Here is a 57671-nt window from a genome sequence, read left to right on the forward strand (position 1 = left end):
TTCTTGTTCTTCAAATAATAATTTAAACTTTTTCTCAAGCGCGATTTGAGCTGCTACACTTTTCTCAGCTTCTTGTACATCCGCTTGCATATCGCGTAAATATTGATCCGTCATCTTAACTGGATCTTCCGCTTTTTCAATTAATGAATACACATTTGACATTGTTAAATCTCGTAATCGTTTAAATACAGACATCCAAATTCCTCCTATGATATACCTCATATTTCAAATTCACTACTTGGAAAACTTAAAAATCTCCCTTTACAGTAAAGAATATTCATTTTTACAGCCTATGTGTTTATTATAACAAAACTAATATGTCCTTACATGTTATTTCCAAAATATAACCAATATAATATGACATTCCAGATATAACATTGTATTCCTAATATATTATATTACCAATATATTATAATTAAAACCATCAAAAATTGACTTATTTTTATTTACTTTCACTAAATTACATTATTGTAATGTTACTGTAAGCTAACTCGATAGTTACATTCCGATATTTCTTATACACTAATACCAGAAGCAACAAACAAGCTTCTCAAACTGTAAGAACTAATACAAAAACTGTATTTACTATAAAACATATGACAAGGAGAAATCATCATGAAAAAATTAGTAGGAATCGGATTAGCAGCAGCAATTTCATTCGGAGCATTATCAGGTTGTTCTTTATTAGGAGAAAAGGCAAACGGCTTTGTATTGTACGGATCAGAAGAGCAAGTAACACAAATTGCAGATAAAAACAAAAAAGAAGTGAAAGAAAAAGACTTCTATAAAATGAAACTTACAACGTTAGAAGATAAAAAAGTTCTTGTAATGGATAAAAAAACTGGTGAAGAACTAGTGAAGAAAGAGTTACTTAGCAAAGTGGATGCAAAAGACGACACGAAACCACTTGATAAATTACCAGCTGTAACAACAGAACAAGGTGTATTATTCGCAAAAAACAAAGTTGAAAATGCTAAAATCGATGGCGCGAAATTAAAATATGAAGGCAACATAATTATCGGAAGTGGCCGTGCATATGCAGATATGTTCGCGATTGTTGATGATGCAACTTACAACAATGTAAAAGGTGAAGAAAAATCGGTGGGTGTATTAAAATTTGATAAGGACCCGAGTAAAGAATTCCCTGGCAAAAATGGTGTAGAAACATCACAACTTGTAAAAATTAAAAAGTAAGAAAAAAGCTTTGCGAGATTCGCAAAGCTTTTTTTCTACTTGTGAGCGATTTGCTCCATATCCGGACTACAAGTTTGCGACTGGCATGACTTATTTAAAGAACATGCTGCGCATTTTCCTTTTTTACTTCTTTTTACGAAATTAACTAACGTATATGCTGCATAACCAAAAATGATAGCTCCAATTATAATATTGACCATCATCATACATCTCCTTTTAGAATCCGAGTAAAGATCCAACTTGGTATATAATAAGCGTTAATACATAAGCAACTACGAGCGGATAAACGACTGAGAAAATCGTCCATTTCGCTGATCCTGTTTCACGTTTAATAACAGCTACTGTCGCTAAGCACGGAACGTATAATAAAATAAAGAACATAAATGCATACGCTGATAATGCTGTATAATGTGCTCCCATTACGTTTCCAAGCACATCTTCTTTAACCGCATAAATAATCGCCATTGTAGAAACGACAACTTCTTTCGCTAAAAATCCTGTTAAAAGGGATGCTGCAGCTTGCCACGTTCCAAAGCCTAGCGGTGCAAATAGCGGTGCGATAAATCCACCAATCATCGCTAAGTAACTGTCTCCCATATCAACACCAAATCCTGATGGACCTGCATAATTTAATAGCCAAATGACAACCGAACCACCAAAGATGAATGTACCAGCTTTACGAACAAACCCTTTCCCTTTTTCCCATGTGCTAAGCCATAACGTTTTCGCTTGTGGCACGCGGTAAGGCGGTAGTTCAATGACGAAAATAGATTTTTCCGCTTTTAAAATAGTAAGAGACATTATTTTTGTAACTAATAACGCAAGGACAATCCCTGCAACGTATAAAGAGAACACAACAGTTGCCTGACTATGAGGGAAGAACACTCCCGCAAATAATGCATATACAGGTAAACGTGCTGAACAAGACATAAATGGTGTTACTAAAATTGTAAGTAAACGCTCTTTCTCCTGTTCAATCGTTCTCGCTGCCATAATACCTGGAACGTTACAGCCAAAACCGATAATCATCGGAATAAAGGCTTTTCCATTTAAACCGAAGAACTCCATAATTCTATCCATAACAACTGCAATTCGCGCCATATACCCTGAGTCTTCTAATAATGAAATGAAAAAGAATAGTGCAAAGATTTGTGGAACGAATACTAACACAGCACCAACACCGGCAATAATACCTTCTGTAACAAGCGCTTGAATAAAATCAGAAGCTCCAATACTTGTAAGTCCAGCCGTCACCCAATCCGTAAGCTGGCCACCAAAAAACTCATCTAACATATCCGATAAAGGTGTACCAATCCAAGTAAACGTAACCTGAAAAATAAAAAACATAACTGCTAAAAAGATTGGAAGTCCTAAAATTTTATGTGTAATTAATCTATCAATTTTTTCTGAAAAAGGAATTTTTCCTTCTTTCTCATGCTTCATAACATTTGTTTTTAACTTTTCAATATACGCTTCACGAGTTTTGTAAATGTGCTCTTCTAACGTACAATCAAGTTTTCCTTCTAAGCGAGATCGAATGGCTATGAGTTCCTTATAAATTGGTAATGCTTTTATTTCTTTTTCTACTACTTCGTTATTGCTTAAAAATTGAAGTGCTAACCATCTCGGATGCTCGTAATTCACTGTCTCTAAAAGAGCAGTTACTTCTCCAATTCCTTCATCCATTTGTACACCATATGAAATAAGGAATGGCTTTTTCTCTTTTTTGTCATTTTCTTTAAGAGTCGTAAGCAGTTCTTCACAGCCTTTTCCACTTCTTGCAACGACAGGCACAACTGTTACACCTAATAGTTCTGATAATCGTTTTACATCAATTACAATTCCTCTTTGCTTCGCCACATCAACCATGTTTAAACCAATTGAGACTGGCTTACCAAATTCAAGTAACTGCAACGTTAAATGCATATTTCTTTCAAACTGCGAGGAATCTACGATATTTAACATATGATTAAATTCTTCTGTTAATAGAAAGTTTGTTACAACACCTTCATCACGTGAAACTGGATTTAAATCATAAACACCTGGTAAATCAATTAATGTTCCTTGTCTATCTTTTAATTTACCAACCTTCTTTTCTACTGTTACACCGCTCCAGTTTCCTACATATTCATAAGAACCAGTAAGTGCATTAAATAATGATGTCTTCCCTGTATTCGGATTCCCTAGCAAAGCTACCTTATTCACGCTAATTCCACCTTTATCATTTTCGCGTCACAATGACGAATACTAATTAACTGTCCACGACACTCCAATGTACAAGGACCTTTAAACATCGCTTTCTGTTTCAGGCGAAGTTCGCTTCCTTCAGCAAGACCGAAAGCAGCTAGTCTACGCTTTAATAGCTGATCTAAAGACTGAATACTTTTTACTAACACTTTCTCTCCAATTTTAATATCTACTAAGCTCATAACCTTCCCCCTCAGAAGAGAATGATAATTATTTTCAAAAAAATTATACCACACCCAATTTCTCTTGTACTATACCCTTTTGCTTCATATTTATTAACATTTCGCTACAATTGTATTTCAATTATTGTCATACTGTATTCGTTTGCCATTCTCATCCATTTCGCTTACAATAAACAATAGCAAATAAAGAATCTCGTTATCACTGGGGGAGCCATGCCGCTGAGAGGGAACACTTCGTTCCGACCCTTCGAACCTGTTAGTTAATGCTAACGCAGGGATTGTGCAAACGTCCGAAATACATACCTCATTTTTATTTACGTATTTCGTATCCTCCTATGATATCTATTCTTTTTTGTACAACTTGGATTTAGGGGGAGACAACATGCGTAACACTAATTTACAAGCGATGATCGAATCTGCTATTCTTGCAGCCTTCGCCATGGTCATCGACATTTTACCATTATCAATTAAACTTCCAACAGGCGGTTCTATCTCATTCGCTATGATTCCTATTTTTATTATTGCTTACCGCTGGGGCTTTAAATCAGCTTTCTTAGGTGGTTTAGTTTGGGGACTGTTACAAATTGTCGTAGGTGATGCCTACATTTTAACACCAGTTCAAGCATTCATTGAGTACTTCATTGCCTTTGCTTTTATCGGATTTGCCGGGTTATTCTATCGTCCAATTCAAAATGCACTTTTAGCATCTAATGCGAATGGCAACGAACAATCAAACTTAAGTAGCCATAAAGATAAACCTTCATCAAAACAAAACCAAGGAAAGAAAGTAATTGGATTCATTATCGTTGCTACATTTATCGGTAGTCTAGCTCGTTACTTCTGTCACTTTATTGCCGGTATTATTTTCTGGGGACAATATGCACCGAAAGGTCAATCAGCTGTGCTATATTCATTAATCGTAAATGGCAGCACAATGCTTGGTTCTTTTATTCTATGTACAGTTTTACTTATATTTTTATTTATCACTTCACCACGCTTATTCAAAAGCATCAATGCTTATCAAATAAATGCAAACAAAAAGGGCGCTTAACTAGCGCCCTTTTTTATATCAAAATTCTCAATGAGTAATATCGATAATAAATACAATAAATGCACAAAGAAAAATAAATACCATCACACCTAGTAAATTGCTATTCATGGCTAATCTACTCCTTACATAACCTCTTTTTCTAACAAGATTATATCTCTTAAAAATAAAGATTAGGTAAAGATAATATGAAAATAACTTAAAAAAAAGCGTAGCATGTATGATCTACGCTTTTTTCAGTAAGTAGAAGTAAAATAACACACCATCTTCTGTATTCTTTACCCCATATTCAGCATCGTGCAGTTCTAAAATATTCTTTGAAATAGCAAGCCCAAGCCCTGTTCCACCTTGTGAACGATGACGTGCTGCATCCACGCGATAAAAACGATCCCAAATTTTATCTAATTGCTCTTCTTCAATATGAGTACCTTTATTTTCAATACACACTTTTATACGATTTTTCTCATCTATTGTAGAAATAATAATATCCTCTTTATTCGGTGTATAACGTATGGCATTCGTAATGAAGTTCACGATGACTTGTTCAATCCGGCCTTGATTTGCGACTACTTCAAATGGACCTATATTTTTATGAACACGAAGTTCTTTTTTCTCTATTTCTACAGAAAGGTGTTCACATATATCTTCAATTACTGTATCGATATAAAATGAATCCATTTTCATTTTATATGTACCTGACTCAAATTTAGCTAACTCAAGCATATCTAAAATTAACGTATCCATTTTATCTACTTCTCGTTCCATCGCTTGAAAATAGTACTCTTTTTTATGTTCAGCTACCCCATCCTTTAAAATAGAAATACAGCTTTTCATAATACTTAACGGTGTTTTTAATTCATGTGAAACACCAGAAATGAATTCCTTCCGCGTCTTTTCTAGCTTTCTTTCCTTTTCAATATCTTGTTCTAGCTGTCCAATATGCGAATGGAGTTTATTCGATAGCGTATTAATATTTTTCGATAAATCACCAATTTCATCTTTTGAAGTAATTGGTATTTTTTCTGTGAAATCTAAATGCGCTATTTTTTTCGTTGTATCATTTATTTTTAGTAGCGGTTTTGCAATTTGTTTCGAGTAATAAAACGAAGCTAGAAAAACCAAAACGACTACAAATGCAATAATGTAAATGTAATAATCTTGTACCATTTGTACAGCCTCATCTACTGGTTGTAAAGAAGCCATCGCATATATATATGCTACTGATCCATCTTTTTCTTTTATTGGCTTAATTAATAATTTATACTTTATATCATTCTTTTCAAAATCCATTGTCTCTATTGTATATCGTATTTTATTGCTTTCTTTTAATAATAAATCAGTTTGAAATTCTTTTATATTATCCAAAAATAAATTGTTTTTATAAATTGGATTTACGGGAACTGTTCCATCAGAAGGCTGCACTTTCGTAATTGTCCCATTTATATTGAAATCGGAATTTTGAGCAACCCTCTTCTTCTCCAAATCACTCAAATTCCCAGCAACTTTTTTTCTTTCCTCATCGATTAAATCTTGTGCTACTTTTGGCTTTTCCTCACTTGCCTTAAGTTCCCTTTCAGCTAACTTCTTACTTAGTGGTTTATTAGCCCAACTCAAACTCCCCTCTGCTGACTGTAAATATGATGTGATGAAACTGTCATTTCTTAGCAAACCACTAAAATAAACCTTTTTTCCTACCAAACTAGGTAGTATCCTACTTTCAATCTCATCTATATTCATGAGGTTATACAGAGGAATAGTGATTGTTTTTTGTCCAAATTGTTTCTCTGCCCAACGCTCTAAAGTAATCTCCACATAAAAATCATCCGCATGTTTTAAATTTCCATTCTGATCTAATGTTGTAATCCACGTGTTATTTTCTCTTAAAAATTCTTGCTCCAGCTTCTGGATTCCATCTGCACTTCCTGCATAATTTAAATAGTTCTTTTCAAAAGAATTTAAATTCACTTTAATATCTTCCACTTTTCGATTTGCATAATATTGTTTGAAAAATATCGTTTGTCCAATAAAAATCGTCGCTAAAATCAACATACATAATGCTGTTGTGAGAGTAAATAATTTTAGTACAATCCCTTTTCTCATACATTCCCCTCAAACTTATATCCAGTTCGCACTACAGTTGTAATGTACTTTGCTTTCTCTCCTAATTTATTTCTTAAATTACGAATATGGCTATTAACCGTTCGATCATCACCAGCAAATTCATATCCCCAAATTCTTGAAATTAATTGTTCCCTTGTTAGTACAATTCCTTGGTTTTTCATGAAATACACCAATATTTCAAACTCCGTATGCGTTAAACTAACATCTACCTCATCAACAGTAACAGTACGTGATGGAAAATGAACGTGGATACCATGAATTGATAACGTATCATCTTCATTCTCTAAAGGTTTCTTCGATGCTTTTCTACTTTCTAATAATCGTTTCGCTCTTGCTAATAAAATTGGTGGACTGTACGGCTTCGTCACATAGTCATCTGCCCCAAGTTCAAAACCAAGTAACGTATCATCTTCATCTACGCGCGCCGTCAACATAATAATAGGCACCTCGGACGTCTTCCGAATTCTTCGGCAAACAGACCATCCATCGAGTTCCGGCAACATAATATCTAAAATAACTAAATCAACCTCTTCTTCTTCAAATACAACTAAAGCTTCTTTCCCGTCCCTTGCTTCAAACACTACATATTGTTCACTTAAAAAATAATCTTTTAATATTTCACGTAAAATCTCTTCATCTTCAACAATTAAAATGTTTTTTGACATAACCTATGTATCCCCCTCTCGCCTTCAGAAACTATAATTTTATTTTGAATAACTAGCAGTTAACTTCGCCTCGATAATATATCTATCCGGTGCATCTCCTATATAATCAAATGGGTAACAAGTTGTCAGTGTTAATAGTGGTTCTTCTTTTTTTATAATAACAGTACGATCATCCGCATGGGTAATCCACGTCTTTTGAATTTCATATGTGTAAGTTTTATTATCATACTCTAAAGTAAGAGTATCCTTTTCTTTCAACTCTCCTAAATCTGTAAATACAGTATCCCGGTGCCCACTTAATACAGTATGTCCCCCTCCAGATGGCGTTGTCGTTAAATCGCTAACAAACATACCAACTCCTTTTTTGAGCGTTGCATCATTCGCTCCCCAATATATAGAAAACTTCTTCTTTATTTTCGGTATATTTAACATTGCTACTTTTTCTCCTTCTTTATGTTCTATTTGAGAAGAAGGCACTTGAGAAGTTACAGGTGTTTCATGAGCAAGTTGAGTATCTTGTATATTTTTAAGATTCTTTATTTCTTCTGCCGTTAATTCTTGCGCAGAGCTTTTTCCTTTATACCATTCCACAGCGTAATATGATCCCATGAATAGCCCTATGGCCATCAATATGATACCGATATAATTGAGTAACTTCATGTTTCATCCCTCCATGCAAAAAATGGTAGGAATAACCTACCATTTTTAATATGTGAAATTATCCCATTCTTTATAGGACAATATTTTATTTACGCCTTAACTTTATTACGACGATTCAAACCAAATAATGTACCTACCGCTACAAGACATGCGCTTAATCCCATCATTGCTACATTATTAGATGCTGTATTTGGTAATTTTTCACCTTTTACAACTGGCTTCGCTACTTCTTTTTTTGCCGCATCTTTTTTTTGTTGCACTTGTGCTTCTTCTTTTTTCCTTACTTCATTCTTTTGTTGCTCTTTTATCGCAGCTTCTTTTTTAGCCATATCACTTTTCTCTTGGACTTGTGCCGCTTGCTTTTTCTCTTCTTCATTTTTTTGCTGCGCCTTAATTGCTTCTTCTTTTTTAGCTTTATCTTGTTGCACTTGCGCTTCTTCTTCCTTTGTTACTGTTCCAGTATCCGCACTTGCTACTGAAGAATATCCTACTGTTAAAAGTGCCATTGCACAGATCGGTAATAGTTTCTTTTTCATTTTATCTCTCTCCTCTTATACGTTTTACATCACTTCGCATCGGATGTATCACTAGAATAAACAAGAGAGATAAATATAAGATGCAGATGAAATATATTTCATTTAAAGATTTCATTGTAGAAAAATAAAAAACATCGCAATATATACGATGTTTTTTGAGTGCGTGTCTCAATATTTACATGTTACTTTCGCGTGTTTCAGAAGTAGAGCGGGCCGGAGCGATAACTAATTGTCTCGGCTCAGTTTTCTTGAAGTGATTTTTGACGTTACACTTACGACGTTGAACAACCCACGCTTTAATAGGATTTGTTAAAATAATCTTTTGCTCTTCGTTAGGGGCCTCTTCTTCCAATCTACAACTTTCGCTCCATTTACGCCATTTCATTGTAATTTGCGAAGAAGAATGATCGTCTTTACGATCAAACAAGTGCAAAAAATCCATTTCTCCAGCTAGCATTACGGTGTTACTAGTCGCTAAAAAAGAAAAGGTTGTCCAACGTTTCTCCATGCCCTCCTACTCCTTCTTCACATATAGAGTGCCTAAAACTTAATTTACCTAAAATGTGCTTGCCTTTTACCTTACACCCCTAGTTTATCCAAAATACTATTATGCAACTATCGATTTGTCTTACAACTACCTTACAGTTTTGTAAGAAACGAAAAAACCTTCACTATATATACGTGAGGGTTTCTTAATTCTTATCTATATGATTTTTCATATTATCAAGTCCAGCTTCTTTGAGCTGTGATATCATACCGTGGGAAATTGCGCCTAATACTAAAGTCATTCCAATTAGTGAAATGCGAATTGCAGGTACATCAATTATGTAAGCCAACATACCAAGAACAATTGTTAACAGCAATGCTTTTATAAATGTTACACTTGTATACTGTTTCTTTTTCATCATAATCACCCTTTGTGGAAGCGTTTTCTTAATGTAATCAGTATATCATATCATCTGATTATTTTGTGGGGATTTTTGTAAAAACCTTATGTCTTCTTTGACTTTTTTCTTTCTATCCTTTACAGTCGAAATGTTCACAAGTTTTACACTGTAGGAGGATTCAAATGAAAATTGAAATAAAAGACACTTTAATTTCTGAAGAACAATTACAAGCAAAAGTAAAAGAACTAGCACTTCAAATCGAGCGTGACTTTGAAGGAGAAGAAATCGTAGTAATCGCAGTATTAAAAGGTTCATTCGTATTCGCTGCTGATTTAATTCGTCACATTAAAAACGAAGTAACAATCGACTTTATCTCTGCATCTAGCTACGGAAATCAAACAGAAACAACTGGAAAAGTAAAACTATTAAAAGATATCGATGTAAACATTACTGGAAAAAACGTAATTGTCGTAGAAGACATTATCGATTCTGGTTTAACACTTCACTTCTTAAAAGATCACTTCTTCATGCACAAACCAAAAGCATTGAAATTCTGTACGTTACTTGATAAACCTGAACGCCGTAAAGTGGACTTAAAAGCTGAATATGTTGGCTTCCAAATTCCAGACGAATTTATCGTTGGCTACGGTATCGACTGCGCAGAAAAATATCGTAACTTACCATTTATCGCTTCAGTTGTAACGGAGTAATATAATAAAATAAAGTGAAACTTTAATCAGTGGTTTTTTTCTCCCACTGATTATTAGCCTTCACCAATCGGGCTTTTACGGGCAGTTAATCTCCCACCTGACTTCCTCGTATTCGGCGAAATTTGAGGTGGGAGTCTTACTGCCCGTTAATCGGGGTAAACTTCCATCAATTACTGATGGAAGTTTATTTTCTATCACAATTCGTAAAAGACAAAGGGAGAGAATAAAAATGACAAAGAAAAAATTTGAAAAAGTACTCCTCATCGTAAATCCAAAAGCTGGACAAGGCGACTTACATACAAATTTAGCGAAAATCGTACCACCTCTTGCGGCGAATTTTCCTGACTTACGTATCCTTCATACGAAAAAACAAGGTGATGCAACAAAATATTGTCAGGAGTTTGCTAGTAAAGTAGATTTAATTATCGTCTTTGGCGGTGACGGAACTGTATTTGAATGCACAAACGGCTTAGCTCCTCTTGAAACTAGACCTACACTTGCAATTATTCCAGGCGGAACTTGCAACGACTTCTCTCGCACACTTGGTGTTCCGCAAAACATTTCAGAAGCGGCAAAACTTATCACAAAGGAACACGTAAAACCAATTGACGTTGCAAAAGCAAATGGACAACATTTCTTAAACTTCTGGGGCATTGGTCTCGTATCTGAAGTATCAAACAATATCGATGCAGAAGAAAAAGCAAAACTTGGAAAAATCGGCTACTACTTAAGCACAATTCGAACTGTAAAAAATGCTGAAACATTCCCAGTTAAAATCACTTACGACGGACAAGTATATGAAGATGAAGCTGTTCTTGTTATGGTTGGAAACGGTGAATATCTTGGTGGTATTCCCTCCTTTATTCCGAACGTAAAATGTGATGACGGTACACTTGATATTTTCGTAGTTAAGTCAACAGGCATTCAAGCGTTTAAAGATTATATCGGAAAGAAACTATTTGAAGACTCAAATGAAAATGATATTTTCCATGTAAAGGCGAAATCCATTCATATTGAAACAGAAGAAGAAAAAGAAGTAGATACAGATGGCGAAAGTTCACTTCATACACCGTGTCATATTGAATTGTTGCAAGGGCACTTTACGATGATTTATAATCCTGCGGTTGTATAAGAAAAAACGAGTGCTATCACTCGTTTTTTCTCTTCTAATCTAGTTATGTTGTTGAATCATTTCTTGTATTTCTTTAACTCTCTCCAAAGTAATTCCATTTCTTTGTTCGATCGCTAAAGGATGCTCGGTTGGCTCTAATTCAACATACGGCGCCATTCCTACTTCTCTTATATGTACATTTGTTTTTAAATTTAGTGTTTCTGGATAAACTGGTATTTCTACAGATAACCAACCAAAGTAAGGATCACTATTTTCTCGGCCTCTTTCATCCCACTTCTCTAATACTTCATCATAACTTTCTTTACTAAGTGATGCCCACACAGTCCAAATGAAATTTTCGTGATAATCAATTATAGGAATCTCTAAACATCCTCTAATAAAGTAATGTTCATCGTCCATTACACAAAGATCTGATGTTAAATGGAACCGTCCCTCTCTTTCATGAGGCGCCACCTCGTAATAATAATATGGCGCTACACTTTCGTAGCATAAAGGAAGTGTAAAACGATTCATCTGTACTTTTTCTCCAGATTTTCTTCTTCTTTTCATTTGTTATTCTTTCTCCTATCCTTTTCAGTCACAATCAAATTCCACCCAATTTTTCCAATGCGTATTAGCATTTTTATTCACAATAACACTTGGATCTTTCTTCTCTATTGCAGCGGCTACTGATTGGAAGAATTCATTTTCACTTACTTTTTCTTCTTCAACATGTTTCCATTCTTCCGTTTCATAAGCTACTTGCCAGTCGCCTTCTAAACCAAACTCTTCTAAAATTTCTTCTTTATCCCACCATAATAATTCTTTAGCTTCATCATTAGTAGCAAGCATACGCATGAAGTATGTTGGATACTGCTCTGTCGTTTGTACTTCTATTCCATTATTCGCATAATCTTCTTCTGTAAATTGATATTCAAAATGATGCTCACGAATCTTTAAACTGCCGTTATAAATATCCAGTATAAATTCACCTTCATCATCAAACAACTCATAATCGCCATCATTTAATTGCAAAATACCATCATCACCCATTGAATGAGTAATTCTATCTCCATATACTTGAATATCATTAAATACACCTAATGAACCTGTACCAACAAATTGAAACACCATTAACCAATCCTGATTCTCTTTAAAGAAAAGAAAGAATTTCACTTGTGAAATATCCATATTTTCATTATCTAAGATAGGAAATTCATACTTACTTTGCTTTCTATCTAATAACCTTAAAATATCTTTTTGCACATTTATCACCTTTTCATTAATATTATCTAACATTTACCGTGCTCTCATGCAGCTGAAAAAATTCCTCTTTCATTGAGTAATAAAAACTCTCAATCTGTTACTTGAAAAACTTCAGAATCTATATTTAATATTTTTTATAAATCTTGATGATTAAAGTTATCTTTTAGACCATGCGTATGATAATTAGCATGGATACCATCAATATCTTCTGCTAATATGCTATGCATGTACCATCCATGCTCTTGTAGCATATTTTCTTCCCATGCATCTGAATCCTCTTCTAACTCTTCATTAAGTAAATTCGGATCATACCACACATCTTCGTAATCTCCATCAATTAAAAATCTCCAACCAGGTGGTAACCCTAAATACTTCTTTATTTCAGGTGCCCATTCATCAATATGTTGAACGTGTAAAGGAAGAAAGAAATCTTCTTCTGTCCCCATTTCTTCACCAGCCCAAATGTACCAACCTGTCGTTCCGTTTTCTACAGGCATTCGTAACCCATTAATTGGAACGGTACCACTTTTCACATTTTGCGCTATCCCTAACTTAAAGTTATCTGGTGATTCTACATACTCCGCCTCATATTTTTCACATATGCGTAGTTGCTCTTTTATGCATTTCTTCATCCTCTTAGCATACTCCTCAATTTTTGAAATATAGATTTCTTTGGCGAAGCACTCTCTAACTTCCATACCCCACACGGATTATAAAATGGATCCTCTTGTTCATAACGACTATCTATATAATGAGATAAAAGATACACTGGAGCATCTTCTTTGAAACTAATTGTATCTCCATCTTTCAAATTAGGTTTTTCCAATATATTATGTAGGTTAAAATCATTTAATAAATCTACAGCTACTTCCGGCTCTATTCCTCCGTCTAAAACAACGTCTGGTAGATTAAATGCTTGCATTCCACATGAATAATAACCGTCCTCTTCATCTCCAACTAAAGTTACAAGATGTGAATACATAGGAAAGATTTCCTTATCCTCTGCAAGCCCTTGCCATTCTTCTTTTGAATAAGCTACACCTGCTGTTTCAACTTTTAAAGCAAGTCCACCTGCATTTAAAAGTTCCATTCCTACATCAATTACTTCTTGTAACCTCTCTGTATCGTCAACTTTTGCAATAACATACACTGTATAAGTATGCTTCTCCAAATCCCGAAGCAATTCTTCATCAAAACGCTCACCACTTGCATAGAAGAAAGCCTCTCTCAAAGAAGGATCTTGTTCATATATATCGATTTCAAAGCCAATCTCCTTCTCCTTATGGTGCATACTATTCCCTGCTAACATATAGTTACTTTTACTCACAACTTCTTGTATTAATTCTGTTCTATCTTTCCATAAACCAGGTACTCCAATAACGATTTGTGTCTCCATTAACATGCTCCCTTTTCAATTAAAATCACTACAATATTTTGAATGATAAAAAAGCATAGCTGAATTACTAAGCACCTTCTACTAATCTTCTTTAAAACCCTTAAGAAATACGTAGTAAGCATTTCTTATATATATTGCTCTATATTAAATCCTAGTTATTTCTATATTGTATTTTATACTACCTATTAATTAGCGCTACTTACTTTCATTAAAAATCTAATGAATTCTAGAAAGAAACTCAACTAAAGAACATAAGGTTTTAAAGAAAAAATATCTATTCCGACTCTTTATCGACACTTTTCGATTTTCTATTTCATAATCACTCAAAATGAATTACAATATATTCATACAAAAAGATATCGTAAACTAAGTGTAATATCTACCTTGTTTATTAGTATTAAATAAACAAAAAATCCCGTGTCCAAACTCAACACGGGATTTTTTCATTTACTAACAATCCGAAAATAAGCACGAACCGTCAACAAATAATAACCAATATAAATAAAGCTATACACGCCAATGCTAATTAACAACGGAACTGCAATTTCATACGGAATAACTGTCGCTAATCCTTTCAGCGCAAATACAGTGTGTAATATACCAAGTACTAAAGGAGTGAAGAAGATAAATCTCATTTGTTTTGCGATTGCCTTTTTCATTTCTTTTTTCGTAACACCGAGTTTTCGAAGAACGATGTACCGTTCACGGTCTGCATGCGCTTCTGTTAATTGTTTGAAGTAAATGATAGACCCTGTTGCAAGTAAAAATACTAGACCTAAGAAAGTTCCACTAAACATCATTAAACCTGACGTTTCAATACCGCTGCGGAATATCGTATAGAAATCGCTGAATTGCTCTCTTCCTTCTGCATCTTCTTCCGGTATTACTTTCTTTAATTTCTCTGTTAACACTTTACTATTTCTTTCATCTTTCACATCAATATTTTTCACAGTATGAGCTCCAATTGTCTTCTTCGCTTGCTCATACACTTCATCCGGAACGACAAATAGAAGTTCATATAAGTTTGTAATGTTTTGTGCTTGGACATCTTTCACTTGTACCGGTGCTGCTTCTCCAATTGGGAATATAGCTTTTCTCCCTTTATATACACCACTATCTCTATTTCCTTCACTATACATAGCATCAAATGCATACGCTTCGGTCTTCTTTAAAGACACAGTTTCTTCATTCAAATATTTTGCTATTCTATTAAATGCTGACTGTGCGATTATTTCAGTTGTTCTTGCATGTAAACTATCTTTATTTGAAATATCATCACCGTATTCACCTATCACTTTTACTGTCTCTAACTCATATTGATGAATGACTTCATTCTTTTCTTCTTTTAAAATCTCATTCACTTTACGATCCACATGATTATCTTTCATTTCATATGAATAACTAACTGGCTTATATTTTTTCGCCTGCATATATGTGTTGTAATACATTGTTACAGAAGTTCCAACCGCCGTTAAAGTTACTGCACTTAATACTGCAATCGTCGCTAACGATTTCGCATTTCCTTTAATGCGGTATAGTAACTGCGATGTCGTCACAATTTGCATTCCGTTATAGAATGAAGATTTTTTGTTTCGCACTCTTTTTAATACAAAAATAGTAAAGAACATAAATAATAAATACGTTCCAAGTACTGTTGCTAATAAAATGTAAAGAGCAAGTGGCATAAAGTTATCACTGTTTGCATTTTTAATAGCCGTTACTGATAAGAAATACCCTGATCCAATTAATAATATAGAAATGATAGCCATTATTTTAGAACCTTTTGGCATGACTTCGCCTTCGTTATCTGCACGGAATAGCTCAATTAACTTAAATTGATAAATAACGCGGTACCCTTTAAACGATGTGTATAAAATAATGAAACAAAAAATAACTGCTGTATCTATAACCGCTCCAATCGGTACTTCAAAGTGAACTTTTACACCTAACTCCATCATATTTACAAGTAAATTCAGGAACCCTTTTGAAAGTAAACTACCTATTATAATTCCGATTACTAACGATAATAACCCCATTAACATGTTTTCATAAAAAAGCATTTTACCTATTTCTTTCTTTCGAATACCAAGTAAAGAATAAAGACCTATTTCTTTCTTACGTTTTCGTGTAAAGAAACCATTCGAATATATAATAAATATCGTAACAAAAATAATGAGCATTACACTCGCAAGCTGGAATCCTCGTCCGATGTTATCTCCAGCTTCACTTATTTGTGAATTGTATTGCAGCGCCTTAAATGTAAAATAAATGACGATGCTAAAAATCATAGACGCAAAGTATATAAAATAATCTTTAAAATTTCGTTTTATATTACGAAGCGCAATGCTAGATAAGCTCATTTATAGCACCTCCAGAAATTGAAGACATCACATCAATAATTTGTTGGAGGAATTGTTTGCGTGTCATATCCCCGCGGTGTAATTCTTTGTATAACTTGCCATCTTTAATAAATACAACACGTTTACAATAACTTGCCGCAAATGCATCATGCGTTACCATTAAAATTGTTACACGATCTTTTTCGTTTAATGTTTTCATGCTTTCTAATAAATCTGTCGCTGACTTTGAATCAAGTGCACCCGTTGGCTCATCCCCAAAAATCATACTTGGATTTGTTACAATCGCTCTTGATGCTGCACAGCGCTGTTTTTGTCCACCTGATGCTTCATACGGATATTGATTTAAAATATGATCTATTCCAAACTTCTTCGCAATCGTCTCGACTCGTAATTCTACTTCTTTCGCCTTCACTTTTGATAAAGCGAGTGGCAGTGCAATATTTTCTCGTACTGTTAACGTATCTAACAAGTTATAATCTTGAAAAATGAATCCTAAATGATTACGACGAAATAGCGCCAATTCATCATCATTCATCTTCACAATATCTTTTCCATCAATTAAAATCTCACCTTTTGAAGCTGTATCAATGGTAGAAAGGACATTTAAAAGTGTCGTCTTACCAGAACCAGACGGTCCCATAATACCGACAAACTCTCCTTCTTTTACCTGTAAATGAATATCTTTCAACGCTTCAAACGTATTCCCGCCTGTATCATATATTTTCGAAATCCCTTTCGCCTCTAACATTGTTTTCATCTATCTGTACCTCCTGTTATGATTCTTGATGTCCTCTTTAAGCAACAGAATTCAGTATAGATATATTTTCTTAACAAATAGTGCTATGGTTTCTTAAGGTTTTCTTAAAAAGAAAAATCCAAAGCCGTAACAACCAACTTTGGATTTACTATTATTAAAATATCAAATTACACTTCGAACAAAAAGGAGCAGAATTCCCTTTTCTAATTTTCGCATTACATTTTGGACAATATACATATTGCTCTTCTATCTTTTGCCGCTCTAGCATATTTAAGGATACTATTCTCATACTACACATAATCCCAATTAATATAAGGCTAACAATGAGTAGCATATCTCTCACTCCCCTCTATATTTTACCATAAAATAACAAACCCGATTCTCTCATCTAGAATCGGGTTTATACTTACAGTCCTAACTCTGCCTTCGCACCATCAGGAATTTTATCTACATCTATTTGCACTTTATCGTGTAAAAACTTCCCTCTTGTAATTACATGCCAATACGATCCTATCGGTAATTCATCTACCCCATTAATCGTAACTTCTTTTACCTCTCCTTTTTCATCATAAGCTTTTACTGTATACTCACGACCTTTATTTCCATCTAACTCTTTTCCATCATTATCGATCACTGCATAACGATATTCTAAATCAAGAAATGGGTTCATTCGATCAATTGTAGCACTCCCATTTAATAAATATGCCGCCCCTGCTACAATCACAAGTAATGATCCTAAAATAAATCTTTTCATCTATATTCCGCCTTTCATTATGTTTTTCAATAAGACCTTTCTAAGTATAGAGAACCTTTCTTAATAAAAACTCGTACAGTTTCTTAACTTTTTCTTAATGTAACAGGGCTGTGCATCAGCACTTCGATAAATAAAGCCATATTCATAATAAAAGGAGGCTGCCGCCTCCTTTATTTACTCATCACTGTATTCCTTTTTTGTCTGTATAAATAAAACACACTCACAATCACTGCGATGATTCCTCCAAAATACACTCCATACTCTATCGCAATCGCCACAATACTTTCAATATGTTGTCCAAATATAGAACCAAGCACAAAGTAAACGAGCGTCCAAACAAAGCCTGTCGTATAGGAATATAAAACATACGTCTTAAATGACATGTTATTCATTCCAACTAAATACGGCACGATATGTCTTACAACCGGTATGAAATAACTCGTAATTAGTGCGTAATGTCCGTATGCCTCGACCATTTCTTGTGATTTTATAAAATACTTCGCCTTCTTCTTTTTCATTAATTTATGGAGTACTTTTGTCCCAAATATTTTCCCTAATATATATCCTAAAGAAAGCCCGGACACAACGCCTAAATATGTTAATAAAAACGCAGGAATAACACTTAATATACCTAATGAAGATACAAATCCTCCGCTCATCACAATCATTTCATCTGGAATTGGCATACCGATAATTCCTAACCATAAACAGAAAAATAATGCCCAATACCCGTACTGTTCAATGTATGATAATAATTCATGTAATTCCATTATGCATACGCTCTCCTTAGCTCTTTTTTACAGCTAAAGACGTAAGCTGGCGGGAAATTGAGCCACACCTTTTCTAATGTAATTTCAGGGAAGAAATGCTGTATAAAGCCTTTTTTCACAAGTGAATATTGAAATGTTATGAATTCCCCATTCTCATGTATCGCTTCCATTGCATTGTTTAAAATACGTTTTGAAACTTCTTCTGGTAAAGAAGTAAAAGGCAATCCTGATAAGACGTAATCAATGCATTCTATATTGAACTCTTCCATATACTTCTTTATATTTTCAGCTGAACCATGTACAACAATGACGTTCTTTTCATCTTTAAATTTTCTCTTTAGCTCTTTGCAAAACACTTCATTAATTTCAATAAGAAGAAATATTGTTTCCTTCTTCTTTCTCTTCATAATTTCTTTCGTAAAGACTCCTGTACCAGGACCTAACTCTACAATGCATTTCGCTTTATTAAAATCAATTACATCTACCATTTTCTTTGCTAATATTTTTGAACTTGGTGCAATTGCACCAGTATGTTTCGGATGTTTAATAAATTCATGTAAGAATGTTATGAGTTGCATGTAAACCTCTCCCCATTCGATCAATAGTTTTTAACTTGTGTCTAAGTATAACTAGCGTTTCTTAATAAAAATTGAGGAGATTTCTTAAGATTTTATGAAGAATAAAAAACAGCCACCGCCTATAGCGATAGCTGTCCCCTTATTACTTCGCACTCACAATCTTATAATAAGAGCGAACTGTTAAGAAATAATATCCGATATAAATAACGCTGTATACTCCGATACTAATTAGAAGCGGAATCATAATTTCAAATGGTAGTATGTTCCCTAAACCTTTTAATGCAAACAAACTGTGTAGAATTCCGATTACTAACGGAATTGCAAAGATAAAGCTCACTTGTTTTGCAATAGCTTTTTTCATTTCTTGTTTCGTTACACCGATTTTATGAAGGACAACGTAACGCTCACGATCTGCACTTGCTTCTGTTAGCTGCTTGAAGTAAATAATAGAACCTGTTGCTAGTAAGAATACAAGTCCCAAGAACATTCCGATGAACATCATTAGTCCAGTTGCTTCAAGTCCCATATGGAAACCAGTATAGAAGTCTCTAAATGGTGGTGCCATTTCTGATTCACCAGCTGGCATCACTTTTTTTAATTTTTCTGTTAATAATTTACTGTTTCTTTCATCTTTTACATCAATATTTTTCACAACACGTGTTCCAAATGCTTGCTTCGCTTGTTCATACATTTCATCTGGAACGACAACAACTAATTCACCTAAATTCGTAATTGCATTATTATTTGCACCTTGGATCTTCAATGTCTTCGTTTCATTTCCAATTTGGAATACCGCTTTATTTCCTTTATATTCAGGGCTAAACTCATACCCTTCAATATAAGAACTATCATATATAAAGGCTTCACCAGCAGCTACATTCACTGTTTCCGCATCGATTTTTTGCGCAAGTTTGTTGAATTCAGATTGAGATATAAATTGATATTTCTCTGAGATACTGTAGTTCATATTAAAGATAAAATCGACTTTAGCTCCTTCAAACTTTCCTTTTACAGGAACCATCTCAACTTCAAATTGATTTTTTACAGGATGATTTTCTTTCTCTTCAGCAAAAATCGCATTTACTTTCTTATCTAGTTCTGCATCTTTCTTCTCATAAGAGTAGCTGTATGGTGCAACTGCTTTTGATTGTGTAAATGTGTTGTAATACATCGTAACTGACGTACCAACTGCTGTTAATGTTACCGCACTTAAAATAGAAATTGTCGCAAGTGACTTTGCATTCCCTTTAATACGATATAGTAGCTGTGACGTCGTTACCATATTCATACCGTTATAAAACGATGATTTATTATTTCTTGCACGTTTCAATACGAATACAGTAAAGAACATAAATAGTAAGTACGTACCTAATACTGTCGCAAGTAAAATATAAAGTGCAATTGCCATAAAGTCTGCATACTTAACTGCCTTCATGAACATTAATGCTAAGAAATAACCTGAACCGATTAAGAAAACTGAAATTAATGCCATAATGACTGATCCTTTTGGCATTGCTTCTCCTTCACGTTCCGCACGGAAAAGTTCAATTAATTTAAAGCGATAAATTAAACGATATCCTTGGAGCGATGTATATAAAATAATCACAAGGAAAATAATTGCTGTATCAATAATGGCCGCCATCGGTACTTCAAAATGAACGTTTAAGTTTAATCCCATCATACTTACTAATAACTCAAGGAATAATTTTGAAAGGACACTACCAATCGCAATCCCAATTACTAATGACATTAATCCCATTAACATATTTTCATAAAAGAGCATTTTACCAATTTGTCTTTTACGAATACCTAATAACGAATATAAGCCAACTTCTTTTTTACGTTTACGTGTAAAGAATCCGTTCGAATATATAATGAACACTGCTACGAAAATGATAAGCATCACACTTGAAACTTGAAACGCACCGCTAATTTTTTTAGAGGCTTCCGCTGCTTTTTCCATTTGTGAATTATATTGCAGTGCTTTAAATGTAAAGTAAATGACGATACTAAAAATCATAGATGCAAAATATACAAAGTAGTCTTTAAAGTTCCGCTGTATGTTGCGGAGGGCAATGCTAGATAAGGTCATCAGCCATACCTCCAGAAATAGAAGACATTACGTCAACGATTTTTTGGAAGAACTGTTTACGCGTCGATTCACCGCGATGCAATTCTTTATATAGTTCACCATCTTTAATGAAAATAACTCGTTTACAATAACTCGCTGCAAATGCATCATGCGTTACCATTAAAATGGTAGAGTTATCATATTCATTTAACGACTTCATACTTTCAAGTAAATCTGTCGCTGATTTAGAATCAAGCGCTCCAGTTGGCTCGTCTCCGAAAATCATACTTGGATTCGTAACGATTGCACGCGATGCGGCGCAGCGCTGCTTTTGTCCACCAGATACTTGATATGGAAACTGACTTAAAATATGATCGATACCGAACTTTTTCGCAATTTCAAGAACACGTCGATCAATTTCATTTGCCTTTACTTTCGATAAAGCAAGAGGTAACGCAATATTCTCTTTCACTGTTAACGTATCTAATAAGTTATAATCTTGGAAAATGAAACCTAAATGATCGCGGCGGAATAACGCTAGCTTATCATCATTCATCTTCACAATATCTTTTCCATCAATTAAAATTTCACCGTTCGTCGCATTATCAATTGTAGAAAGAACATTTAGTAAAGTCGTCTTACCAGAACCAGAAGGTCCCATAATTCCAACGAACTCACCTTCTTTTACTTGTAAGTTAATACCTTTTAACGCTGCAAATTTATTACCACCCGTGTCGTACACTTTTTCAATATTTTTTGCTTCTAACACTGTTTTCATCTCGACATCCCTCATTTCTTCTATTCTCTATTTTCAACTATATACACTCTCTACTCTTGCCACTATCGATGTTTCTTACACAAACATGACAGTTATGTAAGACGCATAAGTAAAGATATAAAAATTTAACCTACTGAACAAAAGTACTTTGTTACTATAACATTGGGATATCATACCATCCATTCATTCTCCTTACAGGAACATTACAATTTTGTAAGGTAAAAAATGCACCTACAAAGTTGTGCACGAAATGTCGGATGGGGTTATTTCGTTCCTGCTATTCTATGTACAGAGGAGGTCATAGTATGGATTCACTTAAAAATATGAATGCAGCAATGCACTATATTGAAGATAACCTTACGAATGAAATTGATTTTAAAGAAGTTGCGAGGCTAGCTCTCTGTTCTGAGTATCACTTTAAAAGAATGTTTTCGTTTTTAGCAGGTATATCACTATCTGATTATATTCGCTGTAGACGTCTTACTCTTGCTGCTTTTGAACTAAAAGATAGCAATGCAAAAGTCATTGATGTCGCTATAAAGTATGGGTACAACTCACCGGATTCTTTTGCACGTGCCTTTCAAAACTTGCACGGCATAACACCTTCAGAGGCCCGAAATAGTAGCCATTCTTTGAAAGCTTATTCACCAATGACCTTCCAGTTATCGATCCGAGGAGGAAATGAAATGAACTATCGAATTGAAGAAAAAGAACCATTTCAAATCATTGGTATTACAAAACGAGTACCGATTGTGTTTAACGGTGTAAATGCAGAAATCGCTTCTATGTGGAAAAGTTTAAATCCAGAGTCTATTCAAACATTAAAGTCCCTTTCAAATGTGGAACCAAATGGAATCATTAGTGCTTCTACAAATTTTTCTGAAGGAAGAATGGAGGAAAAAGGCGAACTCGATCATTATATTGGGGTAGCCACAACGAAAGATTGTCCAGAGCAATTCGCGCAACTTGAAGTCGCAACTTCAACATGGGCTATATTTGAAGCTGTCGGTCCATTTCCTGATGCATTACAAAATGTGTGGGGACGTATTTATTCTGAATGGTTCCCTTCTTCAAACTATGAACTAGCAGGAGGTCCGGAAATATTGTGGAATGAAAGTAAAGAGATATCCTCGCCGAATTTCAGAAGCGAGATATGGATACCTGTTTTAAAAAAGTAATATAAGAGTCTAAACCTTTTCAAAATAAAAAAGCTGCTCTTCCTTTTTAAAGGAAAAGCAGCTTCTTTATTTTATCCCGCTATTTGCGGGCAGTAAAACTCCCACCTCAAAATTCAGGTGAAGCAAAGAAGTTAGGTGGGAGATAAACTGCCCGTAAACGCCCAATTGGTGAGGGCTAATAATCAGTGGGGATGAACACCCCCCACTGATTAAAGTTTCACTTTATACTTCTTCTCGACTCGTTCTTATACAAGAAAATAGTAATAATCGTAAGTACTATAACAACTACAAAAGTAAATACTCTGTCGTTCAAGATAGTACCGGTACCGATTAACATGGCAGGTATAACTGCCATAATTAAGCCACCAAACATACCGATAAACGATCCTATACTTTGTTTTATTACTTGAGTTTCTGATACCCAATCATAATAACCAAATCGATTATTAATAAAAATTCCCCATACTGCCGAAAAGAGTGAGTATGTTATCGGTGTTATTACGATGAAAAGAGAACTCCAAACATCGAGTTTTAACCCGATTATTAGCAATACGGCACTAATAAGTGATGCAGGTATACTCAATGAAAGATTCATAAGAATTTTACTGTCATAAACCATCTTTGGCGCTATAGGCAATGACTTAATAATCCATACATTTTTTCCTTCTAAAGACAATGACACACATGTTGTACACGTCATTGAAATCGCTGCTGCAATAGCAAATGGAGCAATCTTTTGCAACAAGGGCTCAATTCCAGGGTACGCTATTAATTGACTTGGCCCTACTACAACTACAGCTAACGAGAAAGCTATCGCCATCACGACTCCCATTCCACTATTTATGACATACACTGTAGAAGAGAAGAAACGTTTCAGCTCTTTTTTATACAATGCGACCAATACACTTTCTTTTCTTATACTATTAATCTCATAATTTGAAAGCATATGATAAGTGGAAATCCCTGTGTTTATTTGCTTATATTTTAACGAAAGTATTTTTACAAAAAGATAATACCAACTAACTGATATCCCGACGAATAAGATGAAAGCTATAATATCAGCATGAACAATTGCTTTTTGAAACATGTTAGCTAGTGGATACACTTTAGTTAATTGCTCCGAAACAATTGCACCAATTCCGTTCATATCATTAAGGCTATATTGAGCATTTCCGTTTTTTAGCATAAAGAAACCGAATGTAATAATTACTATAAAACTTAAAATCGTAGTTATTTTATTCGCATTTTTAAATTTAGAAGCGATTGCCGTAATCGCAGCTCCAAAGATTGCTGCAATTGTTGTTGGAATTAAAGATGCTATAAACATACTGATGAACCACATAAAGTAAAAAGAAACTGATTGATTTTCATGTATGCCATAAACAACTCCCATCGGTAGCATGATTATGATTGAAAAGATTGTATTCAGCAAGTATAAATACAAAAATCTACTTGCAATAACAGTATTTACACGAATCGGCAATGACATTAAAAAGTCGTAATCCTTAAAAGCAAAAATTTCTCCATTTGCCTTAAATATAGTGAAAAACAACGTTAATACACTGCTAATAACTAGTGCATAAACGGGAATAATTTCACTCATTCCTAGTTTCACCAATCCATATGCCGAGGCTCCGCAATATAACATTAGCATGACACCAACTAGAGCAATAGATGCTGTCAGCAAAATCTTATTCTGCTTCTTTTTCTTATCTTTTTCATATTTAAAAGTGTTTAGACCGAGCTGCGTTATTAACCGGATTTTTAAAAGTCCTAAACTATTAGTATTCATTAGCAAGCTCCTTCATAAAGAGTTCTTCCAATGAACTTTCCTTTATTAAAGAATGCACTTCCCCTGAAAGTGCTAATTTCCCTCTATTTATCATCGCTATTTTATTACATAACTTCTCCGCTACATCTAAAACGTGCGTAGAAAAGAAAATCGCACTTCCTTTTTCACAAAGCTCTTTCATAATACCTTTCAAAACTACGGCTGCTTTTGGATCAAGACCAACGAAAGGTTCATCTAAAACTAGTAATTTCGGTTTATGTAAAACCGCCGATATAATCGCTACTTTTTGTTTCATGCCATGCGAATAAGAAGATATTAAGTCTCCCAAGTAAGGTGTAATCTCAAAGGCATCCCCATACTTCTGGATCTGTTCTTCCCGATCCTTCGCCGGCACTTTATATACATCCGCAACAAAGTTCAAATATTGAATTCCTGTTAATTGCTCATATAAATCTGGATTATCAGGAATATACGCCATTACTCTCTTACATGCAATCGGATCCTTTTTTACTGAATGTCCATCAATAAAAATTTCGCCCTCTTCAAAATCTATAACTCCTACTAACGACTTAATTGTTGTACTTTTCCCCGCACCGTTATGTCCAATAAATCCAAAGATATCTCCTGCTTTAACAGTAATATTTAAATGATTTACCGCTTTCTTTCCACCTTTGTATGTCTTACTAAAATTTATAATTTCTAACATGTAAAATCCCCCCAAGCCATCTATTTAACTGAATTTTCAGACCTCAAAACAGAAAATTTACTCAGTGAGCTTTTCATTATCCCCACTGAGTATTAAAATCTCTTAACACATAGAAACTATAACTATAAAATTTGATTAATATAGCTCACAATTGTATTTCTTTTTTATATAAAACGTAAGAATATAAATTCGTTATAATAACAGCAACTACTATAATCCCCAGCATCATATAAGATCTCCAATCAGCCGGAGCGAAAACACTTATAATCATAATAATTCCTAAAGCCACAAATACTTTTCCACTAAATCGATGTGTTTTCCGCCACACTTCTTCATTACTTAACGTCCATGGATTACGCATCCCGACAAAAAAGTTTGGCTTACACCGTGGTAAATAATTACCCATTACTAAAAATAAAACACCCACTAATAATTCTGGAACCCGATTAATAAATAAGTTATATCCTAATCCACTTGTAATAATATCTATATTCCCTACAAATAGTAGCAGGAGTACCCCATTATTCATCATCATAAAAGCTTTAGAAAATTTCTCATAATTTGCTTTTCTTGGATCAATCTTAGGTATCACATTTAGAAATATATATAATGCAATCATAATTCCGACCATAGAAATCATTCCGTAAAATTTAGACGAATAGCCATCTACCTTACCGCCGCTCCAATGTGTCGCAATTGTATCCGGCAAATGTGGCCAAGCAAACGCCCAAGCTAAACAAGTTGTAACAATTAATATAATTGCGAAAAGATGTTTTTTCATTTCCCCTCTTCCCCCTTATTTGTAAACGTAAACACCCAAGTCAACAAATCTTGAAAGACAGTTGTGTTTAAAGAGTACACAACGAATTGCCCTCTTTTTTCATCTTGAATAAGTTCAGCATTTTTAAGTGCACTTAAGTGGTGTGAAATACTTGGTTTCGTCATATTGAAATGTTCGGCAATTTCACCAGCGGTTAGATCACCTTCTTTTAATAAGTCTAAAATTTTTCGCCTTGTTGGATCTGCTAATGCTTTGAATGCTTGATTCAATGTCTTTCTTCCTTTCGATAATTAGACATTTAGATATTTATCTAAATGTTAAAATGATTTCAGTTAATTGTCAATAATATGTAAGGCCCTTTTTACTTTTTCCACTTTTAACCTACATTAATTACTTTATAGAGTAAAACTGTAAAGATGGAAGAAATACGAGGGATACAAAATAAAAGAAGCTCTTCTAACTAAAGGAAGAGCTTCTTTTATTTAAATTTTATCATTTTATTAACAAACGAAGAAATCCAAAAGATTATCAAACTTATAATAAAGGACATACCTACTATCGTTCCGAATTCATTTAACCAATAACTAATCATGCTTTCACACACCTAGTTTGGATTCTATTAACTATAATAAGAATTCATCCATTCTTTGTAGAGTCCTTTTGGACAGTTTTATGCGCCATGTCCACTGGAATTTTCGTTTTCCAAGTTCCTTCCGTTCCTCCAATTCTGTTAATATTAATATGGACAGATAAGAAGTCTGGGAATTTTTCACCTTCTAACGTTTCAAAAATCGCTACTCCCTCTGGTTTGTCGTGATTAGCGTATGCCGTTTCAAAGCTCTTTCCTGCTTCATCACTTAAGTAAAAAGTACTTGCCTCTGGTGCATCAGGATTACCAATACGATCTTTTTGATAATTATCGATATGAGTGTTACTAAGAAAATGCAAATATTGCACAGCATTAAATTTCTTATTTTCATAATGTGGACTCTCTACTTGTTTCCCGTCTTCTTTACCATCAGATTTAATATCAAGCCCAGTTGTATTAAATTCATATGGAACGAGCGAACCATCTTGTTGTTCAAAACGATAATAAACAAGTATTTTGGCATCTTGAATTAATATTTCTTTTATATGAAGAGTAATACCATTATCGACTATTTTTTCATTTAGCTGTATAGACTTTCCATCCGCAGCATCCTTTTTAACTTGATCATTAATCATGTCATTTAATTTTACTTCCGACTTTACAAAATAAGAATTGTTTAACGCCATTGTACTCGTCGGTATAACGATAGCCGCTATTAAACCCGCTATTAATAATTTCTTTTTCGTTTTCTTTTTGCTATCTTTTTTATACATTTGACTAAAGGATTGATAAGCATGCTCTTTAACTTCTTTAGGGACCTCTTGTTTCATTGCTTTTTTAAATTCATTTGAAAACGACATTTGAATTAGATTCCTCCTCATCTATTTCTATACTAGACTGATTCCGAATTTTTTCTAACGCTCTGTGAATTCTAGACCTCACTGTACCTATAGGGATTTGTAATAGTTCTGCAATTTCTTCATACGTATAATCGTGGTAAAAGCGATACACGATTACTATTCTAAATTTAAATGGAAGTTCTTGTATCACCGTTAATAACTGCTCTTCTGTTTCTTTTCTTAATAATACTTTTTCGGGAACGTCTACAACTGGATCATCACGTAATTGTTGTTTTTCAAATAAGCGCATCCTCTTCCATATATTTTTTCTCCACTGACTAATCTGTTTGTAAACAATTCCATTCAACCAAAATAGAAACGGTCTAGATTGATCATATGTTGAAATAGATTTCCAAAGTTGAAAGTAAACTTCATTTACGATTTCATTTGTATCATGCCGATTTTTAACTATAGCGAAGACAGTTTCATATATTCTCTGACTCGTTAAATCAAATATAAATTCAAAAGCCTCCTCATCGCCTTTTAATAAACGTTCTATCCAGATATGTATATCTTCATTACTTGCCAAGTAGTGCCCCCTCCTTAACGATGTTCTCACTATATATTGGACAGTAAGCAAAATAAAGTTCCAAATTTCATAAAAAATATATTATTTTTTATGAAATTTCATCTATTTAAAAGGACAATACATTCAGTTATCCCTATAATACTTTTTACTTTTCTCACTTTTAACCTATACTGTTAACTAGCTTATATTTCAACATAATGAAAAGACGTGAAACACATGGTACACTATAGCTACAATTGTTTTTTTGAGGAGGAATATACATATGTATAAAATTTTAATCGTTGAAGACGATCCAAATATTTCATCATTACTGCAATCTCACATTCAAAAATACGGGTACGACGCTGTTGTTACTGAAAATTTTGATGATATTATGGAATCGTTTAACGCCGTGAAACCACACCTTGTTTTACTTGATGTGAACTTACCGAAATTCGATGGATTCTACTGGTGCCGTCAAATTCGTCATGAATCTACTTGTCCAATTATTTTCATTTCAGCGCGTGCTGGTGAGATGGAACAAATTATGGCGATTGAAAGCGGTGCGGATGATTATATTACGAAACCGTTCCACTACGACGTTGTAATGGCAAAAATTAAAGGTCAATTGCGCCGTATTTACGGTGACTATGCACCAAATATTTCTGAGCGTATCGTTGAAGTAGAAGGTTTAAAACTATTCCCTGAACGTCCAGAAATTCACTTCGGATCTGAACAAGTTCTTTTAACGAAGAAAGAAGCAATTTTAGCCGAAATGTTATTATCTAAATTCCCTCGTACAGCGAGCCGTGAAGATTTATTAGCTGCTCTTTGGGATGATGAGAGCTTCGTTGAGGAAAATACATTAAACGTAAACATCACGCGTCTTCGTAAAAAGTTCAATGAGCTTGGTATTGAAAATGCTATTGAAACAGTACGTGGACTTGGGTATCGTTTTAACGCAACTTGGAGTGAATAAGCATGAAGCTATTTTTACGTGATCATTTTACATTTTTTCTACTGTACGTATTAAACTTCGGTATCATTTTCGTTCTCTATGATGCAGTAGATGGATTTCAAAATAATAAGTTTTACTTCATCGTTTTAAGCTTATACTTATTTATTTGTTTCCTTGCTTATCGTTACGTTCGTAACCGTAGAATGTATCATAGATTAAGTGAGCAGCCAGAAAAAATGGAAGATGCGTTTATTGAAAGAGCAACCGCTCCGATGCCTCACGGTGTAAATGAACTCGTGCGTACGCAATACCGTCTCTTCCAAAAAGAACTACAATCGTATGAAGTAAAACAACAGGAACATCAATTGTTCATTAACCATTGGGTACACCAAATGAAGACACCTGTTTCTGTTATGCAGCTTATGGTACTGGAAATGGAAGACGAACATTTAATTCCGAAATTCAAAAAAGAGTTAGAGCGTCTAAACCAAGGACTTGATATGGCTTTATACATGGCTAGGTTAAATAACTTCCATGAAGATTTCCATGTTGAGACGATTTCATTAAAAGATACGGTAACAAAAAATATTAATGGATTAAAAGAACTATTTATTCGTAATGGCGTCTTCCCTGTTTTAGAAGTACATTCTGATCTAAAAGTTGCTTCTGATGCGAAATGGCTAAAATTTATTATCTATCAGTTAATGACAAATGCAGTCCGTTACTCTGGTGAGCGTGGAAAGAAAGTGTTCTTATCCGCTTATCGAAATGGAAAAGACATTATTCTAGAAGTTCGCGATGAAGGCGTTGGTATTCCGCAAGAAGATATTCGAAGAGTATTTGAACCATTCTACACTGGGAAAAACGGTCGTACATTCGGAGAATCTACCGGTATGGGGCTTTATATTGTAAGTAAAATTTGTGATTATTTAGGTCACTCCGTCAAACTAGATTCTGAAGTTGGTAAAGGAACGACGATTAAAATCATCTTCCACAATGCTGCGAATAATCAAGCAGAGAATGTAGAGAAGGTGACTGAATCATGATCAGAACATATGCTAGCAAAATGTATGAGAACTCACTCTCATACATTTTTTGCAATAAAACTACATATTTCCCTGCTAACGGGAGGCACGTATTATGACATTTTGGCAATTTGCATTTAAAAATGTAACGCGCAACTCAAGAGCTTATTTTGCTTACTTTATAAGCAGTGCCTTTTCCATTGCTGTTTTCTTTTCGTTCGCTGTTTATTTGTTTCATCCGAAATTACAAAATCCCACTATGATCTCTGAAATTTCAGGATTAATGATTTTTTCAGAAGTTGTGATTGTTTTGTTCTCGTTCTTTTTTCTACTCTATTCAATCGGATCGTTTTTAAAAGTTCGTAAAAAGCAATTTGGTATTTTAACTATTTTAGGTATATCAAAAAAACAATTACATCGACTCGTTTTCACTGAAAATATGTTAATTGGTATTTTATCTATCTTTTTCGGTATGCAGTTTGGACTTGTCTTTTCGCAGTTTTTCTTATTAGTAACGGCGAAAGTTACACATCTACCGGGGATATATTTATATCCCCCTACGAATGCTTTCATTTTAACAACGATTGTGTTTCTTGGTCTCTTTATCGCTGTATCTTCATTTACACCCATGCTAATTCGTACGAAAAAGACGGTAAACCTATTAAAAACGAATGGTAGGAAGCAAAAGGAAAGAAAACCATCCATATTTATCTCTCTATTTGGTGCTATCTGTTTATTAGGTGGTTATATTTTAGCTGCAAACCCTAAATATTTCTTCTCAATAAACACGCAAGTAGGCGTTATCTATATGGTTTCAAGTGTTTTTGTGATTCCAGCGCTTGTTACAATTGGGACATATTTTTTCTTTTCTCAAATTAGTTTCTTACTTATTTATATTTTAAAGAAAAGAAGAAAGTTTTATATGAAACGAATTAATATGCTTTGGATTTCGGATTTAGCAAGTCGTATTCGAACAAATATCAATATGCTTTTTATTGTAGCCATGCTTTCTACAATTGCTTTCACAATGATTACGTTCCTATATGGATTCGGAAAGTTTACAAAGCTAGATGTTGCGAGAACTTCACCTTTTCCATTTTCTTATTTTTCATATGACGCAAATCCTTTTGTTAACAAGCATTTAACTTGGCTTGAACAGCAGTTACAAAAAGAAAATTTCTCTTATAAAAAGATCAAAACTGATTTATATGAAACACCATTGAAAGAAGATGAAGGTATAACGACTTACAATGACATTTATGCAATGAAACAAAGTGACTATAATAAACTTGCAGCTTCCCTGCGAATGAAAGAACTATTCATGAGTGATAACGAAGCATATATCTTAAGCGGCGATGCTTATTTCACCTTATTCAGCCAATTTGAGCCAAGCTTCAATAGAAAATCCATTACACTTTCTAGCACAAATACGATATTACAAGTAAAGGGCTATGAACAAGCAGGGGCCATTCCCTCTGACTTTTCATATCAAACTTTAATTTTACCTGACGCTGTTGTAAACAACTTACCAAGTACAACAAAGCATGTAGCAGCGTACAATTATAACGTACAAAACTGGGAAAAGACGTATGAAATTGCTGATGATTTTATGAAAAGGATACAAAGAGATCGACAAGAATTCCAATACGAAGGACCCCTTGTACGCTCCTATGAATCAGCAGGCTCATTATATAGAATCACATCAGGAAGTGCCGCATACTTCCTAATCGGGACATTCTTAGGTGTCATTTTCTTTATTGGAGCTGGTAGCGTTCTTTACTTCAGAATGTATACAGATTTAACGAACGAACAAGAAAAATATGTAGCAATTTCAAAAATTGGTGTAACAGATGCAGAGATGAAAAGATCTGCAACCATTCAACTTAGCATTTTATTTTTTGTTCCGTACGTTATGGCGTCCATTCATACAATGTTCGCGACAAAAATGCTTCAAGACGTAATTGCTTTATCACTATTCAAAGAAATTTCAGCAGTTCTTATTATTTTTGGAGTAGTTGAATTCATCTTTTTCTTATTTATTCGTTCCTTTTACATGCAAAAGTTATCAGAGTATACGAATGGTTAAGTTTTATAAATATATTAGTACAGGAAAAGGATACCTCTTATATTCTTTTCCTCTTCACTCTATTAGGAGGTTTAGGTGAATGACTTTTTGGCAGTTTGCCTTTAAAAATGTAACAAGAAACGCCAGAGCTTATTTCGCCTATTTTGTAAGCAGTGCGTTTTCCATTGCTATTTTTTTCTCATTTGCAGTTTATTTATTTCATCCTAAATTGCATATGACAGACGTGAATTATGCTCTGAACATATTAATGACAATTTCAGAAGTTGTCATTGTGTTCTTTTCATTTTTCTTTTTACTCTATTCAATTGGTACATTTTTAAAGGTTCGTAAAAAACAATTTGGGATTTTAACAGTACTTGGTATATCTCAAAAACAATTAAAGCGACTCATATTTATAGAAAATATGCTGATTGGTGTTCTTTCTATATTTTTTGGTATTCAACTTGGACTTGTTTGTTCACAGTTCTTTTTACTAGTTACCGCCAAAATTACACATGTACCTGGTCTATATTTATATTGGCCGACAGGTGCTATCGTTTTAACTATAATAATCTTTCTTGGACTCTTCATTCTCGTATCATCTTTTACACCGATGCTAATCCGTACGAGAAAAGCTGTACGTCTTTTAAAAGAAGGAACAAAACAAAAAGAAAGAAAAGCATCCGTACTCATTTCTCTATTTGGTGCGATATGTTTAATATCTGGATATGTATTAGCAGCAAATCCTCTATATTTTATGTCGCTAGGCGACATCATTGGGCTTTTATATGCCGTCTCTAGTATATTTGTCATTCCATCGCTTATTGCAGCCGGAACATATTTTTTCTTTTCACAGATTAGTTTTTTACTTATTCGTATATTAAAAACACGAAGAAAGTTTTATATGAAACGAATTAATATGCTTTGGATTTCGGATTTAGCAACGCGCATTCGAACAAATATTAATATGCTATTTATAGTAGCAATGCTATCAACGCTCGCTTTTACAATGATTACATTCTTATATGGATTCGGGAAATTTACAAAGTTTGATGCGATTAGGCAAAACCCTTTCCCGTTTACGTATTTATCACATACTGAAAATACGTTAGCTGATGAACATTTAAACTGGTTAGAACAAAAATTTAATGAAGAGCACTTTACTTATACAAAATTTAAAACAGACATATATGAAGTATCTTCAGCTGAAGATAACGCGCAGCTCTATTATGCCATTAAACAAAGTGACTATAATGTACTTGCTAAGGCGTTAAATTGGGAGACTCTCTCGGTGAATAAGAATGAATCTTATATTCTTATGAAAGACTTAGACGATCAAGTTGTTGGAACAATTCATACTAAAGAAAAGAAAAATACTCTTACACTTGCTCAAAACAATTTACAACTACAAGTGAAAGAATATAAAAGTTATAACCCATTCCCAAACAGCTTAATATACCAATTGCTCATACTATCTGATGAAAATGTAGAAACATTATCCACCGTTTCAAAACAGATGAGTGTATATAACTTTAAAGTTAACGATTGGGAAGAAGCACATACTATCGGTTCAGCATTTATAACAAAAATTGATAACGACAATGCAGCTATTCAGGCAGAACATCCACCGTTTCATGCAAGTGAAGCAAGTGACTCTTTATACAACACGAAACTAAACGTTGCTTCATTCTTCTTAATCGGAACTTTTCTTGGTGTTATTTTCTTCATCGGTGCAGGCAGTGTTCTGTATTTCCGAATGTATACAGATTTAACAAATGAGCAAGAAAAGTATATAACGATTACAAAGATTGGATTAACAGCAGACGAAATGAAACAATCTGCTACAATCCAACTTGCGATTCTTTTCTTTGTCCCTTACATTATGGCATCCATCCATACGATGTTCGCGACAAAGATGCTACAAGAGATATTACATCTCTCGTTCTTCGCTGAAATTACAGTCGTACTTATGATTTTTGGAACGGTTGAAATTCTCTTTTTCCTTTTAATTCGTTCCTTTTATATGCAAAAATTATCACAACATATTAAGTTTTAAAAATAGAAAGGTGATTATTATGGAAGAAGTATTACACATAAAAAACGTCTCAAAAGTGTATGAAGGGAAAGTCCCTCATACTGCTTTAAAAAATATAAATTTACACGTAGATAAAGGTGAATTCGTCGCAATTATGGGGCCTTCTGGAAGTGGTAAATCTACGTTTTTAAACGTTATTTCTACAATTGATTCTCCTACTTCTGGAGAAGTCGTAATTAACGGCAAACAACCTCATACATTTCGTAGAGAAAAATTAGCAATTTTCCGCCGTCAAGAATTAGGATTTGTTTTCCAAAACTTTAACCTATTAGATACGTTAACGATTGGAGAAAATATCGTATTACCTTTAACGTTAGATAATGTTCCTTTAAAAGAAATGGACGAAAAGCTCGATAACATCTCAAAGAAACTTGGAATTGATCATATTTTGGACAAACGTATTTTTGAAGTTTCAGGAGGGCAAGCACAGCGTACTGCGGTAGCACGTGCTGTCATTCATCATCCGTCTCTTTTACTTGCGGATGAACCAACAGGAAACTTAGATTCAAAAGCAGCGATTGATGTAATGGAATTATTTACGAAATTAAACAAAGAAGAAGATGCAACGATTTTAATGGTTACGCATGATCCGTTTGCAGCAAGTTATTGTAACCGTGTTATTTTCATTAAAGATGGAGAGCTTTACAATGAACTGCATCGCGGATTGTATCGTGAGAAGTTTTATCAAGAAATATTAGATGTCCTAGCATTATTAGGAGGAAGACGTGGATGACATTTTGGCAATTCGCATTTAAAAATGTCTCGCGTAATTCTAAAGCATATTTCGCTTATTTTGTAAGTAGTGCTTTTTCTATTATGGTTTTCTTTTCATTTACTGTATATGCGTATCATCCGCGCTTACAAAGTGTACAAGGCTTTCAAGATCGGGATCCTCTAATGAACTTAGCTAGTACAGCACAGCTTGTGATTGTTATGTTCTCGTTCTTTTTTCTCTTATATTCAGTTGGAACATTTTTAAATGTACGGAAGCAGCAATTCGGGATACTCACCATTCTCGGTATCTCACAGAGACAATTAAAAAGACTGTTATTTACTGAAAATATGATAATCGGGATATTATCTATCTTTATCGGCATTCAAGGTGGACTTGTATTTTCTAACTTTTTCTTATTAGTCACTTCGAAATTAACAAGTGCAAAAGGTCTCTATTTATATTGGCCAACAGAAGCGATTATCGTTACAACCGTAACGTTTATCATTTTATTTTTAATTGTTTCTACGTTTACACCAATGTTTATTCGTACTCGAAAAACAACGCAGCTTATTAAGGGAGTTAACAAAAAGAAGAGCGAAAAAAAACCATCTATACTCATTTCACTATTTGCTTTAACTTGTTTAGGACTATGCTATTATATTGCCGGTTATCCGCAAGGCTACATAACGGAAAAAAATGTACAAAATGGGTCTGTATTCTTAATTATACTATCTATTTTACCGCTCGTAGTAGTTGGGACGTATTTGTTTTTTTCACAAACATTTCTTCTCTTTATCTATATTTTAAAGAAACGAAGAAAGTTTTATTTGAAACAAATAAATATGTTATGGATTTCAGATTTAGTTTCTCGTACCCGCAGTAATATTAATGTACTCTTTATCGTTTCTATGCTATCTGCACTTGCATTTACAATTATTATCGGGTTATTTGCTGCAAACAATCATACGAAAGCATCCATACTAGAACGATATCCAATACCATTCACCTATACATCAGAAGGTGTTAATGCATTTGAACAAAAGCATATTACTACGATTGAAACTGAACTTACAAATGCTAATTTTCAATATGACAAATATAAGTTTACCGTTTTAAAAGATACAGCTTCAAAAGAATCAATTTCCATTATGAAAATGAGTGATTATAACGCAATAGCAAAGCAATTAAACAGACCAGAAATCACTCTTGATTCTACACAAGTTTATAATATTTCTCGCTATTCACCAGCGTTATTAAATCTCGTGTCTAACCCATTTGCGAAGCAGGACACGATTACACTTGGCTCTAATAAAAAAGAATTTCAAATTAAAGGTTTTATTAATAGAGGAATTGAGCCTCCCTTTGCATTACCTCACTTAATTGTGATGCAAGATGAAGTAATTGAAAATATGATTCCTCATATTGAAACAATTACAGTTTATAACTACTTCGTGGAAAATTGGGAAAATGCAATTGTCCCAACAAAAAATATATTAAAAAGCTTAGATCATGATGCAGAAACCTTGTATGAAGCACATAAGGATGAAGAAGATTTCATTAAACCATTTCATATTTATACAGCTACGGATGAACTCGTTCATAGTAAAGGAAATGCGGTTGCTCAGTTCTTTATTTGGGCATTTCTCGGCTTTATTTTCTTTATCGGTGCGGCTAGTGTTTTATACTTCCGTATGTATAACGACTTAACGAATGAAAAACAAAAATACATTACGATTACAAAGCTTGGCTTAACTGAATCAGAAATGTTTCGCTCTGCAACGATTCAATTAGGAATTTTATTTTTCGTTCCTTACATCGTTGCTGGTGTTCACACGTTATTTGCGGTTAAGTTTTTACAAAGTATGTTTTCTTTTTCATTACTAAAAGAGACATGTATTGTACTCACCTTTTTCGGGATTATCGAGATCATTTTCTTCTTCTTAATCCGTTCTCTGTACATTAATAAATTATCACAACATATTAAAACGTGAATAAAATGGCCTTGTGCAATACGCACAAGGCCATTTTCAATAGTTTTTAATTAGCAGCAATATCCACCATAGCCGCCTGCATAACCGCCGTAACCACCATAACCACAACCGCCGCCTCCGCCGAAGCAGCTAGCACCGATGATAATTAATAAAATAAACAATACGATTAGAAGCGCAAAACCGCCGCCGCACCCATGTCTGCGGTTACAATCATCATGTCTGTGTTCACACTTTTCGCTCATTACTCTATTCCTCCTTTAGTATCATTCATAACAAGTTCACCTTGCTCTAAATGAGGGGATTCCATTTATAGTATGTTTTCAGGGCGAATAGGAAGCTTGGCTTACTTAAAAACGGGCTTGTTTTGGCAATTGGGCTTCATCAAAAAAAAGATACCTATTCAGGTATCTTTTAAAGAAACATATTCAACACAAGGGCAAAACCGAATGCAATAAATGATAACAATGTTTCCAGCACCGTCCACGTTTTAAACGTTTCCTTCACCGTCAAACCTAAATACTCTTTTACAAGCCAGAAGCCTGCATCATTTACGTGAGAAAACATTAGTGAACCTGCACCGGTTGCTATAACGAGCAATTCTAAATTTACACCAGACATGTGCTGAATAACTGGTGAAACAATTCCTGCTGCTGTCGTTAATGCTACTGTAGCTGATCCGGTCGCTATTCGAATTAATCCCGCTACCATGAAAGCTAAGACGATTGGTGATAACGATATATGTTCTGCCATTTGCGCAATCGCCGTTCCAACTCCACTTTCAATTAATATTTGTTTAAACCCACCACCTGCACCAATTATTAAAATAATTGAGCCTACAGGTAGTAAACTTTCATCTGTTAATTTTTTTATCATCTTTTTATTAATTCCTTGTTTGATGCCAAGTAAATAAAATGCTGCAAAACATGAAATAAGTAAAGCGATTACTGGACTTCCTATAAAGACTGAAAATTCAGTTATTTTTATTGGTAAAGAAATATACGGTGCAACTACTGATAAAATCATTAACACAACTGGCAGTAAAATAATAAAAAACGAAACTTTACGACTTGGTAAATCGGTTGATACAGTCGTAACTCGAACAAGCTCCGGTTCATTTTCAGGTATAACCCTCTTATGTACCCACTTCGCAAATATCGGCCCTGCGATGATGGCTGTTGGTAACGCGATAATTAATGAATATAAAAGTACTTTTCCTAAGTTCGCATTATAAATCCCGATTGCAGTCATCGCACCTGGATGCGGAGGCACTAGCCCATGCACAATTGATAATCCAGCAATAACAGGTAACGCAATTAACAATATATTTTGCTTCGTCGTTTTTCGAATGGAAATAACAAGTGGTAATAAAATGACGATTCCCACTTCAAAAAAGACTGGAATCCCTATAACAAACCCTGCAAATAACATTGCCCAAGGTAATTTTTTTACGCCGAAAAATCGAATAAAGAAATCTGCAACTTGCATGCCTGCCCCTGAATCAGACATCATTTTCCCTAAGATAGTTCCAAGTGCCAAAATGCCAACTAAATGCCCTAGTACACTACCAACACCAGTTTCATAGGCAGCCACTATTTTCGTTAAGTTCAGTCCAGACATAATAGCTAAAAATAAACTAGCAACTGTTAAACTAATAAATGCATGCCATTTCCACCATGATACCCCTAAAATGACAATTGCGATCGCAAGTAACGTGACGATTAATAAGTATATATCCATCTCTCATTCCCCTTACTTTTATAAAAAAAGAGGGAAAATCCCTCTTTTTTATACGTCATAATTAACTACATAATGCTGCATTTCTGTATTGTAGTAGCCTTCGCTATATTCAATTACTTCGCCAACTTCATCGTAAGAATAGCGCATACGTTTTAATAACGCTGTCCCCTCTTTTTCACCTAACGATTCTGCAACGAAACTGGGCGCAAGTCCAACTGCGAATTCATCTCTGAAGTTTTCTAAATGTATACCTCGGTCTTCGACTAAATCATAAAGTGATTGTAAATCAAAGTCCGATAAGTCTGTACTTGCCATTTTCGCTGAGAAATAGTGCGTATAATGAATATATGGTGCATCATTTAACGTATATAAACGTTCAATACGAAAACTCTCTTTACCGAATAAGCGAAATGGCACTGTTCCTTCTTCATTATGAACGACTTCTGCCTTTAGCAATTTCTTTTGTACTTTATATCCTTCTTCCACTAACACTTCAGTAAATTTCTTACCCTTTGACAGTTTTGTCGCAGAAGTATTACGGATGACTTTCGTTCCTTTACCGCTCTTCTTTTCCAAATATCCTTCTTGAGCGAGTTCTTTAATCGCATTACGTACTGTAATTTTACTCACTTTGAACTCTTCCTCTAATTGTGGTTCAGAAGGAATATTCGTATGAATCGCATATACACCATGCAATATTCGATCACGAATAATATTTTTTATTTGTAAATATAATGGTCCTTTTTTTCTCGTTACGTTCACCGTTACACCCACTACCTTTCTACATCACCTACTGATGCCGTCATTGCCCGAAGTATATCCTTCTCTGATGACATTGGCGTATCACCGACGATTGTATGTGCAAGCATGCCAGCTGCTGACGCAAATGAAACAGCTTTCTCTGGTGCAAACTCTTCTATCTCGCCATGAATAATCCCGCTCGTATAAGCATCTCCAGCACCTATTCTATCATATACAGAAAACGTAAGTGTTTTTGCAAAAGTGAACGTCCCATCTTTACATATAAACCCGCACAGTGAATGTGTATTATCACCGTTAATAGAGCGATGTGTACCAGCAATTGTAGCGATATGATACGTTTTAGCGACCTTTGGAATGAGATCCATCAGCTGTGCCTCTCGCTCCGTCTCTTCTGTTTTCATTCCTAAAACAAACATCGCATCTTTTTCGTTCATCATAACGATATCAGCAAGTCCTAGCATTTCTTCATAATGCGGCTTTGCCTGTTCATATCCGTCTTCTCCCCAAAGTGATGGACGATAATTGCAATCAAAAACGACGGTTCCTCCGTTTTCTTTAACTGCTCTCGCTAAAGACTTCATATGATGGCGCACCGTATCATTCATCGCAAGTGTAATACCGCAAAAATGAACGATATCAATTTCTTTAGCAATTTCTTCAAATTGGTACATCTCTTCAGACGCCGTATTGAAGCTACTTTCTAGTCGATTCGAATACGTAACGCGGCTTGCACGTGCACCAAATCCATTTTCTAAAAAGTACATGCCGACATATTTGCCGCCCCTTGAAACAAGCGGAGTTTGCACACCTAACTTTTGAATGTATGATAATGCCGCATCTCCAACCGAATTTTCCGGTAAAGTTGAAATAAGAAGCCCTTCATGCCCTAAGTGAGAAAGTGCCGCTGCAACGTTCACACCTGTACCTGAAAATGAGTAATTTAGCGTGTTAGCTTGCGACAACAATTCATATCCAGGTACTTGCAGGCGCATCATTACTTCGCCGAACGCTGCAATTTTCTTACGCATATTGATCAACTAGCTTCTTCACGACTGCTAATAATTCACGCACATCTTCTACTTTCGTGTTACCAGTTTCTTTATCAATAATAGAAGAGTACACGTGCGGGATAACTTGCTCTACATTTGCCTCAAGTGCAATGCGTACAATTGTTTCAAAGTTCTCTTTATCAATTCCGCCTGTTGGCTCTAATGCGAATCCTTCTTCCGCACAAGCTTTCGCAACTGCGCGATATTCTTCTTCATGAGCTAAACCTTTCATTGGGAAGTATTTCAATGAATTTCCGCCCATATCACGTACAAGTGCGATCGCTGTTTTAATTGGAACGATTGCTTTTTCTTCCCCAGCTGCACTAATTGGGCCAGTAGAAATGTTTACGTAACCTACTTTTCCTGTCGGCGATACTAAACTATTAATCCAGCTATCTTTTTCGCCAAGATTTGCACGTGTCGCTCCAACTGAAGGGAACACTTGGTTAATATGGCTACCAGGATAATGCTTCGCAATTTCAGCCACAACTGCCGCTTGGCGATTATCTCCTGCTCCTAGTCCGATTGATACAGCATCCTCAATTTCTTTTCCGTATGCTTTCATCGCCGCAACTGCTTCTTCTACAGTCGGATAGTCTTTTGATAGCACACCGACTACTACATAACCTTCTGCTGCTTCAAAAATATCTTTCGCATTTTCTATATTGTTTGCCAATACATTTAATGCTACGCGGCCTTTATAAAAACGTTTTTGAATGTTTGTCATTTTAGTTTCCCCCTACAATTTCTCTCATTTTTTCTTCAATTACATGTATGTCATCACCTTGAAGTGGACGTGGATCGATATCAAAGAATCCTTGTCTTACTCCGTAATCACGTGTATAAATGGCAATTTCCCCTTCGCGTAATGCTGTCACAACATCTTTTGCTGATTTATTTAATTGTGTCTCGTTAATATGAATACGAGCTCTAAAGATTGCTCTTCCGGCTTCATCTTGAACGATCGTTACATTTACGCCGTTTAATTCTTTTAGCGGCATAAGTACTTGTAACAATTCTTTTTCTTGCTCGCTCTTATCTTCTTTTACCCCGTACTCATCAAGCGCTTGAAGTAAGCCAAATGTTGTTTCTTTCCCAACCTTCATACTTCTTCCGATGCAATGTAATTGCACTTTTAGCCACTCAATATACTTTCTTTTACCGCCCACAATACCAGAAGTAGGCCCTTCAATCGCCTTTGAACCACTATAAATGGCAAGGTCTGAATACTTCACATATTTTTGAATGTCTTCTTCAGCTGCCGCATCGACGATAAGCGGGATGTTATTTCGCTGCGCAACTTCCCATGCTTCTTCAACAGAAATCATATTTTTTTGTACTGCATGATGGGATTTCACATAAAGAATCGCCGCTGTATTTTCACCAATCGCATCTTCAATATGCTCTGCTTTCCCTTCATTTGCATAGCCAACTTCTACAAGTTTACCGCCGCCTAAGTAAATCATCGTTTCAACAGGGGCACCGTATTGAACGTTATGACCCTTTAACATAATCACTTCGTTTTTCGCGATTACTTCTTGATGAAGTCTTTCACTTTTACGGCGATTTCCTTCTGTAACGATACCAGCGATAGAAAGCGCAATTCCACTCGATGCTGAATTCACAACAACTGCTGCCTCTGACTCTAGAATTCTCGCAATATGGTCTCCTGCTTTATCTACTAAATCAGCAATTTCCACATAATTTTGTCCACCATGTTTCATTGCATCCATAACTGTATTTGCCGGAGCGGATACACCTAAAATACTCATTCTACCGCTCGCATTAATCACTCTTTTTAATCCATACTTAGCATTCAATGAATGACCCATTGATTACAACCCCTTTCGTATCAATCCTTCTTTCAGCAATGCGCTGATCCCCTTCTGAATCAATTAACGTAACCTTCTCATCTTTCACCGTAAATAAAGTTAAATTTGCAATATCGCCTTCTTGAATGCGGCCAAGCTCAGGTTTCTTAAGCCACTCTGCTGCATGTTTCGTAACCGCATCAATCACTTCTTCTAGCGGATAACCTAAGTAAAGGAATTTCGAAAGAACGTGAGCCATACTATACACTGGACCGTGTATACGGTTCTTCCGGTAAATATCTGTACTAATTGTATTAAGCGCAATACCGTAACGCTTCGCCGCTTCTGCTACTTTAAAAGAAAAACTAGCATTACCATGACCAACATCTAAATGTACGCCGCGATTCACTGCATCTAGTAACACAGGTAGCGGTTTGCCTTCTTCATCAAATAAATTATTTTCTTTCCCGTTTAAATAATGTGTAATGACATCATCTTTTTCTAAAAGAGGTACAACTTCCTCAATGCGAGGAGGCGCTGAACCGATATGTACCATAATTGGCAATGATGTTTCACGGGATAAATCACGCGCTATATGAAGTGGTTCAATTCCACTATCACAAACGACACTTTTACTCATTCTCGCCTTTAACCCAACGATTACATCTTTATACTTTTCTACTGCTTCTATTACTTTCTCTTTATCTATCCATTCCATATTGGATAATTCATCAATTCGTTTTAAACCGATGCGAGAAATATTTAAAAAGGCAAATAAATTCGTTTTTGCCTGCTCTCTACTTTTTACTAAATCTGCAATGCGATCAGCACCGCAGCTACCTGCATCAACAATTGTCGTTACCCCTTGCTTAACGCCAATTTCGTCCACCTCATCGCCATACGGATCAAACTCTGGAAAAGCATGAACGTGCAAATCAATCCAGCCACTTGATACGTAAGTACCTGAGTAATCAAGAACCTTTCCACCCTCACCAGCACCAGCTTTCGTCACCTGTGCGATTTTATTATTTTCAATTACAATGTCAATCTCTTCCCCGTTCACACGTTTCACATTACGTAGTACGAATCGTTCTGTCATTGTATTTCCACCCTTTTCTATAAGAAGCCATAAGAATACGCTTACATTAAAATTTCATTTTTCTTTATCTCTTTCACACATTTAGAGTAGCACAAAAAAAGGAAGAAGTAAATATAACGTTATAATGTTTAAAAGTAAATAAAAAGATGCTCCTCAAAATGCTGATAGTACAGGAAATTATATCAACGATTTTTCGAATATATCTATCATAACTTACAATATATCAACGATTTTTCAATTATATCTATCGTAACTCAAAATATATCAACGATTCGACAAGGAATATCGATTTACCGACAAAAAACGCCAATCCCTTTCTTATATACGAAAAGGCTGCTCCAAAACGGAACAACCTCTTTATCTATTCCTGAACCGTCACAATAACCCCATCCATATTGTTCCCCGAAATTTCATACTGCTTATTTACTGGGACATTTACGTTCATATTCTCTGAAACTTTATAATAAGAAACCGTATATTTCTTGCCTTCCACCTCAGTTGAAATTTCTTTTTCCTCTTTTAAGAACTCTAAATATTCCTCTAGCGTAAAATTCTTTTTTTGCATAATTGCGCTATGAGGTAAACCGACGTAACGTATATGCCATGGCTCATATTGAATGCCTGTAATGTTACTTTTATTTTTCGGGTAGCGTAATACAAAGCCATGCTTCCATACGTTCTCTTCCACCCACTTACCTTCAGGAGCCCTCTCCATTTTCTTTTGAGTAGACCCAACATCGAGTGATAATCCTAAATTATGCTCACTGTATCCTGCTGGGAGTGCATAATCTGATCCCATTTCTTTATATAATTTACTTTGTTCTTGAAAATCTCGGTACCCGCTACTCATTAGGAAATGCTGTACTCCATCTTTTCCAGCCGCATCGACAACGTTCAAAAACTTTTTTACAACACCCTTTGATAAGCGAAGGTTTCTATCAAATATTACATAACCTCTTACTAATTCACTATTATGATTTACATTTATAATATCAGACCTAATACTATCTTTTTTTACTGGGTAATCTTTATTAACTAATAGTAGATCCCCTTTATAAATTTGTTCTTTTGTAACCTCTACCTTTTCCATACTTGCAGTCTTTACTGCACTATTTTCCCCGCCGATTTTCACATCAATTTCCTTTTGAAATAACGGTGATATGTAAACGCCTACACAGATTGTGCATGCTATAAAAAAAGAAATAAATACCCACTTTTTCATTTCTAGTTCCTCCTTAACGTAACTTACGTATAGAATAGAAAAAACTATTAAAATAAAAAGTGGGGTAAAGTTTAAATTTTTATTAAATTGTTACGTTCTCGTCTTTTGGCAATCTCACTTCAAATAGCGTTCTAACTACATTACTTTCAGCAGAAATCGTACCGTTATGCTGCTCGACAATATTTTTTGCAATAAATAGTCCAAGGCCTGTCCCGCCACGGTTCTCGGTTCTCGCTTTATCACCTGTATAAAACATATCAAATAGATACGGTAAATCTTCTTCTGGAATGCTATCTCCGTAATTCATAACTTGCACGACAACTTCTCCATTATCGACATACCCATTCATATCAACAAATTGTCCATCATATCCGTATCGAACAGCATTTGTTAACAAGTTTTCAAATACTCTAGCTAACAATTTTCCATCACCGTGCATCGGTAAATGAGCATCAACATGCAATCTAGCTTCTAAATGATGTTTCTCTAATAACGGATATAATTCCTCTTCTAACTGTATAAGCAACTCACTTATATCAATAGGCTTTTTATCCAGCTTTAGCATGCCATAATTCATACGTGTAATTTCAAATAGCTCATCAATTAAACTTTCCAGCCTTTGTGATTTCGTATATGCAATCGTGGAAAAATGTTTAATTTGTTCCTTCGTCAAATTCTCATCTTTAAGAATTAAATCTAAATATCCTAACACGGATGTTAATGGCGTTCTTAAATCATGAGCTAAATTCACAACGAGCTGATCTTTACTACTTTCAGCAAAGTCGCCTCTTTCCACAGCTTCTTTTAACTTTTCACTCGCAACATTTATTTCGCGCGCGATATTTCCAAACTCATCATTTGATGAAACTTGAACTTTATTTGTAAAGTTACCGTTCGCAAGATGATGAATCCCATTAGAAATTTCATCAAAGTATTTTAAATACGGTTTTGTCAAAAAGAAGAAAAAGATAATAGATAACGGAATAAAGAAAATTAAAAAGAAGTTAATGTCCCCAAATTCCCTTACCATTGATCGAAATTGCGCTAAAGGCTCTTCGTAGCGAACCATCTTTTTATAATACAGCTGCAATCCTTTATAAATTATATAAGTTACAGTTGCTGCAAGCACCATACTTAACGCAAATAAGGCAATCATTTTAAAACGAAAGCTTTTCATCATGTTAGCCATTGAAAGTATAACCTACCCCCCACACTGTTTTTATTAACTTATCCTTTCTTTTATCTTCCCCAAGCTTTTTCCGTAACGTACGAATATGTACCATAACTGTATTTCCACCTTCATAATAATCATCTGCCCATACTTGCTGAAAAATATTTTCCACATTGTACACTTTCTTCGGATGACTCGCTAATAAATATAAAATGTCAAATTCTTTCGGTGTTAACTCAATTTGCTCTCCATATACATTTACCGTTCGGCGCTCAGGATCAATAATGACTCCGCCAATCTCTAAAGCAGACTTACTCTCCGCTACTTTCGGTTGATTTAACGTAAAAAACCTACGCAGTTGTGCATTTACACGTGCAACTAGTTCTATTGGTGTGAAAGGCTTTGTCATATAATCATCCGCACCTAGTACAAGACCTGTCACCTTATCGAAGTCAGATGTTTTCGCGCTTAAGAAAATAATCGGCATATGATATTTGGCGCGAATCTGTCTCGTCACTTCATACCCATCCATTTTCGGCATCATAATATCTAAAACGACTAAGTCAATTGACTGCGTTTCAATAATATGAATTGCCTCTTCCCCATCAGCTGCTTTCACAACGTGGTACCCTTCTTTTTCTAAATGTATCTCAATTAAATCAGCAATTTCTGCCTCATCATCAGCTATCAAAATTGAAATGCGCTTCATCTTACTCCCCCTTTATACGCTCGATTTTAAACTAGTCTATCCAATTTGTACAATACAAAAAAGGCTACCCGTTTGAGTAGCCTTAGTAAATGAAATTATATCGACCATAACTTGAATTATATCGGCGATTTTCCAATTATATCGACCGTAACTCGAATTATATCAGCGATTATTGAAATATATCGACTTACCGACAATTAACGACAAAACCCTCTCGCTATTTGCGGACAGCCTAACGAAACTTCCATTTACCGCTCAAACACAATCCGCTGCTTCGTGATTTCATCCAGTCTCCCACGATCTACTTCATACTCAGCTTCAACACTTTGCGGTACAATCACTTTCCCGCCCTTAAGCATCACTTCCGGCGAAATAATATCCTGCTCCCAATGTCGACTAGAAGCGGATATATCACCAGGAATCGTAAAGTTCGGCAATGAAGCAAGCGCAACGTTTTGTGCTCGTGATATCCCCATCTCTACCATACCACCGCACCAAACGGGTATGTTATGCTCCATGCAATAATTATGGATTTGAATAGATTCTGTTAATCCGCCCACTCGCCCTGGTTTAATGTTAACTATGCGGCAACTACCAAGCGTAATCGCAACGCGCGCGTCTTCTAAACTATGGATGCTTTCGTCTAAACAAATCGGCGTTTCAATTTTCTTTTGCAGCTGTGCATGATCAAGAAAATCGTAATCCGCTAGCGGTTGTTCAATCATCAGCAATTGAAATTCATCTAGTCGTTTCAGTCTCTCCGTATCCGCTAATGTATAGGCTGAATTTGCATCAGCCATTAACGGGATATTCGGAAACTCTTTACGAATTTCTTTCAATAATTCGTAATCATGCTCTGGCTTTATTTTCACTTTAAAACGCTCGTATCCTTCTTCCGCGTACTTCTCGATTTGTTTTAGCATAACCGGAATCGTATTGATCCCGATTACAACGCCGACCTCAATTTCAGACTTCGTTCCGCCAAGCAATGTCGCTAGCGGTTTCTTTTGACGCGTCGCATATAAATCCCAAACAGCCCCTTCTATTCCGGCCTTTGCCATTCGGTTTCTCTTTATATGCTGGAACAAACTCGGCACTTCATTCGGATGAGAAATTTCAGTTTCCAATAAATCCGGTATTAAAAAATCCTGAAGTACATGCAGTGCTGTCTTCACCGTTTCTTCCGTATACCACGGTTCAGAAAAAGCAACGACTTCACCAAAACCAACGTATCCATCTTTATCTTCTAATTCAACGACGATACTCTCACGCCTTTCGTAAGTTCCGTAGCTTGCAGCAAACGGGATTACGAGTGGCATTTCCGTTATATAAAGTGTCACTTTTTTTATCTCCACCTACATCTCCTCCACTAATTGTCTTAACTCTCGTCTTAACAATTTTTTCGAAGCGTTTCGTGGTAATTCCTCTAAGAAACACACTTTCTTCGGCACTTTATATTTCGCTAATTTCTCCTCGCAAAAATGAAGAATTTCTTCTTCTGTTACCTCTCCGCTTTTTACAACAAAAGCAGCTGGCACTTGTCCCCAACTTTCGTCAGCCATACCGACAACACCGCCTTCTGCTACTGCAGGATGAGATAGTAACACTTCTTCAATTTGAGCTGGATATATATTTTCTCCCCCAGAAATAATTAAATCACTGCGGCGGTCTAATACGTATAAAAATCCTTCTTCATCTAAATAACCGAGGTCACCAGTATAAAGCCAGCCATTTTGAATTGTTTCACGCGTCGCATCTTCACGGTTAAAATAGCCACCTGTTACGTTCGGTCCTTTTACAACAATTTCTCCTTCAGCATGTGGAGGCACTACTACGCCGTCTTTTTCAATACGAAGCTGACATTGGAATAGTGGTTTTCCAGCTGATCCTACTTTCGTTAACATGTAATCTGCTGATAACGTACAAATTTGCGAAGACGTTTCTGTCATACCGTACGTTTGATACACAGGAATTCCTTTTTCTACACACGTTTCTAATAACGATTTCGGCGCTGGCCCTCCGCCTAGTAACATGCATCGTAAAGAAGAGGGATATGTCTCTTCTCCAAGTCGCTCTAAAAGATCTGTTAACATTTTAGAAACGACAGAAATAATCGTAACGCCTCTCGTTTGAAGTGCTTCATGAATAAAATTAGCATCATATTTCGGAACGAGTAAAATGCGCATACCGTACATAATATTTTTCATTAACAGAGATAGCCCGCCAACGTGGAACATCGGCATACAAGCTAACCAGCAATCATCATCACGAAGCCCTAAATTAAGCGAAGAACCGACTGCGCTTGCCCAATGATTACCGTACGTTAAAATAACGCCTTTCGGCTTCCCTGTCGTCCCAGACGTATAAATAATTGTCATCGCTTCTTCTAAAGAGAATTCTTCCTGTATAGATGCTTCTGCCTTCGATCCATTCATCACTTCAGCAAATGAATATACAGGAACATCTGTAGTCTCAAAATCTTGATCCGTCACTAAACAAACAACTTCAGCATCATCCATTTGCCAAAGTAGCTCTTCTCTTGAAAGACGCGTATTTAAAAGTACAGCTACTGCACCTACGTAAGATAGGGCGTGAATAACTGTAATCATCTCCATACCATTTTTCATCAGAACAGCCACCTTTTGTCCACGCTTCACTCCAACATGCGTGAGACGTTCACAAACAGATACTACTTTTTCATGCAGCTGCATAAAAGTAACCTTTTCATCCTCTATTTCAATTGCAGTGCGATCTGGTGTTAAAAATGCACGTTGCTTTAACCAATTTGGCATAGTTTCCATCATACATTCTCCTTTCCTGAAAGAAAGAGACTTGATATGACATCAAGTCTCTTAGTTGTTTTGTTTCCGGTTGATTCCATCTAGCTACAGCGGCTAGAACAGTCGGTCGTTTCACGCCTTCCTACGCCCTCTTGTTCTAAGCAAGCCGCTTTCGCTTTTGGTTTGATCACGGGAAACGAGGGAATTGACCGAAGTCCGGACTGCGTTTTTCTTTGAATGCGTCGCGACCTTCTTTTGCTTCGTCAGTTGTGTAGTACAATAACGTTGCATCTCCAGCTAGTTGTTGAATACCAGCTAGACCGTCTGTGTCTGCGTTGAATGCAGCTTTTAGGAAACGAAGTGCCATTGGGCTGTTTGCTAAAATTTCTTGTGCCCATTGTACTGTTTCTGCTTCAAGCTCTTCTAATGGTACTACTGTGTTTACTAAGCCCATATCAAGCGCTTCCTGTGCACTATATTGACGACATAAGTACCAAATTTCGCGAGCTTTCTTGTGGCCTACCATACGAGCTAAGTAACCAGCTCCGTATCCACCGTCAAAGCTTCCTACTTTAGGACCTGTTTGTCCGAATACAGCGTTGTCTGCAGCGATTGTTAAGTCACATACGATATGAAGTACGTGTCCTCCACCGATTGCATAACCTGCTACCATTGCGATAACTGGTTTAGGAATTGCGCGAATTAGACGTTGTAAGTCTAATACGTTTAGACGTGGGATTTGGTCGTCACCTACATATCCACCATGACCGCGAACTTTTTGGTCGCCGCCAGAACAGAATGCACGTCCACCTTCACCTGTTAAAATGATAACGCCAACATTTGCATCATCACGAGCGTGTGCAAAAGCGTTGATTAACTCCATTACCGTTTTAGGACGGAATGCGTTATGTACTTCAGGGCGGTTAATCGAAATCTTTGCGATACCATTGTATGTTGAATAAATAATATCTTCGTAATTGCCTTCTTTTACCCATTCAATAGCCATTACAACTACCTCCTTGTATATTTCTGATCTCCTCTATAAGTGTAGCTTCCCTCTTAGGTGAAAAAAGCATCACTGCATAGTTTTTAGAAATCCCTTTACTATTGTATCAAACTTTTCCGGTTGTTCCACATGAATTGCATGGCCAGCACCATCAATTTTGACAAATTTCGCGTCAGAGACGCATTTTTCGATATTTTTTAATATGCGAAAGAACTTTTCATCATGCTCACCGTTCACTAAAAGAACAGGCATTTTTAAGTTTTGTAGCTCATTCCACCATGAAGGCTGAGCCCCTGTTCCCATGCCTCGCAAGCTATTTGCAAGTCCTTTTGGATTGTTAGCAAGTCGTTCTTTTCGCACTGCTTCTTGTACCTTTTCTGCTAAACGTTTTTGCGTTTCGAACAGCGGAATATTTTCCCACATCGATATAAAGCTTCGGGTGCCTTCTCGCTCAATTTTATGAGCAAGTCGCTCATCTTTTTCACGACGTTCTTTTCTAGCCTCTTCACTTTCAAGCCCAGCTGTACAATTTTCTAATAAAAGAGAACGTACATATTCTGGATATAGGCATGCCATCGTAATCGCCAGCCTACCGCCCATTGAATAGCCGAGTATGTGCGCTTTTTCAATATGAAGGTAATCTAGCAGCTCTTTCATTTGTAATGCCGCATTTTGAATATCATAATGCGGCACAGCTTCAGGACTTTCCGTTTTTCCGTGCCCAACAATGTCTACTAAAATGACTTGAAATTTCTCGCTCCAAGAAGGAACGAAAGAACGCCACGTTTCCATGCTTCCCGTAAAACCATGAAGAAGTAGAAGTGGTTCACCGCTTCCGACTACTTCATATTCATACGATACACCTTGCAGCGTTACTTTCATCGTGATTCACCTTGTAAAGATGTAGTAATTACGTCCATCGTTTTTGCCCATAATGTACGGTGCAATGTTAAGTTCTCATCACGATTCGTACAAATTTCCACAACGTGTAAACCTTCCGCCCTTGTTCCCTTTTGTACCTCTTCTCGGAATTGCTCCCAACCATTTACACGGCTAAATGAACCACCGTACATTTTAACAACGTGTTCATAATCAAGCCCAATCGGTGTTCCAAATAATGATTCAAAATGTTCCTTTTTCTCATACTGTGGTAAGAATGAGAAAATACCCCCGCCATCATTATTTACAACGACAATTGTTATGTTTAATTCATGTAATTTCGCTGCTAACAGTCCATTTAAATCGTGATAAAATGATAAATCACCAATCACTAATACGAGCGGATCGCAAATAATGCTCGCGCCTAAAGCTGTTGAAATGATTCCATCGATACCATTTACACCGCGATTTGCCATCACCTGAATGTTTTTATTTGATGTGAAGAAGAATGAATCTGTATCACGAATTGGCATACTATTACTCGCAAATAACGTTGCCCCATCTGGTAATACGCGTACAATATCCGTAATAACCTTTCCTTCAAATGCCGTTTCATATGTTTCCATTTCACGAAGCGTTTCCTTCGTTATTTCGTTTATATGTTGCCACATTCCGAACCAATCATTCTTTTTCATAGCTGGCATTTTTTCTATTAATGCACTACAAAATGCAATATCATTTGCCTGTACAACTTCTGTCGCAACAAGAGCTGGATCTCTCCATTGTCCGGATTCATCGACAACGATATGAACGGCTTTCGTCTGTTTTTTAATAAACTGCGTTAATGCTTTCGAAACAGGCATACCACCAAAGCGAATCATAACTTCTGGCTTCCACGTTTCTTTTAACAACTCATTTCGTAAAAATGTATCGTAACAGTCGATTACCATCGTTTTATCGTGATTTCCGCTACGAATGTTAGAAAGTGGATCCGCTAATATTGGATATCCTGTTTTTTCAGCTAATTGTGCTGCAAACGCTGCGATTTCTGAATGACTATCATCTCCACAAATAATAAGCCCCTTTTCCATATGTGAAAGGCGCCTTACAAGAGAATCTACATATTCACTCGGCATCACCGCGTTCCCTTGCTGAACTACTCCTGTATATTCCCCGCGTCCTTTATCCCATAAACTTTCTAATGAAAAGTCCGGGATAAGCGGTTCACGCACTGGAAAATTAAGATGAACAGGTCCTTGCGGCGTTAAAAGTGCGCTTGCTATCATGCGCTGCGTCGTCATGCGAGCATAATGATACATCGCCTCACTCGCTTCTGGAATTGCCATCTCTGTAAATTGCTTCACAAACGTACCGTATAAATTAATTTGATTCATCGCTTGTGGCGCACCGACATCTCTTAATTCATGCGGTCTATCTGCCGTTAAGACGATAAGCGGCACTCGTGAATGAAAAGCTTCACATACAGCTGGGTAATAGTTCGCCGCTGCCGTTCCTGACGTACATAATAATGCAACAGGACGTTTTTTTGCTTTTGCGATACCAAGCGCAAAAAATCCTGCTGATCTTTCATCTACGTGTAAATATGTGTTCATTCCTTCATGTTGTTCCATTAGTAAAGCAATCGGCGTTGACCGTGAGCCTGGACTAATGACAACATCACATACATTTAGACGCGTCAGTTCATCCACGAACGCGCCTAAATAATATGATAATGCTTCTATATGATTGTTCATTTCATTAATTCCTCCAAAGCACCAAGCATCGGTCTAAACTTCAAACTTGTTTCTTCATATTCAAGTTGCGGTACAGAATCAATTACAATCCCACAACCGGCAAATAAGGATGCTTTCTCGCCATTTAATAATCCGCAGCGAAGCGCAACCGCAAATTCACCATTTCCTTCATCATCTATCCACCCAATCGGTGCACCGTACAATCCTCTGTCTAACAATTCCACATCACGAATGAGCTTCATCGCTTCCAAACGAGGTGTCCCGCCAAGAGCTGGTGTTGGATGTAATTCTTCTACCATTGTTAAAAGACTCACATCACCTTTTGCTTCTACAGGCGTATATAAATGAATTAAGTTTTTTGTTGTTAATAAACCCGGACTTTCCGGAATATTAACGACGTTGCAATGCTCATTTAATACACCGCGAATCATGTTCACTACATAACCATGTTCAGCTAAATTCTTTTCATCATGAAGAAGCGCATTACCATTTTGTTTACTTTCTTCTATAGAATGACCATGACCGATTGAACCAGCAAGACACATCGACGTAAACTTCTCATCTTCTTTGCGAATTAATCTCTCTGGCGTCGCTCCTAGGAAACATGCTCCTTTATAATCAAAAGAAAATACGTAACAATCCGGTTGCCCAATGCGAAGCGCTTCTAAAACAAGAGCAGAATCAATAGAATGATTCACCTCTACTTTTAACTCCCTCGCTAATACAACCTTCTGCACGTTACCCTGCTTCATCTCATCTTGCACTTTCTCAATTGCTTTCATCCAGCCTTTCGGATCAACTTCTACTTTAGAAGTAACAATTAATTTCGATCCTTCTAGCGCACATTTACTCTCCCCCAAAATTTTCTCTTCTAAAGAAATCATTTCGTTATAAAGAGTTTCTGCACAATCTGTTTCTGAAACAAATGTATTCATCGTTAACCACGCTTTTTCATTTTTTACAGTTAATAAAAATGCGGGTAGTGAAAATGTTGTATCTTTAAATTCTTTCCATAGGTCTGTTTTCTCTTTTTCTGGATCAAATGAAAACCCACCAAATAAAAGAGGACCTGTTCCAAATTCATATTCATCTCTTTGCACAAATGCATTCTCTTTTACTTTCTCCCACTCATCACGAGCAGTTTGAAAGCGCTTATGAGAAGAATTTGCTATAGTGAAAACAGAGCCAATTCCTGCAAATATTACATGCTGAGCTGGGTCTGCAAAATAACATCTATTTTCGAATGAAGTCCTTTTTCCTGCTGCATAAAACAGAAGTGGATCCACCCAGTCTATTTGTTTGACAAAACTAACTAATGTTTTTTCATTCTTTACACGCTTAATGGCCGCACTAAGAACTTCTTGCAAGCCTTTTTGTTTCGTTTGAATCACAATTGTCTCCCCCCTATGGGCGAAAAATAGTCATAATTACGCTTGATTTTAAGATACACCTCAAACGAAAGGCCTGTCAACGTTTAGCATTTCTGAGAAATTCACCTTCTCTTCCTAGAAAATAAACGTTGACACTAAATGATGCTTTTTCTACACTTAATTGTGTACAATATGTGACCTAAGGAGGATTCAACATGGAAATGAACGTCGAAACGAATTCCTCTCCTACGGCGCCAAAGCCAAGTAAACAAACAGGCTGGCGCATTTGGTGGAGTTTACTACGCCCCCATACATTAACAGCAGCTTTCGTTCCTGTTTTCATCGGAACAGCATATGCGATGCAGGTCGGAGGTATAAATCAAATACATCTCCCTCTTTTCCTTATGATGCTTCTTGCTTGTCTTCTCATTCAAGCAGCAACAAACATGTTTAATGAATACTTTGATTATAAAAGAGGACTCGATCACGAAGGTTCAGTCGGTATCGGCGGCGCTATCGTTCGCGATGGCATTCAGCCAAAAACAGTGCTTAACTTAGCATTTGGATTTTTTGGCATCGCAATGCTATTAGGCGTTTATATTTGTATGAATTCTAGCTGGTGGCTTGCTGCAATCGGTCTCGTTTGTATGGCCGTTGCTTACCTTTATACAGGCGGCCCACTTCCAATTGCCTATACACCATTTGGAGAGTTAACAGCCGGATTATTTATGGGTGTCATTATTATCGGGATTTCATTCTTTATTCAAACTGGAACTGTAACATCAGAAGTCATTTTACTATCTATTCCAAGCTCCATTTTAATTGGTGCCATTTTACTAGCTAATAACATCCGTGACTTAGATGGCGATAAAGAAAACGGTCGTAAAACGTTAGCAATTCTCGTTGGACGTGAAAGAGCCGTTGGTGTACTTGCTTCTATGTTCATCGTTTCCTACATTTGGACAATTGCTTTAATTATCGTGGGCATCGTATCACCATGGATGCTGATCGTATTTTTAAGTGCACCGAAAGCATTTAAAGCGACGAAAGGTTTTATCGGCAAAAGCATTCCAATGGAAATGGTACCTGCGATGATTTCAACAGCAAAAACAAATACAATCTTCGGTCTCCTCATGGGAATCGGATTATTACTTGGATATTTCCTTTAAAAGGAGCTGCTAATGCGGCTCCTTTTTCATATACCAATTTCAGCTCATAATTCCTACTCGCAACGCTCATACTATGTAAAGAAACTGAATTGTAGGAAGGTGGATGACAATGTTAACTCCACAACAAGTAAATCAATTTAAATCCGTTTTAGAAAAACAAAAACAAGAACTAGAGCAAACAATACAAACTCATGAAAATGAAAATCGTGCCTCTGAACGCGATTCCGTCGGAGAATTGTCTAGCTATGATAACCATCCAGGTGATATGGCTACAGAGCTATATGAACGTGAAAAAGATTTCGGGCTTATTGAGCTTTGGCATAAACAGCTAGAGGATACGAAACATGCCTTGCAAAAAATAGAAGCAGGTACGTACGGTATTTGTGAAGTGTCTGGCGTGGAAATTCCATTTGAAAGATTAGAAGCAATGCCGACTGCTACAACATGCATACAGCACGCGACAAATAAATTAAATATGGAGACCCGTCCAGTTGAAGAAGAAGTATTGGCTCCTTCTTTCCATAAGCACGATGAAGATCATTCTGTTGAGTACGATACAGAAGATGCGTGGCAAGATGTCGCAAATTATGGAACGTCTGAAACACCGTCTGATTTAGAAAGACAAGATTCAAAAAATTATAATGGTATGTATGTAAATAGTGAAGAGAATGTTGGATATGTAGAGGATTTCGAAAACTTTATCGGTACAGATATGTATGGAAAAAACCCACAAGTTTTCGCCACAGAAGAACATGAAGAGTATGAACAAATGCTTGATGACTTTGAAGAGCGTACCTTCAAAGGCGAATTATCTTCAAATGAATCTAGTTCCAAAGAGTAAAGTGAAACTTTAATTAGTGTGGGGACCATCCCCCACTAATTATTAGCCCACACCCTTCGGACGTTTATGGGATAAAAAAAAGCATTCCGAAATTCGGAATGCTTTTTATCGCTAGCTAATTAGTTTTTTGTAACGTTAGCTGCTTGTGGTCCGCGGTTTCCTTCAACGATTTCGAAAGAAACTTCTTGACCTTCTTCTAAAGTTTTGAAGCCTTCGCCTTGGATAGCTGAGAAATGTACGAATACGTCTTCTCCGCCTTCAACTTCGATGAAGCCAAAACCTTTTTCGCCGTTAAACCATTTAACTTTACCTGTTTGCATGTCATGTACCTCCTAAATAAAAATGAAACTATGAATCCACATGAAAAGGTGGATATAAAGGACATGAATGTATAACAAGCTTACAGCCTTTAATACAACGTGCTTTATTTCCGTACCACATTATGTAGCTCAATAGTGCTTTCACTATATCACGCTATATGAAAAACGTCAAATGAGAACACTTTCATTCCATCATTTTTTTATAATTTTAATATAATGTTGAATTTCCATCTCCTTACTTTATTTGAAAATTAACAAAACTAGAGTATTCTAATACTATTAAATTCTGTACAATATAAATATATATTACATATGAGGTGAAAAAAATGAAGGCACATGAAATCGAATATAAGTTATACGGTGACGATATGCAGTTCGTTGAAATTGAATTAGATCCAGAAGAGAGTGTTATCGCAGAAGCTGGGGCAATGATGATGATGGAAGACTACATCGAAATGGAGACAATTTTCGGTGATGGTTCTGGACCATCTAACGGTCTATTCGGAAAATTAATGGGGGCTGGTAAGCGTCTTGTTACAGGTGAAAGCATGTTTATGACTGTATTTACAAATACAGGTCACGGCAAACGCCACGTCTCA

58 protein-coding genes, 1 pseudogene and 1 riboswitch (2 of these 60 only partly in view) are annotated in these 57671 nt (G+C 35.7%); of the genes and pseudogenes, 14 read left to right on the forward strand and 45 right to left on the reverse strand.

Annotation, left to right across the window (positions count from 1 at the left end):
• On the reverse strand, positions 1–195 hold the start of the coding sequence (locus tag ACUN26_RS20615) for a PspA/IM30 family protein (RefSeq protein ID WP_000110292.1). Its footprint begins 471 nt before the window's first position; 195 of the gene's 666 nt are visible here — the first part of the coding sequence; it begins with the start codon at positions 193–195; its stop codon lies beyond the left edge, outside the window.
• Between the two features lie 420 nt (positions 196–615).
• Here ACUN26_RS20615 and ACUN26_RS20620 point away from each other — a divergent pair, with 420 nt between their 5' ends.
• Positions 616–1194, forward strand: a complete 579-nt coding sequence (locus ACUN26_RS20620; RefSeq protein ID WP_000737473.1) for a lipoprotein BA_5634 family protein — start codon at positions 616–618, stop codon at positions 1192–1194.
• Between the two features lie 35 nt (positions 1195–1229).
• On the opposite strand, the gene ACUN26_RS20625 is transcribed toward ACUN26_RS20620, so the two are convergent.
• From ACUN26_RS20625 to ACUN26_RS20635, 3 genes are read right to left on the reverse strand one after another with little or no spacing between them, the layout of a single operon-like run.
• Positions 1230–1397, reverse strand: a complete 168-nt coding sequence (locus ACUN26_RS20625; RefSeq protein ID WP_000989597.1) for a FeoB-associated Cys-rich membrane protein — start codon at positions 1395–1397, stop codon at positions 1230–1232.
• Between the two features lie 13 nt (positions 1398–1410).
• Entirely contained in the window at positions 1411–3399 is a 1989-nt protein-coding gene (gene feoB, locus ACUN26_RS20630; protein ID WP_001044846.1) for a ferrous iron transport protein B, read from the reverse strand.
• Positions 3396–3623: a FeoA family protein gene (locus ACUN26_RS20635; protein WP_000060512.1), complete on the reverse strand. Its 228-nt coding sequence runs from the start codon at positions 3621–3623 to the stop codon at positions 3396–3398. Before ACUN26_RS20635 ends, feoB begins: the two co-directional genes overlap by 4 nt.
• A 194-nt stretch (positions 3624–3817) precedes the next feature.
• Positions 3818–3919: riboswitch (TPP riboswitch) on the forward strand.
• Between the two features lie 86 nt (positions 3920–4005).
• Between ACUN26_RS20635 and thiT the strand changes: the two genes are divergently transcribed.
• Entirely contained in the window at positions 4006–4674 is a 669-nt protein-coding gene (gene thiT / locus ACUN26_RS20640) for an energy-coupled thiamine transporter ThiT (protein ID WP_001246601.1), read from the forward strand.
• Between the two features lie 222 nt (positions 4675–4896).
• On the opposite strand, the gene ACUN26_RS20645 is transcribed toward thiT, so the two are convergent.
• From ACUN26_RS20645 to ACUN26_RS20670, 6 genes are all read right to left on the reverse strand, one after another.
• Entirely contained in the window at positions 4897–6771 is a 1875-nt protein-coding gene (locus tag ACUN26_RS20645; protein WP_001225352.1) for a sensor histidine kinase, read from the reverse strand.
• Entirely contained in the window at positions 6768–7457 is a 690-nt protein-coding gene (locus ACUN26_RS20650) for a response regulator transcription factor (RefSeq protein WP_000041867.1), read from the reverse strand. The genes ACUN26_RS20645 and ACUN26_RS20650 overlap by 4 nt, the downstream gene beginning before the upstream one ends.
• 39 nt (positions 7458–7496) lie before the next feature.
• A complete protein-coding gene (locus ACUN26_RS20655) occupies positions 7497–8117 on the reverse strand; it encodes a class D sortase (protein WP_000771583.1) in 621 nt (206 codons plus the stop codon).
• Between the two features lie 89 nt (positions 8118–8206).
• Positions 8207–8653: an LPXTG cell wall anchor domain-containing protein gene (locus ACUN26_RS20660; RefSeq protein WP_000728020.1), complete on the reverse strand. Its 447-nt coding sequence runs from the start codon at positions 8651–8653 to the stop codon at positions 8207–8209.
• A 175-nt stretch (positions 8654–8828) separates the two neighbouring features.
• Positions 8829–9161, reverse strand: a complete 333-nt coding sequence (locus ACUN26_RS20665) for a hypothetical protein (RefSeq protein ID WP_000415609.1) — start codon at positions 9159–9161, stop codon at positions 8829–8831.
• Between the two features lie 184 nt (positions 9162–9345).
• The gene (locus ACUN26_RS20670) at positions 9346–9561 is read right to left on the reverse strand and encodes a hypothetical protein (protein WP_002039823.1); all 216 of its coding nucleotides are present in this window, start codon (positions 9559–9561) and stop codon (positions 9346–9348) included.
• Between the two features lie 161 nt (positions 9562–9722).
• On the opposite strand from ACUN26_RS20670, the gene hpt reads away from it, so the two are divergent.
• Together hpt and ACUN26_RS20680 are read left to right on the forward strand one after the other, a co-directional pair.
• On the forward strand, positions 9723–10250 hold the full coding sequence (gene hpt, locus ACUN26_RS20675) for a hypoxanthine phosphoribosyltransferase (protein ID WP_000687583.1): 528 nt from the start codon (positions 9723–9725) through the stop codon (positions 10248–10250).
• 229 nt (positions 10251–10479) lie between these two features.
• On the forward strand, positions 10480–11382 hold the full coding sequence (locus ACUN26_RS20680) for a diacylglycerol/lipid kinase family protein (RefSeq protein WP_000162588.1): 903 nt from the start codon (positions 10480–10482) through the stop codon (positions 11380–11382).
• Positions 11383–11421: 39 nt separating this feature from the next.
• On the opposite strand, the gene ACUN26_RS20685 is transcribed toward ACUN26_RS20680, so the two are convergent.
• The 12 genes and pseudogenes from ACUN26_RS20685 to ACUN26_RS20740 form a co-directional block, all read right to left on the reverse strand.
• Positions 11422–11931: a DUF2199 domain-containing protein gene (locus tag ACUN26_RS20685; RefSeq protein ID WP_000830223.1), complete on the reverse strand. Its 510-nt coding sequence runs from the start codon at positions 11929–11931 to the stop codon at positions 11422–11424.
• A gap of 24 nt (positions 11932–11955) precedes the next feature.
• Entirely contained in the window at positions 11956–12660 is a 705-nt protein-coding gene (locus tag ACUN26_RS20690) for a DUF7003 family protein (RefSeq protein ID WP_000886479.1), read from the reverse strand.
• A gap of 104 nt (positions 12661–12764) precedes the next feature.
• Positions 12765–13259, reverse strand: a pseudogene (locus ACUN26_RS20695) (immunity protein Imm33 domain-containing protein); the annotation flags it as partial.
• Complete coding sequence (locus tag ACUN26_RS20700; RefSeq protein ID WP_000449854.1) at positions 13256–14023, reverse strand: DUF4261 domain-containing protein; 768 nt, start codon at positions 14021–14023, stop codon at positions 13256–13258. The pseudogene ACUN26_RS20695 and the gene ACUN26_RS20700, both read right to left, overlap by 4 nt.
• A 443-nt stretch (positions 14024–14466) precedes the next feature.
• Entirely contained in the window at positions 14467–16383 is a 1917-nt protein-coding gene (locus ACUN26_RS20705; protein WP_000059453.1) for an ABC transporter permease, read from the reverse strand.
• Positions 16370–17140, reverse strand: a complete 771-nt coding sequence (locus ACUN26_RS20710; RefSeq protein WP_000855628.1) for an ABC transporter ATP-binding protein — start codon at positions 17138–17140, stop codon at positions 16370–16372. The genes ACUN26_RS20705 and ACUN26_RS20710 overlap by 14 nt, the downstream gene beginning before the upstream one ends.
• Before the next feature lie 154 nt (positions 17141–17294).
• A complete protein-coding gene (locus ACUN26_RS20715) occupies positions 17295–17474 on the reverse strand; it encodes a hypothetical protein (RefSeq protein WP_000924677.1) in 180 nt (59 codons plus the stop codon).
• A gap of 72 nt (positions 17475–17546) precedes the next feature.
• Complete coding sequence (locus ACUN26_RS20720; RefSeq protein ID WP_000819389.1) at positions 17547–17894, reverse strand: YxeA family protein; 348 nt, start codon at positions 17892–17894, stop codon at positions 17547–17549.
• A 170-nt stretch (positions 17895–18064) separates the two neighbouring features.
• Entirely contained in the window at positions 18065–18664 is a 600-nt protein-coding gene (locus ACUN26_RS20725; RefSeq protein ID WP_000418929.1) for a DedA family protein, read from the reverse strand.
• Positions 18664–19242, reverse strand: a complete 579-nt coding sequence (locus ACUN26_RS20730) for a class I SAM-dependent methyltransferase (protein ID WP_001176051.1) — start codon at positions 19240–19242, stop codon at positions 18664–18666. Before ACUN26_RS20730 ends, ACUN26_RS20725 begins: the two co-directional genes overlap by 1 nt.
• A gap of 142 nt (positions 19243–19384) precedes the next feature.
• Positions 19385–21334, reverse strand: coding sequence for an ABC transporter permease (locus ACUN26_RS20735; protein ID WP_000176171.1), 1950 nt, complete (start codon positions 21332–21334; stop codon positions 19385–19387).
• On the reverse strand, positions 21321–22091 hold the full coding sequence (locus ACUN26_RS20740; RefSeq protein WP_000859652.1) for an ABC transporter ATP-binding protein: 771 nt from the start codon (positions 22089–22091) through the stop codon (positions 21321–21323). The genes ACUN26_RS20735 and ACUN26_RS20740 overlap by 14 nt, the downstream gene beginning before the upstream one ends.
• A gap of 305 nt (positions 22092–22396) precedes the next feature.
• Between ACUN26_RS20740 and ACUN26_RS20745 the strand changes: the two genes are divergently transcribed.
• Positions 22397–23269, forward strand: coding sequence for an AraC family transcriptional regulator (locus ACUN26_RS20745; RefSeq protein ID WP_000377674.1), 873 nt, complete (start codon positions 22397–22399; stop codon positions 23267–23269).
• Positions 23270–23486: 217 nt separating this feature from the next.
• Here the strand turns inward: ACUN26_RS20745 and ACUN26_RS20750 are convergent, their stop codons facing one another.
• From ACUN26_RS20750 to ACUN26_RS20775, 6 genes are all read right to left on the reverse strand, one after another.
• Positions 23487–25061, reverse strand: a complete 1575-nt coding sequence (locus tag ACUN26_RS20750; protein ID WP_001095675.1) for a putative ABC transporter permease subunit — start codon at positions 25059–25061, stop codon at positions 23487–23489.
• Positions 25051–25767 carry an ABC transporter ATP-binding protein gene (locus ACUN26_RS20755; protein WP_000889768.1) on the reverse strand — a complete coding sequence of 239 codons (717 nt, stop codon included), beginning with the start codon at positions 25765–25767 and terminating at the stop codon, positions 25051–25053. The genes ACUN26_RS20750 and ACUN26_RS20755 overlap by 11 nt, the downstream gene beginning before the upstream one ends.
• 145 nt (positions 25768–25912) lie before the next feature.
• Positions 25913–26548 (reverse strand): SdpI family protein, encoded by a 636-nt coding sequence (locus ACUN26_RS20760; protein WP_000716344.1) that lies wholly within the window; start codon positions 26546–26548, stop codon positions 25913–25915.
• Positions 26545–26817, reverse strand: a complete 273-nt coding sequence (locus ACUN26_RS20765) for an autorepressor SdpR family transcription factor (protein WP_001070532.1) — start codon at positions 26815–26817, stop codon at positions 26545–26547. Before ACUN26_RS20765 ends, ACUN26_RS20760 begins: the two co-directional genes overlap by 4 nt.
• A 367-nt stretch (positions 26818–27184) precedes the next feature.
• Positions 27185–27997: a DUF4179 domain-containing protein gene (locus ACUN26_RS20770; RefSeq protein ID WP_000010522.1), complete on the reverse strand. Its 813-nt coding sequence runs from the start codon at positions 27995–27997 to the stop codon at positions 27185–27187.
• Positions 27981–28565 (reverse strand): sigma-70 family RNA polymerase sigma factor, encoded by a 585-nt coding sequence (locus ACUN26_RS20775; protein WP_000157855.1) that lies wholly within the window; start codon positions 28563–28565, stop codon positions 27981–27983. Before ACUN26_RS20775 ends, ACUN26_RS20770 begins: the two co-directional genes overlap by 17 nt.
• Positions 28566–28827: 262 nt before the next feature.
• Here ACUN26_RS20775 and ACUN26_RS20780 point away from each other — a divergent pair, with 262 nt between their 5' ends.
• The 6 genes from ACUN26_RS20780 (at position 28828) to ACUN26_RS20805 (ending at position 37393) form a co-directional block, all read left to right on the forward strand.
• Positions 28828–29523, forward strand: a complete 696-nt coding sequence (locus ACUN26_RS20780; RefSeq protein ID WP_000276732.1) for a response regulator transcription factor — start codon at positions 28828–28830, stop codon at positions 29521–29523.
• A gap of 2 nt (positions 29524–29525) precedes the next feature.
• The gene (locus tag ACUN26_RS20785; RefSeq protein WP_000765359.1) at positions 29526–30548 is read left to right on the forward strand and encodes a sensor histidine kinase; all 1023 of its coding nucleotides are present in this window, start codon (positions 29526–29528) and stop codon (positions 30546–30548) included.
• A gap of 94 nt (positions 30549–30642) precedes the next feature.
• A complete protein-coding gene (locus ACUN26_RS20790; protein WP_000145028.1) occupies positions 30643–32613 on the forward strand; it encodes an FtsX-like permease family protein in 1971 nt (656 codons plus the stop codon).
• 79 nt (positions 32614–32692) lie between these two features.
• On the forward strand, positions 32693–34648 hold the full coding sequence (locus ACUN26_RS20795; RefSeq protein ID WP_000144983.1) for an FtsX-like permease family protein: 1956 nt from the start codon (positions 32693–32695) through the stop codon (positions 34646–34648).
• 19 nt (positions 34649–34667) lie between these two features.
• The gene (locus ACUN26_RS20800; protein ID WP_000393256.1) at positions 34668–35420 is read left to right on the forward strand and encodes an ABC transporter ATP-binding protein; all 753 of its coding nucleotides are present in this window, start codon (positions 34668–34670) and stop codon (positions 35418–35420) included.
• The gene (locus ACUN26_RS20805; RefSeq protein WP_000144933.1) at positions 35417–37393 is read left to right on the forward strand and encodes an FtsX-like permease family protein; all 1977 of its coding nucleotides are present in this window, start codon (positions 35417–35419) and stop codon (positions 37391–37393) included. Before ACUN26_RS20800 ends, ACUN26_RS20805 begins: the two co-directional genes overlap by 4 nt.
• 50 nt (positions 37394–37443) lie before the next feature.
• Here the strand turns inward: ACUN26_RS20805 and ACUN26_RS20810 are convergent, their stop codons facing one another.
• From ACUN26_RS20810 to ACUN26_RS20885, 16 genes are all read right to left on the reverse strand, one after another.
• Positions 37444–37635 (reverse strand): YjcZ family sporulation protein, encoded by a 192-nt coding sequence (locus ACUN26_RS20810; protein WP_001290392.1) that lies wholly within the window; start codon positions 37633–37635, stop codon positions 37444–37446.
• A 169-nt stretch (positions 37636–37804) separates the two neighbouring features.
• Positions 37805–39130, reverse strand: coding sequence for a gluconate permease GntP (gene gntP / locus ACUN26_RS20815; RefSeq protein ID WP_000356143.1), 1326 nt, complete (start codon positions 39128–39130; stop codon positions 37805–37807).
• 48 nt (positions 39131–39178) lie between these two features.
• On the reverse strand, positions 39179–39904 hold the full coding sequence (locus tag ACUN26_RS20820; RefSeq protein ID WP_000539290.1) for a GntR family transcriptional regulator: 726 nt from the start codon (positions 39902–39904) through the stop codon (positions 39179–39181).
• Positions 39904–40920: a sugar kinase gene (locus ACUN26_RS20825; RefSeq protein WP_001227503.1), complete on the reverse strand. Its 1017-nt coding sequence runs from the start codon at positions 40918–40920 to the stop codon at positions 39904–39906. The genes ACUN26_RS20820 and ACUN26_RS20825 overlap by 1 nt, the downstream gene beginning before the upstream one ends.
• Entirely contained in the window at positions 40913–41668 is a 756-nt protein-coding gene (dagF, locus tag ACUN26_RS20830; RefSeq protein WP_000181902.1) for a 2-dehydro-3-deoxy-phosphogluconate aldolase, read from the reverse strand. Before dagF ends, ACUN26_RS20825 begins: the two co-directional genes overlap by 8 nt.
• 1 nt (position 41669) lies before the next feature.
• Positions 41670–42773, reverse strand: a complete 1104-nt coding sequence (locus ACUN26_RS20835) for a DgaE family pyridoxal phosphate-dependent ammonia lyase (protein ID WP_000510083.1) — start codon at positions 42771–42773, stop codon at positions 41670–41672.
• Complete coding sequence (locus tag ACUN26_RS20840; RefSeq protein WP_000139941.1) at positions 42751–43851, reverse strand: amidohydrolase/deacetylase family metallohydrolase; 1101 nt, start codon at positions 43849–43851, stop codon at positions 42751–42753. Before ACUN26_RS20840 ends, ACUN26_RS20835 begins: the two co-directional genes overlap by 23 nt.
• 361 nt (positions 43852–44212) lie before the next feature.
• Positions 44213–45073 carry a D-Ala-D-Ala carboxypeptidase VanY gene (locus tag ACUN26_RS20845; RefSeq protein ID WP_000759391.1) on the reverse strand — a complete coding sequence of 287 codons (861 nt, stop codon included), beginning with the start codon at positions 45071–45073 and terminating at the stop codon, positions 44213–44215.
• Positions 45074–45155: 82 nt separating this feature from the next.
• On the reverse strand, positions 45156–46262 hold the full coding sequence (locus ACUN26_RS20850; protein WP_000002593.1) for a sensor histidine kinase: 1107 nt from the start codon (positions 46260–46262) through the stop codon (positions 45156–45158).
• Complete coding sequence (locus tag ACUN26_RS20855) at positions 46255–46953, reverse strand: response regulator transcription factor (protein ID WP_000822496.1); 699 nt, start codon at positions 46951–46953, stop codon at positions 46255–46257. The genes ACUN26_RS20850 and ACUN26_RS20855 overlap by 8 nt, the downstream gene beginning before the upstream one ends.
• Positions 46954–47201: 248 nt before the next feature.
• Positions 47202–48308, reverse strand: coding sequence for an o-succinylbenzoate synthase (gene menC / locus ACUN26_RS20860; RefSeq protein ID WP_000403451.1), 1107 nt, complete (start codon positions 48306–48308; stop codon positions 47202–47204).
• The gene (locus ACUN26_RS20865) at positions 48309–49754 is read right to left on the reverse strand and encodes an o-succinylbenzoate--CoA ligase (RefSeq protein ID WP_000449538.1); all 1446 of its coding nucleotides are present in this window, start codon (positions 49752–49754) and stop codon (positions 48309–48311) included.
• 166 nt (positions 49755–49920) lie between these two features.
• Positions 49921–50739 (reverse strand): 1,4-dihydroxy-2-naphthoyl-CoA synthase, encoded by an 819-nt coding sequence (gene menB / locus ACUN26_RS20870; protein WP_000963888.1) that lies wholly within the window; start codon positions 50737–50739, stop codon positions 49921–49923.
• Between the two features lie 69 nt (positions 50740–50808).
• The gene (gene menH, locus ACUN26_RS20875) at positions 50809–51621 is read right to left on the reverse strand and encodes a 2-succinyl-6-hydroxy-2,4-cyclohexadiene-1-carboxylate synthase (RefSeq protein WP_000869221.1); all 813 of its coding nucleotides are present in this window, start codon (positions 51619–51621) and stop codon (positions 50809–50811) included.
• Positions 51618–53372 carry a 2-succinyl-5-enolpyruvyl-6-hydroxy-3-cyclohexene-1-carboxylic-acid synthase gene (gene menD / locus ACUN26_RS20880; RefSeq protein WP_001059232.1) on the reverse strand — a complete coding sequence of 585 codons (1755 nt, stop codon included), beginning with the start codon at positions 53370–53372 and terminating at the stop codon, positions 51618–51620. Before menD ends, menH begins: the two co-directional genes overlap by 4 nt.
• Entirely contained in the window at positions 53369–54763 is a 1395-nt protein-coding gene (locus ACUN26_RS20885; RefSeq protein WP_000616760.1) for an isochorismate synthase, read from the reverse strand. Before ACUN26_RS20885 ends, menD begins: the two co-directional genes overlap by 4 nt.
• A gap of 194 nt (positions 54764–54957) precedes the next feature.
• Between ACUN26_RS20885 and ACUN26_RS20890 the strand changes: the two genes are divergently transcribed.
• Both ACUN26_RS20890 and ACUN26_RS20895 read left to right on the forward strand, forming a co-directional pair.
• Complete coding sequence (locus ACUN26_RS20890) at positions 54958–55911, forward strand: 1,4-dihydroxy-2-naphthoate polyprenyltransferase (protein ID WP_000425759.1); 954 nt, start codon at positions 54958–54960, stop codon at positions 55909–55911.
• Between the two features lie 109 nt (positions 55912–56020).
• Positions 56021–56752 carry a yteA family sporulation protein gene (locus ACUN26_RS20895; RefSeq protein WP_000957401.1) on the forward strand — a complete coding sequence of 244 codons (732 nt, stop codon included), beginning with the start codon at positions 56021–56023 and terminating at the stop codon, positions 56750–56752.
• A 119-nt stretch (positions 56753–56871) separates the two neighbouring features.
• On the opposite strand, the gene cspD is transcribed toward ACUN26_RS20895, so the two are convergent.
• The gene (gene cspD / locus ACUN26_RS20900; protein ID WP_001193053.1) at positions 56872–57072 is read right to left on the reverse strand and encodes a cold-shock protein CspD; all 201 of its coding nucleotides are present in this window, start codon (positions 57070–57072) and stop codon (positions 56872–56874) included.
• 326 nt (positions 57073–57398) lie between these two features.
• Between cspD and ACUN26_RS20905 the strand changes: the two genes are divergently transcribed.
• Positions 57399–57671 carry the 5' end (the start) of a TIGR00266 family protein gene (locus ACUN26_RS20905; RefSeq protein WP_000643604.1) on the forward strand. It continues 510 nt past the right edge of the window, so only the first 273 of its 783 coding nucleotides appear in the window; the start codon lies at positions 57399–57401; its stop codon lies off the right edge, out of view.

The sequence above is a fragment of the Bacillus sp. WC2503 genome (genome assembly GCF_052682895.1).

What these genes read in the sequence shown, in the direction of transcription:
- ACUN26_RS20620 (WP_000737473.1), top strand. Translation starts at nt 616, where the DNA reads ATGAAAAAATTAGTAGGAATCGGATTAGCAGCAGCAATTTCATTCGGA.
- ACUN26_RS20625 (WP_000989597.1), bottom strand. Translation starts at nt 1,397, where the DNA reads ATGATGGTCAATATTATAATTGGAGCTATCATTTTTGGTTATGCAGCA.
- ACUN26_RS20635 (WP_000060512.1), bottom strand. Translation starts at nt 3,623, where the DNA reads ATGAGCTTAGTAGATATTAAAATTGGAGAGAAAGTGTTAGTAAAAAGT.
- thiT (WP_001246601.1), top strand. Translation starts at nt 4,006, where the DNA reads ATGCGTAACACTAATTTACAAGCGATGATCGAATCTGCTATTCTTGCA.
- ACUN26_RS20645 (WP_001225352.1), bottom strand. Translation starts at nt 6,771, where the DNA reads ATGAGAAAAGGGATTGTACTAAAATTATTTACTCTCACAACAGCATTA.
- ACUN26_RS20650 (WP_000041867.1), bottom strand. Translation starts at nt 7,457, where the DNA reads ATGTCAAAAAACATTTTAATTGTTGAAGATGAAGAGATTTTACGTGAA.
- ACUN26_RS20655 (WP_000771583.1), bottom strand. Translation starts at nt 8,117, where the DNA reads ATGAAGTTACTCAATTATATCGGTATCATATTGATGGCCATAGGGCTA.
- ACUN26_RS20660 (WP_000728020.1), bottom strand. Translation starts at nt 8,653, where the DNA reads ATGAAAAAGAAACTATTACCGATCTGTGCAATGGCACTTTTAACAGTA.
- ACUN26_RS20665 (WP_000415609.1), bottom strand. Translation starts at nt 9,161, where the DNA reads ATGGAGAAACGTTGGACAACCTTTTCTTTTTTAGCGACTAGTAACACC.
- ACUN26_RS20670 (WP_002039823.1), bottom strand. Translation starts at nt 9,561, where the DNA reads ATGATGAAAAAGAAACAGTATACAAGTGTAACATTTATAAAAGCATTG.
- hpt (WP_000687583.1), top strand. Translation starts at nt 9,723, where the DNA reads ATGAAAATTGAAATAAAAGACACTTTAATTTCTGAAGAACAATTACAA.
- ACUN26_RS20680 (WP_000162588.1), top strand. Translation starts at nt 10,480, where the DNA reads ATGACAAAGAAAAAATTTGAAAAAGTACTCCTCATCGTAAATCCAAAA.
- ACUN26_RS20685 (WP_000830223.1), bottom strand. Translation starts at nt 11,931, where the DNA reads ATGAAAAGAAGAAGAAAATCTGGAGAAAAAGTACAGATGAATCGTTTT.
- ACUN26_RS20690 (WP_000886479.1), bottom strand. Translation starts at nt 12,660, where the DNA reads ATGTTAGATAATATTAATGAAAAGGTGATAAATGTGCAAAAAGATATT.
- ACUN26_RS20700 (WP_000449854.1), bottom strand. Translation starts at nt 14,023, where the DNA reads ATGGAGACACAAATCGTTATTGGAGTACCTGGTTTATGGAAAGATAGA.
- ACUN26_RS20705 (WP_000059453.1), bottom strand. Translation starts at nt 16,383, where the DNA reads ATGAGCTTATCTAGCATTGCGCTTCGTAATATAAAACGAAATTTTAAA.
- ACUN26_RS20710 (WP_000855628.1), bottom strand. Translation starts at nt 17,140, where the DNA reads ATGAAAACAATGTTAGAGGCGAAAGGGATTTCGAAAATATATGATACA.
- ACUN26_RS20715 (WP_000924677.1), bottom strand. Translation starts at nt 17,474, where the DNA reads ATGCTACTCATTGTTAGCCTTATATTAATTGGGATTATGTGTAGTATG.
- ACUN26_RS20720 (WP_000819389.1), bottom strand. Translation starts at nt 17,894, where the DNA reads ATGAAAAGATTTATTTTAGGATCATTACTTGTGATTGTAGCAGGGGCG.
- ACUN26_RS20725 (WP_000418929.1), bottom strand. Translation starts at nt 18,664, where the DNA reads ATGGAATTACATGAATTATTATCATACATTGAACAGTACGGGTATTGG.
- ACUN26_RS20730 (WP_001176051.1), bottom strand. Translation starts at nt 19,242, where the DNA reads ATGCAACTCATAACATTCTTACATGAATTTATTAAACATCCGAAACAT.
- ACUN26_RS20735 (WP_000176171.1), bottom strand. Translation starts at nt 21,334, where the DNA reads ATGACCTTATCTAGCATTGCCCTCCGCAACATACAGCGGAACTTTAAA.
- ACUN26_RS20740 (WP_000859652.1), bottom strand. Translation starts at nt 22,091, where the DNA reads ATGAAAACAGTGTTAGAAGCAAAAAATATTGAAAAAGTGTACGACACG.
- ACUN26_RS20745 (WP_000377674.1), top strand. Translation starts at nt 22,397, where the DNA reads ATGGATTCACTTAAAAATATGAATGCAGCAATGCACTATATTGAAGAT.
- ACUN26_RS20750 (WP_001095675.1), bottom strand. Translation starts at nt 25,061, where the DNA reads ATGAATACTAATAGTTTAGGACTTTTAAAAATCCGGTTAATAACGCAG.
- ACUN26_RS20755 (WP_000889768.1), bottom strand. Translation starts at nt 25,767, where the DNA reads ATGTTAGAAATTATAAATTTTAGTAAGACATACAAAGGTGGAAAGAAA.
- ACUN26_RS20760 (WP_000716344.1), bottom strand. Translation starts at nt 26,548, where the DNA reads ATGAAAAAACATCTTTTCGCAATTATATTAATTGTTACAACTTGTTTA.
- ACUN26_RS20770 (WP_000010522.1), bottom strand. Translation starts at nt 27,997, where the DNA reads ATGTCGTTTTCAAATGAATTTAAAAAAGCAATGAAACAAGAGGTCCCT.
- ACUN26_RS20780 (WP_000276732.1), top strand. Translation starts at nt 28,828, where the DNA reads ATGTATAAAATTTTAATCGTTGAAGACGATCCAAATATTTCATCATTA.
- ACUN26_RS20785 (WP_000765359.1), top strand. Translation starts at nt 29,526, where the DNA reads ATGAAGCTATTTTTACGTGATCATTTTACATTTTTTCTACTGTACGTA.
- ACUN26_RS20790 (WP_000145028.1), top strand. Translation starts at nt 30,643, where the DNA reads ATGACATTTTGGCAATTTGCATTTAAAAATGTAACGCGCAACTCAAGA.
- ACUN26_RS20795 (WP_000144983.1), top strand. Translation starts at nt 32,693, where the DNA reads ATGACTTTTTGGCAGTTTGCCTTTAAAAATGTAACAAGAAACGCCAGA.
- ACUN26_RS20800 (WP_000393256.1), top strand. Translation starts at nt 34,668, where the DNA reads ATGGAAGAAGTATTACACATAAAAAACGTCTCAAAAGTGTATGAAGGG.
- ACUN26_RS20805 (WP_000144933.1), top strand. Translation starts at nt 35,417, where the DNA reads ATGACATTTTGGCAATTCGCATTTAAAAATGTCTCGCGTAATTCTAAA.
- ACUN26_RS20810 (WP_001290392.1), bottom strand. Translation starts at nt 37,635, where the DNA reads ATGAGCGAAAAGTGTGAACACAGACATGATGATTGTAACCGCAGACAT.
- gntP (WP_000356143.1), bottom strand. Translation starts at nt 39,130, where the DNA reads ATGGATATATACTTATTAATCGTCACGTTACTTGCGATCGCAATTGTC.
- ACUN26_RS20825 (WP_001227503.1), bottom strand. Translation starts at nt 40,920, where the DNA reads ATGCGTAAGAAAATTGCAGCGTTCGGCGAAGTAATGATGCGCCTGCAA.
- dagF (WP_000181902.1), bottom strand. Translation starts at nt 41,668, where the DNA reads ATGACAAACATTCAAAAACGTTTTTATAAAGGCCGCGTAGCATTAAAT.
- ACUN26_RS20835 (WP_000510083.1), bottom strand. Translation starts at nt 42,773, where the DNA reads ATGGGTCATTCATTGAATGCTAAGTATGGATTAAAAAGAGTGATTAAT.
- ACUN26_RS20840 (WP_000139941.1), bottom strand. Translation starts at nt 43,851, where the DNA reads ATGACAGAACGATTCGTACTACGTAATGTGAAACGTGTGAACGGGGAA.
- ACUN26_RS20845 (WP_000759391.1), bottom strand. Translation starts at nt 45,073, where the DNA reads ATGAAAAAGTGGGTATTTATTTCTTTTTTTATAGCATGCACAATCTGT.
- ACUN26_RS20850 (WP_000002593.1), bottom strand. Translation starts at nt 46,262, where the DNA reads ATGGCTAACATGATGAAAAGCTTTCGTTTTAAAATGATTGCCTTATTT.
- ACUN26_RS20855 (WP_000822496.1), bottom strand. Translation starts at nt 46,953, where the DNA reads ATGAAGCGCATTTCAATTTTGATAGCTGATGATGAGGCAGAAATTGCT.
- ACUN26_RS20865 (WP_000449538.1), bottom strand. Translation starts at nt 49,754, where the DNA reads ATGGAAACTATGCCAAATTGGTTAAAGCAACGTGCATTTTTAACACCA.
- menB (WP_000963888.1), bottom strand. Translation starts at nt 50,739, where the DNA reads ATGGCTATTGAATGGGTAAAAGAAGGCAATTACGAAGATATTATTTAT.
- menH (WP_000869221.1), bottom strand. Translation starts at nt 51,621, where the DNA reads ATGAAAGTAACGCTGCAAGGTGTATCGTATGAATATGAAGTAGTCGGA.
- menD (WP_001059232.1), bottom strand. Translation starts at nt 53,372, where the DNA reads ATGAACAATCATATAGAAGCATTATCATATTATTTAGGCGCGTTCGTG.
- ACUN26_RS20890 (WP_000425759.1), top strand. Translation starts at nt 54,958, where the DNA reads ATGGAAATGAACGTCGAAACGAATTCCTCTCCTACGGCGCCAAAGCCA.
- ACUN26_RS20895 (WP_000957401.1), top strand. Translation starts at nt 56,021, where the DNA reads ATGTTAACTCCACAACAAGTAAATCAATTTAAATCCGTTTTAGAAAAA.
- cspD (WP_001193053.1), bottom strand. Translation starts at nt 57,072, where the DNA reads ATGCAAACAGGTAAAGTTAAATGGTTTAACGGCGAAAAAGGTTTTGGC.